General features: G+C 39.0%; 49 protein-coding genes and 1 pseudogene. 38 read left to right on the top strand and 12 right to left on the bottom strand.

Annotation, left to right across the window (positions count from 1 at the left end):
• The first annotated feature begins 157 nt into the window (after positions 1 to 157).
• Together ACQKFG_RS22720 and ACQKFG_RS22715 are read left to right on the top strand one after the other, a co-directional pair.
• A complete protein-coding gene (locus tag ACQKFG_RS22720) occupies positions 158 to 1,456 on the top strand; it encodes an MFS transporter (RefSeq protein ID WP_427563143.1) in 1,299 nt (432 codons plus the stop codon).
• A gap of 21 nt (positions 1,457 to 1,477) precedes the next feature.
• On the top strand, positions 1,478 to 2,464 hold the full coding sequence (locus ACQKFG_RS22715) for a 2-hydroxyacid dehydrogenase (RefSeq protein WP_427563141.1): 987 nt from the start codon (positions 1,478 to 1,480) through the stop codon (positions 2,462 to 2,464).
• A 484-nt stretch (positions 2,465 to 2,948) separates the two neighbouring features.
• Here ACQKFG_RS22715 and ACQKFG_RS22710 read toward each other — a convergent pair whose 3' ends face one another.
• Positions 2,949 to 3,086: an aspartyl-phosphate phosphatase Spo0E family protein gene (locus ACQKFG_RS22710; RefSeq protein WP_192204431.1), complete on the bottom strand. Its 138-nt coding sequence runs from the start codon at positions 3,084 to 3,086 to the stop codon at positions 2,949 to 2,951.
• Between the two features lie 482 nt (positions 3,087 to 3,568).
• On the opposite strand from ACQKFG_RS22710, the gene ACQKFG_RS22705 reads away from it, so the two are divergent.
• The 3 genes from ACQKFG_RS22705 to tatC all read left to right on the top strand — a co-directional run bounded on the left by ACQKFG_RS22705 (position 3,569) and on the right by tatC (position 6,442).
• Positions 3,569 to 5,311: an alkaline phosphatase D family protein gene (locus tag ACQKFG_RS22705; protein ID WP_427563139.1), complete on the top strand. Its 1,743-nt coding sequence runs from the start codon at positions 3,569 to 3,571 to the stop codon at positions 5,309 to 5,311.
• A 70-nt stretch (positions 5,312 to 5,381) separates the two neighbouring features.
• Positions 5,382 to 5,594, top strand: a complete 213-nt coding sequence (locus tag ACQKFG_RS22700) for a twin-arginine translocase TatA/TatE family subunit (RefSeq protein WP_063233420.1) — start codon at positions 5,382 to 5,384, stop codon at positions 5,592 to 5,594.
• 146 nt (positions 5,595 to 5,740) lie between these two features.
• Positions 5,741 to 6,442: a twin-arginine translocase subunit TatC gene (gene tatC / locus ACQKFG_RS22695; RefSeq protein WP_427563229.1), complete on the top strand. Its 702-nt coding sequence runs from the start codon at positions 5,741 to 5,743 to the stop codon at positions 6,440 to 6,442.
• Between the two features lie 123 nt (positions 6,443 to 6,565).
• On the opposite strand, the gene ACQKFG_RS22690 is transcribed toward tatC, so the two are convergent.
• Positions 6,566 to 7,894 carry an MFS transporter gene (locus tag ACQKFG_RS22690; RefSeq protein ID WP_192204434.1) on the bottom strand — a complete coding sequence of 443 codons (1,329 nt, stop codon included), beginning with the start codon at positions 7,892 to 7,894 and terminating at the stop codon, positions 6,566 to 6,568.
• A gap of 294 nt (positions 7,895 to 8,188) precedes the next feature.
• Positions 8,189 to 9,394: an iron-containing alcohol dehydrogenase gene (locus ACQKFG_RS22685; RefSeq protein WP_427563136.1), complete on the bottom strand. Its 1,206-nt coding sequence runs from the start codon at positions 9,392 to 9,394 to the stop codon at positions 8,189 to 8,191.
• 177 nt (positions 9,395 to 9,571) lie between these two features.
• Between ACQKFG_RS22685 and ACQKFG_RS22680 the strand changes: the two genes are divergently transcribed.
• The 15 genes from ACQKFG_RS22680 to ACQKFG_RS22610 all read left to right on the top strand — a co-directional run bounded on the left by ACQKFG_RS22680 (position 9,572) and on the right by ACQKFG_RS22610 (position 27,755).
• Positions 9,572 to 10,984, top strand: a complete 1,413-nt coding sequence (locus ACQKFG_RS22680; RefSeq protein WP_427563134.1) for a sigma-54 interaction domain-containing protein — start codon at positions 9,572 to 9,574, stop codon at positions 10,982 to 10,984.
• A 392-nt stretch (positions 10,985 to 11,376) separates the two neighbouring features.
• Complete coding sequence (locus ACQKFG_RS22675; RefSeq protein WP_349729403.1) at positions 11,377 to 12,009, top strand: YitT family protein; 633 nt, start codon at positions 11,377 to 11,379, stop codon at positions 12,007 to 12,009.
• 379 nt (positions 12,010 to 12,388) lie between these two features.
• The gene (locus ACQKFG_RS22670) at positions 12,389 to 13,801 is read left to right on the top strand and encodes an amino acid permease (RefSeq protein ID WP_427563131.1); all 1,413 of its coding nucleotides are present in this window, start codon (positions 12,389 to 12,391) and stop codon (positions 13,799 to 13,801) included.
• Positions 13,802 to 13,969: 168 nt separating this feature from the next.
• Positions 13,970 to 14,425, top strand: coding sequence for a hypothetical protein (locus ACQKFG_RS22665; protein WP_427563129.1), 456 nt, complete (start codon positions 13,970 to 13,972; stop codon positions 14,423 to 14,425).
• Between the two features lie 95 nt (positions 14,426 to 14,520).
• Positions 14,521 to 15,351, top strand: a complete 831-nt coding sequence (gene phnX / locus ACQKFG_RS22660) for a phosphonoacetaldehyde hydrolase (protein ID WP_427563127.1) — start codon at positions 14,521 to 14,523, stop codon at positions 15,349 to 15,351.
• Between the two features lie 174 nt (positions 15,352 to 15,525).
• Positions 15,526 to 17,289, top strand: a complete 1,764-nt coding sequence (gene xsc / locus ACQKFG_RS22655; RefSeq protein WP_192204441.1) for a sulfoacetaldehyde acetyltransferase — start codon at positions 15,526 to 15,528, stop codon at positions 17,287 to 17,289.
• Positions 17,290 to 17,438: 149 nt separating this feature from the next.
• Positions 17,439 to 18,791, top strand: a complete 1,353-nt coding sequence (locus ACQKFG_RS22650; protein WP_342615821.1) for an aminotransferase — start codon at positions 17,439 to 17,441, stop codon at positions 18,789 to 18,791.
• Between the two features lie 145 nt (positions 18,792 to 18,936).
• A complete protein-coding gene (locus tag ACQKFG_RS22645; protein ID WP_427563125.1) occupies positions 18,937 to 19,686 on the top strand; it encodes a PIG-L family deacetylase in 750 nt (249 codons plus the stop codon).
• Positions 19,687 to 19,731: 45 nt separating this feature from the next.
• Positions 19,732 to 20,784, top strand: a complete 1,053-nt coding sequence (locus ACQKFG_RS22640) for a YeiH family protein (protein ID WP_427563123.1) — start codon at positions 19,732 to 19,734, stop codon at positions 20,782 to 20,784.
• Between the two features lie 266 nt (positions 20,785 to 21,050).
• Positions 21,051 to 21,758, top strand: a complete 708-nt coding sequence (locus ACQKFG_RS22635; RefSeq protein ID WP_192204444.1) for a GntR family transcriptional regulator — start codon at positions 21,051 to 21,053, stop codon at positions 21,756 to 21,758.
• 594 nt (positions 21,759 to 22,352) lie between these two features.
• Positions 22,353 to 23,768 (top strand): sigma-54 interaction domain-containing protein, encoded by a 1,416-nt coding sequence (locus ACQKFG_RS22630; protein ID WP_427563121.1) that lies wholly within the window; start codon positions 22,353 to 22,355, stop codon positions 23,766 to 23,768.
• A 440-nt stretch (positions 23,769 to 24,208) separates the two neighbouring features.
• Entirely contained in the window at positions 24,209 to 25,513 is a 1,305-nt protein-coding gene (locus ACQKFG_RS22625) for a CitMHS family transporter (RefSeq protein WP_342615566.1), read from the top strand.
• Between the two features lie 7 nt (positions 25,514 to 25,520).
• Complete coding sequence (locus ACQKFG_RS22620; RefSeq protein ID WP_342615568.1) at positions 25,521 to 26,861, top strand: acyclic terpene utilization AtuA family protein; 1,341 nt, start codon at positions 25,521 to 25,523, stop codon at positions 26,859 to 26,861.
• Positions 26,842 to 27,165, top strand: a complete 324-nt coding sequence (locus ACQKFG_RS22615; protein WP_342615569.1) for an AtuA-related protein — start codon at positions 26,842 to 26,844, stop codon at positions 27,163 to 27,165. Before ACQKFG_RS22620 ends, ACQKFG_RS22615 begins: the two co-directional genes overlap by 20 nt.
• 437 nt (positions 27,166 to 27,602) lie before the next feature.
• Positions 27,603 to 27,755, top strand: a complete 153-nt coding sequence (locus tag ACQKFG_RS22610; RefSeq protein ID WP_076368975.1) for a YfhD family protein — start codon at positions 27,603 to 27,605, stop codon at positions 27,753 to 27,755.
• Between the two features lie 563 nt (positions 27,756 to 28,318).
• Here the strand turns inward: ACQKFG_RS22610 and ACQKFG_RS22605 are convergent.
• Positions 28,319 to 28,807: a divergent PAP2 family protein gene (locus ACQKFG_RS22605; RefSeq protein ID WP_192204449.1), complete on the bottom strand. Its 489-nt coding sequence runs from the start codon at positions 28,805 to 28,807 to the stop codon at positions 28,319 to 28,321.
• Positions 28,808 to 29,062: 255 nt separating this feature from the next.
• Between ACQKFG_RS22605 and ACQKFG_RS22600 the strand changes: the two genes are divergently transcribed.
• On the top strand, positions 29,063 to 29,434 hold the full coding sequence (locus ACQKFG_RS22600; RefSeq protein ID WP_260287981.1) for a hypothetical protein: 372 nt from the start codon (positions 29,063 to 29,065) through the stop codon (positions 29,432 to 29,434).
• Positions 29,435 to 29,459: 25 nt separating this feature from the next.
• Complete coding sequence (locus ACQKFG_RS22595) at positions 29,460 to 30,728, top strand: erythromycin esterase family protein (RefSeq protein ID WP_427563116.1); 1,269 nt, start codon at positions 29,460 to 29,462, stop codon at positions 30,726 to 30,728.
• A 432-nt stretch (positions 30,729 to 31,160) separates the two neighbouring features.
• Here the strand turns inward: ACQKFG_RS22595 and ACQKFG_RS22590 are convergent, their stop codons facing one another.
• The gene (locus ACQKFG_RS22590; protein WP_427563114.1) at positions 31,161 to 31,601 is read right to left on the bottom strand and encodes a GNAT family N-acetyltransferase; all 441 of its coding nucleotides are present in this window, start codon (positions 31,599 to 31,601) and stop codon (positions 31,161 to 31,163) included.
• Positions 31,602 to 31,723: 122 nt separating this feature from the next.
• Between ACQKFG_RS22590 and ACQKFG_RS22585 the strand changes: the two genes are divergently transcribed.
• On the top strand, positions 31,724 to 32,176 hold the full coding sequence (locus ACQKFG_RS22585) for a MarR family winged helix-turn-helix transcriptional regulator (protein WP_427563113.1): 453 nt from the start codon (positions 31,724 to 31,726) through the stop codon (positions 32,174 to 32,176).
• A gap of 119 nt (positions 32,177 to 32,295) precedes the next feature.
• Here the strand turns inward: ACQKFG_RS22585 and ACQKFG_RS22580 are convergent, their stop codons facing one another.
• From ACQKFG_RS22580 to ACQKFG_RS22570, 3 genes are read right to left on the bottom strand one after another with little or no spacing between them, the layout of a single operon-like run.
• The gene (locus tag ACQKFG_RS22580; protein WP_192204455.1) at positions 32,296 to 34,155 is read right to left on the bottom strand and encodes an ABC transporter ATP-binding protein; all 1,860 of its coding nucleotides are present in this window, start codon (positions 34,153 to 34,155) and stop codon (positions 32,296 to 32,298) included.
• Positions 34,152 to 35,876 carry an ABC transporter ATP-binding protein gene (locus ACQKFG_RS22575; RefSeq protein ID WP_427563110.1) on the bottom strand — a complete coding sequence of 575 codons (1,725 nt, stop codon included), beginning with the start codon at positions 35,874 to 35,876 and terminating at the stop codon, positions 34,152 to 34,154. Before ACQKFG_RS22575 ends, ACQKFG_RS22580 begins: the two co-directional genes overlap by 4 nt.
• On the bottom strand, positions 35,873 to 36,349 hold the full coding sequence (locus ACQKFG_RS22570; RefSeq protein WP_427563108.1) for a MarR family winged helix-turn-helix transcriptional regulator: 477 nt from the start codon (positions 36,347 to 36,349) through the stop codon (positions 35,873 to 35,875). The genes ACQKFG_RS22575 and ACQKFG_RS22570 overlap by 4 nt, the downstream gene beginning before the upstream one ends.
• Before the next feature lie 470 nt (positions 36,350 to 36,819).
• Between ACQKFG_RS22570 and ACQKFG_RS22565 the strand changes: the two genes are divergently transcribed.
• From ACQKFG_RS22565 to ACQKFG_RS22515, 11 genes are all read left to right on the top strand, one after another.
• Positions 36,820 to 37,815, top strand: a complete 996-nt coding sequence (locus ACQKFG_RS22565; protein WP_192204457.1) for a thiamine pyrophosphate-dependent dehydrogenase E1 component subunit alpha — start codon at positions 36,820 to 36,822, stop codon at positions 37,813 to 37,815.
• Between the two features lie 12 nt (positions 37,816 to 37,827).
• On the top strand, positions 37,828 to 38,811 hold the full coding sequence (locus ACQKFG_RS22560; RefSeq protein ID WP_369619073.1) for an alpha-ketoacid dehydrogenase subunit beta: 984 nt from the start codon (positions 37,828 to 37,830) through the stop codon (positions 38,809 to 38,811).
• A 211-nt stretch (positions 38,812 to 39,022) separates the two neighbouring features.
• The gene (locus ACQKFG_RS22555; RefSeq protein ID WP_349729418.1) at positions 39,023 to 40,390 is read left to right on the top strand and encodes a sigma-54 interaction domain-containing protein; all 1,368 of its coding nucleotides are present in this window, start codon (positions 39,023 to 39,025) and stop codon (positions 40,388 to 40,390) included.
• A 366-nt stretch (positions 40,391 to 40,756) separates the two neighbouring features.
• The gene (locus ACQKFG_RS22550) at positions 40,757 to 42,313 is read left to right on the top strand and encodes an AMP-binding protein (protein WP_427563104.1); all 1,557 of its coding nucleotides are present in this window, start codon (positions 40,757 to 40,759) and stop codon (positions 42,311 to 42,313) included.
• A 178-nt stretch (positions 42,314 to 42,491) separates the two neighbouring features.
• On the top strand, positions 42,492 to 43,286 hold the full coding sequence (locus ACQKFG_RS22545) for an enoyl-CoA hydratase/isomerase family protein (RefSeq protein ID WP_427563102.1): 795 nt from the start codon (positions 42,492 to 42,494) through the stop codon (positions 43,284 to 43,286).
• 254 nt (positions 43,287 to 43,540) lie between these two features.
• A complete protein-coding gene (locus ACQKFG_RS22540; protein ID WP_342615579.1) occupies positions 43,541 to 45,007 on the top strand; it encodes a GntP family permease in 1,467 nt (488 codons plus the stop codon).
• A 197-nt stretch (positions 45,008 to 45,204) separates the two neighbouring features.
• Positions 45,205 to 45,648 carry a MaoC/PaaZ C-terminal domain-containing protein gene (locus tag ACQKFG_RS22535; RefSeq protein WP_427563100.1) on the top strand — a complete coding sequence of 148 codons (444 nt, stop codon included), beginning with the start codon at positions 45,205 to 45,207 and terminating at the stop codon, positions 45,646 to 45,648.
• Positions 45,649 to 46,149: 501 nt separating this feature from the next.
• Positions 46,150 to 47,073, top strand: coding sequence for a DMT family transporter (locus ACQKFG_RS22530; RefSeq protein WP_427563098.1), 924 nt, complete (start codon positions 46,150 to 46,152; stop codon positions 47,071 to 47,073).
• A gap of 450 nt (positions 47,074 to 47,523) precedes the next feature.
• Positions 47,524 to 48,501: a ring-cleaving dioxygenase gene (locus ACQKFG_RS22525; protein WP_349729423.1), complete on the top strand. Its 978-nt coding sequence runs from the start codon at positions 47,524 to 47,526 to the stop codon at positions 48,499 to 48,501.
• Positions 48,502 to 48,604: 103 nt separating this feature from the next.
• Positions 48,605 to 49,204 (top strand): nitroreductase family protein, encoded by a 600-nt coding sequence (locus ACQKFG_RS22520; RefSeq protein ID WP_192204467.1) that lies wholly within the window; start codon positions 48,605 to 48,607, stop codon positions 49,202 to 49,204.
• A 177-nt stretch (positions 49,205 to 49,381) separates the two neighbouring features.
• Complete coding sequence (locus tag ACQKFG_RS22515) at positions 49,382 to 49,732, top strand: TetR/AcrR family transcriptional regulator C-terminal domain-containing protein (RefSeq protein WP_427563094.1); 351 nt, start codon at positions 49,382 to 49,384, stop codon at positions 49,730 to 49,732.
• Here ACQKFG_RS22515 and ACQKFG_RS22510 read toward each other — a convergent pair.
• The 4 genes and pseudogenes from ACQKFG_RS22510 to ACQKFG_RS22495 form a co-directional block, all read right to left on the bottom strand.
• Positions 49,713 to 49,913: a hypothetical protein gene (locus tag ACQKFG_RS22510; protein WP_427563091.1), complete on the bottom strand. Its 201-nt coding sequence runs from the start codon at positions 49,911 to 49,913 to the stop codon at positions 49,713 to 49,715. The genes ACQKFG_RS22515 and ACQKFG_RS22510 overlap by 20 nt on opposite strands.
• Positions 49,914 to 50,471: an MFS transporter gene (locus ACQKFG_RS22505; RefSeq protein ID WP_427563088.1), complete on the bottom strand. Its 558-nt coding sequence runs from the start codon at positions 50,469 to 50,471 to the stop codon at positions 49,914 to 49,916.
• Entirely contained in the window at positions 50,468 to 51,898 is a 1,431-nt protein-coding gene (locus tag ACQKFG_RS22500) for an FAD-binding protein (RefSeq protein WP_427563085.1), read from the bottom strand. Before ACQKFG_RS22500 ends, ACQKFG_RS22505 begins: the two co-directional genes overlap by 4 nt.
• A gap of 552 nt (positions 51,899 to 52,450) precedes the next feature.
• A pseudogene (locus tag ACQKFG_RS22495) lies at positions 52,451 to 52,516 on the bottom strand (TetR family transcriptional regulator); the annotation flags it as partial.
• 351 nt (positions 52,517 to 52,867) lie between these two features.
• Between ACQKFG_RS22495 and ACQKFG_RS22490 the strand changes: the two are divergent.
• From ACQKFG_RS22490 to ACQKFG_RS22475, 4 genes are all read left to right on the top strand, one after another.
• Positions 52,868 to 53,152: a hypothetical protein gene (locus ACQKFG_RS22490; RefSeq protein ID WP_427563082.1), complete on the top strand. Its 285-nt coding sequence runs from the start codon at positions 52,868 to 52,870 to the stop codon at positions 53,150 to 53,152.
• Positions 53,153 to 54,055: 903 nt separating this feature from the next.
• Positions 54,056 to 56,431 carry a M14 family zinc carboxypeptidase gene (locus tag ACQKFG_RS22485; RefSeq protein WP_353871939.1) on the top strand — a complete coding sequence of 792 codons (2,376 nt, stop codon included), beginning with the start codon at positions 54,056 to 54,058 and terminating at the stop codon, positions 56,429 to 56,431.
• Positions 56,432 to 56,783: 352 nt separating this feature from the next.
• Positions 56,784 to 56,930, top strand: a complete 147-nt coding sequence (locus ACQKFG_RS22480; protein WP_192208351.1) for a hypothetical protein — start codon at positions 56,784 to 56,786, stop codon at positions 56,928 to 56,930.
• Between the two features lie 604 nt (positions 56,931 to 57,534).
• Positions 57,535 to 57,671, top strand: a 137-nt coding sequence (locus tag ACQKFG_RS22475) for a nucleotidyltransferase domain-containing protein (protein ID WP_427563227.1), incomplete at its 3' end; no start/stop codon positions are given.

Here is a 57,671-nt window from a genome sequence, read left to right as displayed (position 1 = left end):
TTTTTTCTTTTTTTGTCGCGAAACAAAAACCGAGTTTTATATTATAGAACAATAACCTCCTTGTTTATACATATTCTCCAAGCGTGAACTCTGATTTTTTGTAATTTTGGAAGCGCTGCCAATTACGGCGTTTTATATAACAAGGGGGGGAAAAGGTATGGAAGCAAAAATGGAAACAAAGCAAGAAAAGCCAGTGAATATTGGCCGGAAATTTCGATGGACCGTCGTCATCTGGTTATTGATTGGGGGAATAATCAACTATCTAGATCGGGCTAACCTCTCCATCGCAGCTCCCGAAATGATGAAGGATCTCGGACTAAGCGTTACCGAAATCGGGTTATTGGGAACCTTTTTTTCTTGGAGTTATGCATTAATGCAGCTTCCTTCCGGCTGGCTGATTGATCGGTTCGGGACCAAAAAGGTGTATACAATTGCTCTGATTTGGTGGAGCGGTGCGACCATTTTAACCGGAGCCGTTCATAAAATGAGTTCATTTATTGCTGCACGGATTTTACTTGGAGTGGGAGAAGCACCGTGTTTTCCGACGATGGCTAAGATCACTTCGTATTGGTTTCCAAAAAAAGAACGAGGTTTGGCAACTGGAATTTGGGATTCTTCGTCCAAATGGGGACCAGCCATTGCACCGCCAATTCTCGTTTTCATCATGGTGACTTTTGGGTGGAGAGCGCTGTTTTATATTACGGGTGTGATCGGCATCATCTTTGCGATCGGTTTTGTTATTTTTTATAAAAATCCTGAAAAAAGCCAAAAACTTTCCAAGGAGGAATTTGATTACATTAAGTCGGAAGGCGGTGGAGTGGAGCAAGGCATTCAATCATCAAAAATAAAATGGGGTTCGTTATTTAAATATCGAAGCGTGTGGGGGATGATTCTGGGCTTCTTCTGTACCATTTGGATCTGGAATATTTTCCTTGTCTTCCTTCCCCTTTATTTGTTTGATGTTCATCATGTCTCACTTAAAGAAATGGGTATATATGCTGGTATTCCTTGGCTTGGCGGAATCTTTGGCAATATTTTCGGAGGATATCTTACTAAAAAATGGGTGGACAAGGGAATTACTACACCTATTAAAGCAAAGCGTGCCTTAATCAGTGTATGTGCCATCTCGGCCGCTATCGTTGTATGTGCAGTTCCACTTGTCAAAGGGCTCGCCATCACCTTAACATTACTGACCCTTGCTCTTTGTTTTATTTCTGCCATTACAGGCAGTGCGTGGGCACTTGCCGGTGACATTGCTCCTCCTTCCATGGTTGCTTCCGTAGGTGCAATTCAGAATTTTGGCGGTTATTTTGGCGGAGCCTTTTCCCCTGTTGTGGCAGGCATGATAGTGGATGCAACTGGTTCGTACTCTCTTGCCTTTATATCTGGCGGGTTAATCGCCGGATGCGCCGCAATCTGTTATTGGTTCATTGTAAAACATCCTATTCAAGAATAGGGTAACCGAGGAGGACATAAATTGATGCCAAAAGTGTATATAGCAAGACCGGTACCGCCCGAGGTAGAGGCATTTATTTCGAAGTATTGCCAGTATGAAAAATGGAACGGCCCTGAACCAATCACCAGAAGCCAGCTGTTAAAGGAAATTTCCGATGTGGAGGGACTGCTCATCACCGGAGAAAAAATAGATGATGAATTACTGGACCATGCACCATGTCTAAAGACTGTCAGCAATATCTCGGTAGGCTACAACAACTTTGATCTAGAGGCAATGAAAAAGAGAAGCATAATCGGTACAAATACACCTGATGTTCTCAATGAAACCGTGGCAGATTTAGCTTTAGCTTTAATGCTCTCCACAGCCCGGCGTATTCCGGAACTGGACAAGCTTGTAAAGGATGGCAAGTGGGGAAAAAAAGGCGATGAACCCCTCTTTGGCGTTGATGTTCATGGAAAAACATTGGGCATCATCGGTATGGGGAGAATTGGTGAATCTATTGCAAGACGATGCAAATTCGGTTTTAACATGGAAGTTTTGTATTATAATCGGCGAAGAAAACCCGAAGTGGAGGAAACGCTCAGTACAACCTACTCCTCTTTAGAGCACCTTTTACGGGAATCCGATTTCGTCCTTTTAATGGTCCCTTATACTCCGGAGACAAGGCATCTTTTGGGACGGGAGCAATTCGCACTGATGAAAAAATCCGCAATCTTCATCAATACATCCCGCGGTCAGACGGTGGACGAAAAGGCCCTCATTGAAGCACTGCAAAATAAGGAAATCCTTGCAGCCGGTTTGGATGTATTTGAACAGGAACCCGTATCGCCTGACAATCCGCTTTTAGCCATGCCGAACGTGGTTACCCTGCCGCATATAGGTTCAGCTACTTATCAAACACGATTTGACATGGCCATGCTTGCGGCGAAGAACATCGTTGCAGCGGTTTCCGGAAGGGAGGTAAGCAATGTTGTCCCTGAATTGAAAGGGCTTCAGTCACTAAAATAGTGAAAAATCATTAACACATAGGAAATATTAGGTTGTCCAAGACAATTTACAAGAATCGTTGATATTTTAACACTCATACCATTCATAAACTTAGATGAGGTAGATAGTTTTTTATTAAATGCAGGACATAAAAGAAAATTCGGTAAAATTTGGCATCCATTCATTTTGGATGCTTTTTAAATGGGGAGAATAAATGTGTTCAAATTGACCCTGAATTCTACGGCACAATTCCTACCAACAAAATAAGACGTAGAAGCCTTGACTAGGAAGCATTAGGTTAGAAGGGGTGATCATTCATTAGTATATTACAGAAAGATAGTTCACGGGTCCAAGAAAAGAAAACGAGGTGATTAAGTAAGAGAAATAAGCTGCATGAACTACATAGTGACTATTAAAAATAATTCTGAAATAACTCCAAGTGTAGTTGTAATGATTTCAAGATTATTAGTAGAACTAGACATAATCTAAATCATTTGGTTCTTTTTCACTTCTTAAGTAAATTCAACAGTTTATCTAGTTCCTGACTTTTATATAATGTTGTTGGGGCTGTAAAACCATAAATCATTCCTGTAGATATTAACTCTTTCCTCAATATCTCAATTTTTTCATTTAATTCTTCCATACTCTCCAATGCAGAATCCCTCAAGTACTTTCATTTTTTATTATGAAACCATTATTACATAAATTAGGATGCTTTTAAATAAAAAGTGAGTGATTACTCATAAAATATTGGAGCATTCGTTAGTTTGATTCCGGACTTTGCTTTTTATTCTACTAATTCGCAGACTTCATTAGACTTACATAGACAGATTATAAGTTTATTAAAGATTTTTCATTGTAAAAATAACCCATGGCAGTTATTTGTAACGATTAAATAAATGATTCATGAAGAAAAAATAGGCCGAAAGACTGTCGTTGTATGTAAAATTTTGTAGGGCTATGTAAATGTATTAGTGAATCAGATCTTTTTTAATGTTTAAAGAGATCCATAAGTCCTGCATGAAAATCCCTAATTGGAAATTTGTTGATTTACATTTATTCATATACCTTTAAAAGGGCCATACTATACTTGAACCAGATTCAAATAATAGGAGGGAAAGATCAATGAATAATGAAAGAGCAATGGATGATTTAATTAAGAATTGGAGCGAATTAGGTAAGAACATGGACCGCCGAAACTTTATCCAGGGAGCAAGTAAGCTTGCCGGACTTTCATTAGGTCTTGCCCTTGCCCAATCAATGGGTGGCATTGAAGTGAATGCTGCCCCGAAATTCAGTGATTATCCATTTACTCTCGGTGTAGCTTCAGGTGATCCGCTTTCTGACAGTGTAGTTTTATGGACAAGGTTGGCACCTGATCCGTTGAATGGCGGAGGAATGCCAAAAGAAGCCATTTCCGTTAAATGGGAAGTGGCAAAGGATGAGAATTTCAGAAAGATTGTCCAGCAAGGCAAGGAAATAGCCAGGCCGGAACTTGGCCACTCCGTTCATGTGGAAGTAAGCGGGTTAAAACCTGAAAAGGTCTATTTTTACCGTTTTAAAAGCGGAGGGGAAGTAAGTCAGACTGGGAAAACGAAAACACTTCCGCCAATAGGTTCAAGTGTATCGAGCTTGTCATTCGCGTTTGTTTCATGCCAGCAATTTGAGCATGGTTATTATACGGCCTATAAACATTTGGCAAAAGAAGATTTGGATATTGTCTTTCACCTTGGCGATTATATATATGAATATGGACCAAATGAATATGTTTCTTCTTCAGGTAATGTACGTGTACATAGTGGTCCGGAAATCATCACGCTTGAGGATTATCGAAATAGGTACGCACAATACCGCTCTGATACCCATTTAAAAGCGGCACACGCAGCTTTCCCATGGGTCGTGACTTGGGATGATCATGAAGTTGAAAACAATTATGCAAATGTCATCCCGGAAAAAGGACAATCCGTAGAAGCATTCATCAAGAGAAGGGCCGCCGCCTATCAAGCTTACTATGAGCATATGCCCCTTCGTAAATCATCTTTGCCCAAGGGAGCGGATATGCGGTTATACAGAAATTTCACATATGGCGATCTGGCCTCTTTCTTTGTATTGGACTCCCGTCAATACCGGGATGATCAGGCAAACGGCGATGGAAGTTCCCCGCAAACGCCTGAGTCACTTGATCCGAAACGGACATTGCTAGGTCCAGAGCAGGAACAGTGGTTAACTGACAATCTATCAAAATCAAATACGAAGTGGAACGTTTTGCCTCAGCAGATTTTCTTTGCACAAAGGAATTATGGAACACCAACCGCTCCCAAATTCAGCATGGATTCCTGGGATGGATACCCGGCTGCTCGCGATCGTTTAATTGATGTAATCAAAAGAAACAATCTGGAAAATCTGGTCGTGTTGACGGGTGATGTACATGCAAGCTGGGCAGCCAATCTAAAGGCGGATTTCGATGATCCAAATTCAAAGATATTCGGTGTGGAGTTTGTCGGAACCTCCATCACATCTGGTGGAAATGGAGCAGATAAGCGTGCGGATACGGATAAAATACTAAGCCAGAATCCACATATCAAGTTCTTTAATGATTACCGGGGGTATGTCCGATGCAAAGTAACCCCAGAACAATGGAAGGCGGATTACCGAGTAGTCCCATTCGTGACAGAACCAGGTGCGGACATATCGACAAGAGCATCCTTTGTTTTTGATAAGGATCAAACAGGGCTGCGAAAGGTTGCATCAGCAGCAGTTATGGAAGGTGTACAAAAAACGAACGAAGTCGAGGAAGATCGGACACGTGCCCATAATCGCGCACATGAAAAACAAAGAATGAAAAAGCAAGGGAAAATGATTAATTGATAGCGAACGATAATGATGCTTGATAAGAATATAGCGAAGAAAAATGAGAAAATCAGAGGAGTGAATAAGGATGCTTTCAAATATAGGAATACCAGGTTTGGTGATTGTCCTCGTAATTGCACTGATTATTTTTGGACCGTCTAAGCTGCCGGAAATCGGCCGTGCCTTTGGCCGGACATTGTCCGAATTCAAAAGTGCAACAAAAGGATTGGTGAATGATTCAGAAAAAGAGGATGAAAACGAGAATAAAGCCGCATTAAGAGCTGTAAAAAAAGAAGGGTGAAGTAAATGAAATATAGCGGGCGGAAAGACTCGCCTGCTTCTTTTCATGAAAAGAGTTCGAGGGGAAGTGCTATTTGCAATCGTGCAAGAAATATCTAAAAAGGAGGAGTGAAGGTGGAAAGTAAGGATTTACAAGTTATTGAACATATGGAAGAGCTCCGAAGCAGAATCATTAAAACGCTGATAGGTTTTCTGGCTTTTTTCATAGTGAGTTTCATATTCGTACAGGATATTTATGAACTGCTCATTAAGGATTTGGATGGAAAGCTTGCTGTGCTCGGACCAAGTGAGATCCTATGGGTATACATGATTATCGCTGCGGTTTGTGCAATAGCTGCAACGATTCCGCTAGCAGCCTATCAGTTATGGCGTTTTGTGGCTCCAGCGCTGAAACCGGAAGAGAGAAGAGTTACATTTCGGTTCATACCCGGACTCTTCATTCTATTCGTCACAGGTATCTCATTTGGATATTTTGTGTTGTTTCCAATAGTGCTGGGTTTCCTCACTTCCCTATCGGCCGGGCAGTTCGAGATGATGTTCACAGCGGAAAAGTATTTTCGGTTCATGATTAATTTGATCTTACCTTTCGGGGTTTTATTCGAGATGCCGCTTGTGGTCATGTTCCTGACCAGATTAGGCATCATCAATCCAACAGTGTTGAAAAAGTCTCGTAAGATTTCTTATTTCGTCCTGGTTGTCATCTCGGTCCTGATTACGCCTCCAGATATAATTTCGGACATTTTGGTCATCGTCCCTTTACTTGTGCTTTATGAAGTGAGTGTACAGCTGTCCAATATGGTTTATCGAAAAAGGCTAATGAAAGATGAGGCAGCCTTACCTGTTACATGAAATGGCTAATCTACAACCTAAGAAACATTTCTTGGGAAATAGTCATTGAACACAAAAAGTTGAGGGGCATATCCCTCAACTTTTTTATTGCGGAATAATAATTGATGGAAATAATTTGATCATTTATCCTTTTTTTATCATAGCTTCAGACTTTATATTTGGAGTGGATTTAAGTTTTTTGTTGTTACCAATCCACCAAACCGATATTGCGCTTACTAAACCAGCAAAAGCGACATACAAGCTTAGTAAAATGGGAGATCCATTATTATATCCTAATAATGCAGTGGCAATGATAGGAGTCAAACCACTTGCGAAAATCCCTGAAAATTGGTATACGAAAGACATCCCAGTGTATCTGACAGGAGCATCGAATAGCTCTGCAAATAAAGCAGCCTCAGGCCCATAAACAGATGAATAAAAGATTCCCAGAGGGATGATGAGAGCCAACCAGATTACAAGGGTGCTGCCATTACTGTTCGACATTATCCAAAAAGCAGGTAGTGCAGAAAGTCCTGTTACAAGACTACCAATTAAATAGGTTCGAGTTCTTCCAAGCCGGTCAGATACATGACCGAAGATAGGAATGAAAAAGCACATGACAAATGCTGCTGCGGACACACCGAGTAATGCCTCGGTACGTGATAGATCAAGGGAGTTGGTTAAATAGGTAATTGAAAATACACCCATAACATTAAAGAACACGCCGTCTATATATCTTGCACCCATGCCAGCCAGTACATTACCAGTATTATTTTTCCACATGTCCTTTATAGGCATGTTAGATTCTATGTTATTTTCCTTCACTTTCTTAAACTCAGGCGATTCAGAAACATTAAGTCGAATCCATAAACCAAGGAATATCAATATGGAACTAAGCGCAAAAGCTGTTCGCCATCCCCATGACATGAACTGACTGTCAGATAAAGTAGAAGAAAGTACTCCCACAACCCCAGATGCCAAAAGCAAGCCTATTGATAGTCCAATTTGAGGCAAACTTGCATATAGCCCCCTTTTTTTTATGGGTGCATGTTCAAAAGTCATTAGTACAGCACCGCCCCATTCACCGCCAAGGCCAATCCCTTGCAATATTCTTAAGATAAGCAAGCAGATAGGAGCCCAGATGCCAATTTGGTTGTAAGTGGGTATAAGGGCAATTAATACAGTACTCCCGCCCATAATGCCTAAACTGGTTATCAACATGCTTTTCCGACCGATTTTGTCTCCGAAATGACCAAAAATTAATCCTCCCACCGGTCGGGCTATGAACCCCACAGCAAAGGTGGCATAGGCTAACAAAGTGGATACGATCGGATCATCAGTAGGAAAGTATAGCTTATTGAATACAATTCCAGCGACTACACCGTAAAGGAAAAAGTCATACCACTCAATCGTTGAACCAATGAGACTAGCCCCCACCACACGTGAGAGTGTTTTACCCTTTTTTATTTCCATCTCTTTTCCTCCCTAATATTGATAAATTCATAAAAATGGTAGAAATATGAAGAGGAGAACAATAAAGTATTCAATTATATTTCCATAAATATTAATTTGAGTGGGGGACAATATGATCGATATATTTACCAGTTCCTGATAACCCTAATAGTGAATTTGGCATTGTTTTCAATATGCTTTCTTAAGCAGTAAGTTTTTATTTGTGAATGTATTTATTCAGATCAACTTTTGGGCACTTCAATTAAAGTTAAAACTTTCAGGTTAGCCGGATAGTATGCGCTTTCATTTTTTGTATTACTTAATTTTTATTTTTGGTACAGTTTGTGAATTTCGGCTAGATAGTTTCTCAGCTAATAAGTGAAAAACATTCTGTATGTCCTGCTCAGTCGGAACTTTTCTATTGGTCGCTATTCCATTACCTGAAAGGGCATCAGAAACTAATGCTGGAATTTCGGCAATTAACTTTTGGGTGTCTATATATTTAAGTCCGTCATTCCAAACTCCGAACTTTTCATTATATTCTTCTAGTGCAGAAATAGGAAATGATGTAAGTTTTTCTTCATTAAGAGAAGGGGAGGCGCCAAGTGCCAATGCAATTTCCGCCAATTGTTCTTGGCAGGAATCTAGGCTGAATTCAATAACGAAGGGCATCAGCAATGCTACGCTTAGTCCATGTGGAATGTGGAACCTCGCTCCTAACGCTCTTCCTGTTGCATGGGCCAAATTTGTAGAGGCATTTGAAAAAGCGATGCCTGCATAACAGCTAGCCAACATCATTTCTCTTCTAGAATCGATATTTGAACCATCCTCAAAAACATTTGGTAGTGATTTTTCGATTAGTTTAATAGCTTCAAGAGAGAATAATTTGGTCATGACGGTTGCCCTATTCGAAAGAAGGGCTTCAATAGCATGTGAAAGAGCATCGAGTCCTGTATAGACCGTAAAATTGGGGGGGAGGCTTAAAGTTAATTCCGGATCTAAAATTGCCACATCAGGAACTAGGTCCGGGTGACTTGGATTCATTTTTATATTCGTAACAAAATCCGTGATAACCATAATTTTAGTAACTTCAGATCCGGTTCCAGAAGTTGTAGGAACTGCAAAAAGAGGGAGCCGATCTAGTTTTTTGTAATTAGGTATGCCATTCCATTCAGTATCCATTGATTTACCGAAAACAGATAATGCCTTTGCTAAGTCGATGGCACTGCCTCCGCCTATGCCAAGTACACAGTCTCCCTGAAAATCATTGAAATGCGTTAATGCGTCTTCCACATGTTTGGTAGACGGTTCTCCAGAAAAATTTGTGAAAAGTTTAAATTCTATGCCGCTTTTCATTAAGATAAGGCTTATCTTTTCATGGAGATTCAAAGGAGGTCTAGCCAAGAAAGAGTCCATGAGAATGAAAACTTTTCTCCCTCCTTTTGAACTAATTAGTTTCCCTAAATAATGAATGGCACCATTTTCAACCAATATATTCCGAGGTAAATCAAGTATAGCCATTTTATCACCCTTTTCTAAGATTTGTTAAAGAATGTAACTAATAAAATACTAATGCAAGAAACATGCCGAACTTGGAGTATTGGGATAATTGTACAAAAATGGTGTTCCATAAAAAATAATGGTGTTGAATTGTCACCATCCTGGTAATAAAATGACTACAAAAGGAGGCGAATAATAATGAGGATTAATGAACTTCTAGAAAAGGTACAACAATTAGAGGCAACCAATAAACTAATGCGTACAATCATTGACTTTTCCTCTGACGGACTTTATGTGGTGGATGAAGATGGAATCACTATAGAAGTTAATAAGGCATATGAAGAAATGACAGGAATAAATCGTAATGAAGTTATAGGGGAAGATATTAGAGATTTAGTAATATTGGAGTATTTTGATGAATCAGCTGCGTATATGGCATTACAGTCTAAGAACACTACCACTATCATGCAAAAAATCAATAAATGTAAATATTTTGTAGCAACGGCTACTCCTGTCTTCGATAATTCAAAGAAAAAGGTAAAAATGATAGTTACGAGTGTAAGAGATATAACTTATTTGAATCATTTACAAAGTCAAACAAGAAAAATGGAACTTGATAAAGAAATTGACGCAAAACAAAGCATGAACCATCCGCTAATTATTTTTCAAAGTAAGCAAATGCAGACATTAATAGAAAAGGCAAAAAAAATTGCTGCATTTCCAACATCTGTACTCATTACAGGTGACTCTGGGACAGGTAAAGAAGTGTTGGCTAATTACATTCATCAGTACAGCAGACAAAAAGATTCTCCTTTCATTAAGGTGAATTGTGCATCCATCCCATCTGAATTATTTGAATCGGAATTATTTGGATACGCTGATGGAGCATTTACGGGAGCTAAAAAAGGTGGAAAGGCTGGCTTTTTTGAAAAAGCGAATTTTGGTACCATTCTATTAGATGAAATTGGAGAACTTCCATTGTTGATGCAAGCCAAATTACTTCGAGTTCTTCAAGATCAAGCTATTACCCGTATAGGTGATACAAGGTCAATTCCTCTAAACTTTCGTTTAATTTGTTCGACCAATAAAGACCTAAGGGAACTTATTAATAAAAAGCAATTCAGAGAAGATTTATGGTATCGGATTAATGTAGTCCATCTAGATATACCACCGTTATTAAAGCGGAAAACTGATATTTTACCTTTAATTGACTATTACCTCAAGAAGCTTTGTGAGCAGTTCGGGTTAATAAAAAAAATAATGCCTGAAACGATAAAGCTTATGGAAAGTTACCAATGGCCAGGAAATGTTCGTGAGCTGAAAAATATATTAGAGTATTTGGTGGTATCAACATCAGTACCTTCCATATTGCCTAGGGACCTGCCCGAACATATTAGGGATAATTGGAAATTAGAAAGCGATACTGAATATGAGAATAATATATCCCCCCCTAGTCATCTTAATTTAAAGGATGCAATGAATCAATTTGAAGCTCAGATAATCTTAGATGCCCTAAAATCCTCACCAAGCATTCGAAAAGCAGCTTTTAAACTCGAAATTGACCATGCAAATCTAATTAGAAGAATGAAACGCCTTGGGATTCAGTATTGAAGCACTAAATTATATAAAAATATTGCCCATAGAGGATTTGCACCCAAAGTCATTACCTCTGGTTAAATTTTATACCCCTTCAAGAGAATTCTGGATATTTATGGAGGAAGCGCAACTTTTCTAGATAATCATGTTTCTGCAATTTATATTCCCCTTTAAATCACACACAAAATTTTAAAAAACGACCACTATCATAAGATAATTTCCAACATAAAAAAGGTAATTGGACATTCCAATGGAAACATAAGAATGTGATTGTAAAGATATCGAAAGGTGAAAGGTCCGAAATAATTGGAGTAAGCGATGGATGTGTATTCTATGGTTCAAGTATAAATATATATTTAGGGGGGAAAAAGCATTATCAAAATATCGAACGGGATGGTGAGAAGTTTATGAAGGATATAGTGAAAATTATCGCAGGAAACATTTCCATGACCTTTGCCTATGCTTTTTTAATCGTTCCCAATGAAATTATCAATGGCGGGGTAACTAGCTCGGCATTATTATTGAATGCATTATCGGGTTATAACATTGCCTTGCTAGCCAATTTCGTTACAGGTTTACTGTTAATCATCTGTTTAGTTTTTCTAGGGAAAGAGTATTTTTTTAAGTCGATCGTAAGTTCGCTAAGCTATATGGCTTTTTTTAATTTTTTTTATTCATGGAAGATTAATTTCGATATGAATATCGCGTTAGTGATTATCATTTCGTCGATTTTGATAGCGATAGGATATTATTTATGTATAACAGCAAATGCCTCCACTGTTGGCTTTGACGTGATCGCCTTAATTTTACATCATAAAAATGAAAAAATAGATATTGCAGCGACAATAAGAATTATCAATCTTATCGTACTGATATTGGGCCTTCTTGTTTACGGTTATACATCGATCGTTAAGGGAATTGCATTTACATTGCTTTTTTCATACCTTCTAAAGATAATGCTGGATAGGAAGCAGAATACCGTTAAATTAGCAACGGAAAGTGTGTTAGATGAATCCTCCAAGGTGAAAGAAGTAAAATGAAAAGTATTAGAGGTTTGCAGTATTAATGGGAACCTTTTTATTTGAAAATTTTCATTTTGTTATCTAAATATTCTGATTTTTAAATTGACTTTAAAAAAATCAGAGTGTATTATACACATAGTAAGTGGTCCTAACATCATGACGTAGTGATGTTATATCCGCTTCGAATGTCAAAATAGCCTTAAGGAAGGGGGAATAATGATATAGAATCTTAAGTTCATAGCGTCATCTCCTGTGTTGTTTTTAAAATGCCATGTTTCCAAGTTCCCACTATCTTTGTGAAAATGTAAAGGACAGGCAGTTAAAAAAGCCTTGTTATTACATGCAAGTAGCGATTATTTTAGTTGATTCCCCAAAATATTGAAAGTTGGTGGAGGGTATGAAACATCAACAGGAAGAACTGAAACCAGGCCTGAAACAAAGACATTTAACGATGATATCCTTAAGTGGTGTCATAGGCGCTGGTTTATTCGTAGGAAGTGGTATCATTATTGGTCAAACGGGCCCCGGGGCGATATTATCATATGTTTTGGCAGGCTTGATCGTTGTTCTAGTCATGAGGATGCTTGGGGAAATGGCCACAGTGAATCCCAATACTGGATCTTTTGCCGTTTATGCAAGAGAGGGGATTGGTGAATGGGCCGGTTTTACAACAGGTTGGTTATATTGGTTCTTTTGGGTTATCGTCATTGCTTTGGAAGCAACAGCGGGGGCTGCAATCATACACAGCTGGCTTCCTTCCGTTCCCGTCTGGGTCATAAGTCTATCTTTGATTATCTTATTGAAACTGACGAATATTTTTTCCGTAAAATCGTTTGGTGAGTTCGAATACTGGTTTTCAATCATTAAAATAATCAGTATCATCCTATTTTTGTGCCTGGGTGTGGCAGTTATATTAGGGTTAATCCCAACGATAAAACCACCTGGTGCTTCCAATCTTCTGAATTTTGGAGGTTTTATTCCGAACGGGTTAAGTTCTGTACTAGTTGGCGTCGCAATTGTATTTCATGCATTTGTTGGAGTGGAGATTCCAGCGATTGCCGCGGGTGAGACGAGTGATCCGGTTAAGTCGGTTAGAAGTGCATTGAATAGTGTGGTATGGCGAATCCTGATTTTTTATATTGGTTCCATCGCTATTCTAGTGACGCTATTACCTTGGAATTCGGCTTCTTTGCTGAAAAGCCCATTTGTTGCCGTACTTGAAATGATGGGAATCCCTTCTGCTGCCCTGATCATGAATATAGTGATTCTCATTGCACTGCTTTCCTGTTTGAATTCGGGGTTATATACGAGTTCACGCATGTTATTTTCACTTGCACAAAAGGGTGATGCTCCAAAGTTATTTTCAAAAGTGAGCAAGAACGGTGTCCCTATATTGGCTGTAGTCGGCTCTACATTATTTGCCTTTATCAGCACCATTTTCAGTTATGTCTCACCTGATAAAATCTTTTTCTTTTTAGTGAATTCCTCGGGTGGAGTCGGAATTCTGGTTTATCTGGCCATTGCGGTTTCCCATCTCCGATTAAGGAAGAGAATGGAGAAAGAAAATCCCGGAATTTTCAAGATCAAAATGTGGTTATTCCCTTATTTGACTTATGTAACCATATTTTCCATGGTTTCAGTGTTGATATTAATGGCATTTATCGATTCGCAACGCCCACAGTTTATCTTTACCATGCTATTTAGCTTGATCGTTATCTGTTCATTCTTTTTCCTTCGGAGAAAAAAGGCGAAGTATATGGAGAATGAATTAAATATTGTTCCTGGTTCCCCTAATTCTGAAAAATTATAGCTTTTGCTCTATACCATTTTAAGGAAATGTTCGTTTACTTCTATGGAACTCCTCAGACAAAATTCTTCAATCACTAAACAGCTAGAATATGATTCCCATAGAAAAAGAGAGTTGTGCCAACAGGTGCTTGGCGCCATCTGTCTTTTAAATCATGAAGGAGGGATTATGTTGAATGGTTTCCGTGTAATGACTAGTGGGGTTATCCTTGGAGCCATGTTGCTGTCAGGCTGCAGCAATTCAAGTGAACCGGACGAGGCTCAACAAGAAAAAAGTCCAGTCTTGAATGAAAATCCGGATGCAAATACGGGTGAAACCCAAAATGCAGAGGTTATTAAAAAAGGTGTCGGCGATGTGATTCAATCCATAAAAGGATTGGAATCAGAAATAAGTACGGAGGCGGATTCAGGGAAAATTCAAGAAATGGGAAAAGAGATCAGTTCTACATGGGATTCGATAGAAAAGCAAGTGGAAGATGAATACCCCGATTGGTATGAACGGATTGAGAAAAACCTTTACCCATTAATTGGGGAGTCCGGGAATGCGGATAAGGACCTTGAAAAAATGAAACGTCTCTCTGAGGCGACTAAAGAAGATTTACAGTTATTTTTGGAAAAAGTGAAATGAATTCTCTTTATACCCAGGTCATCACCAGTGGGGTATTTACGGGTTTAGCAAGTTTGGTGATTTAAAGGAGGTAAGGATAAGGAGGGGAACATAGGTTGGAAAGTGCAAAAGAATGTAAAGAGGTTCAGGCAGTGATCTTTGATTGGGCAGGAACGACGGTGGATTATGGATGTTTTGCGCCGGTCCAAGCATTTGTCGAGATATTCAGGATAAGGGGAATAGAAATTACGATTAAGGAAGCAAGGGAACCTATGGGTTTATTGAAAATGGATCATATTATGGAACTCCTGAAAATGAAACGAATCTCCAATTTATGGATTGCCAAATTTGGGAAAGAACCGGACGAAAGAGATCTAAAATCATTGTATAGGGACTTTGAGGATTTGCTTTTTAAGGTTCTCAAGGAAAACGCCAAGCCAATACCAGGCGTAATTGAATTAGTCAGACGTTTAAGGCAGCAAGGAATAAAAATCGGTTCGACGACAGGGTATACTCGGGAAATGATTGATGTTGTTAAACAAGAGGCGGAAAAATGGGGCTATCAACCAGATTCCATTGTTGCGTCTAACGAGGTGCCTGCAGGAAGGCCTGCCCCTTGGATGTGCTTTAAGACGGCGATGAATCTCGAAGTGTATCCACTCAGCAAAATCGTTAAAGTCGGCGATACGATCAGTGACATCAAGGAAGGCATTTCTGCGGGAATGTGGACTGTTGCCGTATTGAAAGGCGGCAGTGAAATCGGCCTTTCAGAAGCGGAAATCAACGAAATGGACCCATATGAACGGCAAAAACGGATGAAACATGCAGAAAATCGTTTTTGGAATGCAGGAGCTGATTTCGTAATTGATGAAATAGGTGATTTATTGGAAATCATCGATCGGATCAACTACAGATTGACAGAAAAAAAGGATGTATTTATTGGTTAAGGAAGATTCAAATACATGAGTTAATGACTATGATGATTAAAATTTTTAAATAAATTCAAAATATTCAATTTATTCATTGACTGTTTCATCCAATGGTAGTAATATACATCTTATAACTGGTACGGACGTCGCAACGTCATTATCAGAAATAACTATAATTAAGGAGAATGTGCTATGGTCGAAACAAAAATGTTAAGAGGAACGAAAGTTAAAATGACACCAAGTGAAGCCATCGTTGAGACATTAGTGGCCGAGGGAGTTAAACATATCTCGGGAATTCTGGGATCTGCTTTCATGGATATGCTTGATTTATTGCCAACTGCAGGCATCCGTTTCATTGGGGTCCGCCATGAACAAAGTGCAGCACATATGGAAGATGCCTATTGTCGTGTCTCTGGTGTTGCAGGAGTTGTCATCGGGCAAAACGGACCTGGAATGACGAATATGGTCACCTCTGTTGCAGCGGCCAATCAAGCTCATACTCCAATGGTGGTCATATCACCTTCTGCTGGTACACCAACGGTTGGCTGGGATGGATTCCAAGAATGTGATCAGGTTTCCATCTTCAAGGCCATCACTAAGGAAACGGTTAGAGTGACACACCCAGGTCGGGTCGCTGATTGCCTTAGGACAGCATTTCGGATTGCCTATGCCGAAAGGGGACCGGTTTTATTCGATATCCCCCGTGATTACTTCTATGGTGAAGTGGAAGATCAAATACTTCAACCACATCAATATCGCGTAGATGAACGGGGCTGCGGATCTTCTGCATCTTTGGATAGAGCGGCAGAAATTTTAGCTAAGGCTGAGTATCCTGTCATTATTTCCGGTAGGGGAACGGTTGATTCAGATGGCATCGAGGAAATTAAGAATATTGCAGAATATTTAACAGCACCGGTGGCTGTCTCCTATATGCATAATGATGCTTTTCCTGCTGATCATCCATTGTCAGTCGGCCCAATCGGTTACATGGGATCAAAGGCAGCCATGAATACACTAAAGAAAGCGGATGTCATATTGGCGGTCGGTACAAGGTTATCGGTTTTTGGAACTTTACCATGCTATGACATTGATTATTTCCCTAAAGATGCACAAATCATCCAAATAGATATTAATCCAAGGCAAATAGCGAGGACACACCCTGTGGAAGTGGGGATCATCGGAGATGCCCGTGAGGCGAGCCATGAAATCTTGAAACGGTTGAAGGCCAGTAATCCTAACCTAAAACAAGAAAAAAAGCGGATGGTCGAAGTAACGAATGAAAAACAAAAATGGGAAGAAGAATTGGTGAATCTTGCGATGATCGATGGAACCCCGATCAATCCGCGTCGAGCCCTTTTGGAATTGACTAAAGTATTGCCTGAAAATGCTATCGTTACAACAGATATCGGTAATGTATCGTCAACTGCAAACGCTTACTTAAAATTCAATCAGAGCCGCAGGCATATCGCTGCGCTTACATTCGGGAACACGGGATTTGCTTACCCATCTGCACTTGGTGCCAAGTTAGCTGAACCTAACACGCCTGTTTTAGCCATTGTTGGAGATGGCGCGTGGGGCATGAGCTTGCATGAAGTGAGTACGGCCGTTGAAGAAAACATTCCGGTCATAGCATGTGTGTTCAATAATAATGCATGGTGTGCAGAGAAAAAGAATCAGGTTGATTTCTATAATAATCGTTTTGTAGGGGCGGATATCCAAAATCCTGATTTCGCGGAAGTTGCCCGATCAATGGGTGCTGTTGGTATTAGAGTGGAAAAACCTGAGGAGTTAGGCGCAGTCATTGAAGAAGCAATAAAATCAAATAAACCGACGGTCATTGATATACAGGTGGATGGAACACAATTAGCTCCACCATTTAGAAAAGATGCTCTAAAAATGCCTACTAGATTATTAGAAAAATATTCTCATTTAGATCATAAAAACTGGGATAAATAATGGTGTGAAAAGGTGATATGGCAGGTGCGATGACTTGATGAAATTTTGGTCATCGCACCATCACCAATTCGCTCTAAAAAGGTCTGTAACAGCATGGGAACTTAACTTAATTGTGTTCAATGAATAATAAGGGGGTTTCAATTGTGAAGATGGAAACTGAAACGAAAGACCTTGTTCAAATGGATAAAGACCATTTATGGCATGCGATGCATCGCTATAATGAGAAGGATGCTCCCATGATGGCTACAGAAGGATCCGGCTCATGGTTCACGGATACTAAAGGAGATAAATATCTAGATGGGGTTTCCGGTTTATGGTGCTTGAACCTGGGTCACGGGCGAAAAGAGATTGCGCAGGCAGCCTATGAACAAATGATTAACTTATCTTATTTCCCATTGACGTTAAGTCATAAGCCGGCAATCGAATTATCTGCAAAAATAAGTGAACATTTAAAGGGCTCCTATACAACGTTTTTTACGAACAGCGGCTCTGAGGCGAATGAGACAGCTTTTAAAATAGCCAGGCAATATCATTCCCAAAATGGCAATCAGGGTAAATACAAATTCATCTCTAGGTACAGAGCTTATCATGGCAATACTTTTGGCGCGCTAAGCGCAACTGCACAGGCAAATCGGAGAGTGAAATATGATCCTGCGGTTCCAGGTTTCCTGCATGTGCCACCGCCGTACAGTTATCGGAGTCCGTTTGGGGAAAACGTTGAAAATTCCGATTTGCTTGCAGCTGAATATATCGATCAGGTCATTAACTTTGAAGGGGCTGAAACGGTAGCTGGTGTTATTCTTGAACCATTCATCTCTGGTGGCGGGGTCCTTATTCCTTCCAAAGAATACTTAACAAGGGTTTCGGAAATCTGTAAGAAGCATGATGTTCTTTTAATTGTGGATGAAGTGGTTTCAGGTTTTGGAAGAACCGGAAAAATGTTTGGGTTCATGCACTCCGATGGGGTTCAGCCTGATATTGTTACAATGGCAAAGGGTTTGACCAGCGGTTATCTTCCCCTTGGAGCAACGGCGGTGAATTCCAGGATTTACGAGAAATTCAAAGAGAACGGAAATTTAAATCATTTCAGGCATGTGTCAACATATGGAGGCCACCCTGCATCTTGCGCAGTTGCGCTAAAGAACATTGAAATCTTGGAAAATGAAAAAATCGTTCAACGTGTATCTGAGCTTAGTGAATCGACACTAAGTGAGCTCTTTGAACTGACAGCCCTGGATAAGGTAGGGGAAGTTCGGGGAGTTGGGTTTTTATATGGCATTGAATTAGTGGAAGATAAAAAGACAAAAACGCCTGTTTCCGATGCGTTCATGGGTAAAATAATCGGGGCTTGCAAGGAAAAGGGTCTTATCATCGGCCGTAATGGTGATACAGTTCCTGGATATGGAAATGTATTGATCATTGCACCGCCTTTATCTTCGACCGTTGAAGATTTACGCTTTGTCATAGAAACGGTTAAATCCGTTTTATATGAATTATGCTAACCAAAATAGATGATTGAGCTTTAGGGACTATATAGACGAAAAGTGAAGATGGGCATGACATGTCTAACCGTTATGACATCCATGTCCATTTTTTCATGGTGGGTCTAACTGGGGGAAAACTGGAGAATCCAATGTAGGAGGAAATATGCAATCACAACATAGGTTATTGGTGGTTCTTGCACATCCCGATGATGAGTCATTCCTGTGTGGCGGCACCATTGCCAAAATGTCTGAGCGAGGTGTTCATATTACATTACTTTGTGCGACAAAAGGCGAAATGGGCAGGCGCATGGGAAATCCCATCATTACAACAAGGGAGGCATTGCCTGAACTAAGGGTAGAGGAGTTAAAAAGAGCTTGTGAAGAATTGGGGATAAGCGACCTGCGATTTTTAAACGTAAGGGATAAAACGATTGAATTTGAAAGCTTCGATTTATTGGCTGAGAGAATCGTAAAGGTGATTCGTGAAGTTCAACCGGATGCATTAGTAACATTCCACGGGAAATATGGGGGGCATCCAGACCATTGTGCGATAGGCCGTGCTGCCGAATTTGCTTTTCTAAAATCCGGTGATCCCGATTATTATCCAGATTCAGTATTTCCAGCTTTTAAGGTTCATAGTCTATACTTTGTCCTTTGGCATGCTTTTTATGATGAATGGATAAAAGAAAACGGGATGAGCAGTATCACAAGAGTGAATATTGCAGGGACTTTACAGAAAAAAATCCGTGCCTTAAGGTCCCATCGTTCCCAGACCCTGGCCGTATCTGAATTGTGGGGGAATCAAAATCCAAGCTTGCCATATTTAAAGAAATCCGAGTGTTTTATTAAAGGGAATTCACCTACCAATATAGAAGGAACCGATTTTTTTCAAAAGATTGAAAGGTTGGGATGATCCGTAATTTGGACTTTAATTTATCTGGAAAGGGGGAAGGAATATATGGAATTAGAAAAATATGAGCCACTGGAAGAAACACCGCAAGAACAGAAAAAGTTGCTTCAAAACAGGGTGGTTTTGTGGCTGAGCGGTATCGCTTTCACCTTTTTTATTGCCCTCTTAGGCTTGGGGCTGTCCAAGATTGCAGGATTCAATCGAATCGGTCCACTTGCTTGCTCGATCATCATTGCCGTGATTTATCGTCAAATTGCGGGATATCCAGAAAAGTTCCGGACGGGAATAGAATTTTCTGCAAAAAAACTTTTGCGTTTTGCCATTATTTTATACGGGTTGAAATTAAATATCGATGTGATTTTCAATCAAGGTCTGCCATTGTTGGTACGTGACATAGGAACAGTGACTTTTGCAATAGTCGTGATGGTCCTGATTGCAAAGTGGTTTAAGGCAGATGCCTCCATTTCCCTTCTTCTTGCTGTAGGAACCGGAATATGCGGTGCAGCAGCCATCGCGGCAATATCTCCTATCGTGAAAGCGAAGGAAGAAGATACAGCCATAGGTGTCGGGATAATCGCGTTAATGGGAACACTTTTCTCCATTGTTTATACACTTTTACGTCCGGTCCTTCCGCTATCTGCTTTGGATTATGGAATTTGGTCTGGGATCAGTCTTCATGAAATCGCCCATGTTGCCTTGGCGGGAGCACCGGCGGGTGAAGATGCGCTAGCGATTGCACTTCTTGCAAAATTGGGCCGTGTCTTTTTACTTATCCCATTATGTTTCATTTTTATGTATTGGATGAAAAAACGCACAACCGGGAAAATGGGCCATGATGCCAAAATTGATTTTCCATGGTTCCTCGTTGGTTTTATAATCATGAGTCTAATAGGAAGTTATGTGTTTGGAACGTATATCACGGTGTCTCCTCTCGTAATGGATGGTATTTCCAAAACGACTACATTTATATTGACAATGGCCATGATCGGTCTTGGACTGAATGTTAGCCTGCAGGCACTGCGGACAAAAGCCATGCGTCCTCTTTTAGCGATGACCATTACTTCTTTGCTGCTCTCGATAATCTCGTACTTTATCGTTTAATAGATAAGATTTACTATTTTTCCTCATTAAATATGCCTGAAACGTTATAAAGGTTGCATATAGGATAAGCCCTGAATACATAAATCTATTCAGGTTTTTTTCATCTGAAGAAACGTTTTATTGGAAAAGAAGGAGTGGAAAAAAGGTAGAATCCTAATTTAAGGAAAAATCAACCGTCGGCATGTTTGAATATTATAATTATTTGGTTTACAATATAAGAACTGATACGAACATTATGATGTCTTTTTCTGTTTGGAGGAAATTTTATGGAGTTAGACTTTAAAAATCCAATCCCTTTACATGCTCAATTGAAAACCATATTGGAAAATCAGATTTTGGAAGGTTATTATAAAGATAAAATCCCGAGTGAAAGGGAACTCATGGATATGTATTCTGTCAGCAGGAGCACTGTACGGGAAGCCGTATCCATCCTGGTTCGTGAGGGGATATTGGAAAAAAGGCATGGGAAGGGAACGTTCGTTTCCCTTAAACCTGTACAAGAATGGCTTAAGATGATAAGTTTTACGGAAACCACTAAAAGCATGGGCATTGAACTACTTGATCATGGCCGTGTAATGACACCTGAAAATATAGCTGATGCAAATGGGTTTGATGATGAATCTTACCATATTAAAAGGCTGCGGTTGCAGGGGGATGTCCCAATAGCCATAGAATTGCATTATTATTCTTTGGACCTAGGAAAAAAATTGACGAAATTCGATTTAAGTACAACCGTATTGTATGATGCACTCGAAGGTGATCTAAACATTGACTTTTGTGAAGCGGAACAAATCATAACCTGCGGCTTCCCAACAAAAGAAGATGCAGAACATTTAGGAATAGCCGAAACGATGTGCTTGCTGATTACAGAACGAATGATTTTTGATTCTGATGGTAACTTAGTAGAATATTATAAAGGGTTATTCCGATCGGATATGTACTCATTCGCAATGAAAATGTCTCGGAAGAATTGATTTTGCACATAAAGTGACCTAAGCCTTTCTAAGAAGCAGAGAGGCTTAGGTCATTTTCGCTTCTAATATCATTGAGTTAGTCGATTATTTTGAACCGTATTAAAACGCCATTCAAAACTTTCCATTAAAACCCGATTAGCTATAATATGAGTTACCACCGGGTTCAACGTAGTTTTAGGGTAGAAAAATGGCTGATTTAGTTGAGACAATATATAAAGTAAATCTATAATATTCAACGTACACATTGATTGGACTTTATGAAAGGATTGGCTGTTTCATGAAATAACCGCTTCTTCAGTCTTTCAAGACAAATCGTCCCCCCAGGCGCTCCAAGTCAAATCCTTAAATGCCTATTTATGCATACTCGTACACAAAATAAAACGATTCGAAAACAAAGGTAGTCAATTAGGTTGCACACAATGAAAAGTAGACCAGAACTTCGTTGCAGCGACTGACCTCTCCAGACATGCCAAGCGACACATAACAACCACAAAGAAAATTACCACGAATGGGCTGTTTAGAGATAAAAATAAAGAAATGATCCAGGTGAAAAAAGCTGAAATATGGACTATATGGGTGAAAGGAGTAATTTCCTTGAAAGAGCAATCAAATAATAAAAACAATGCTTCAATTAGTGAAAATAGCATAGGCTGGTGGAAATCAATTATAGAATCAATCAATGATGGTGTTTTAGTGATTGATCATAATGGGTATGTAAGGATGATCAATCCTGAATATACACGTATTACAGGTGTTACTGCTGAAATCATAGGGAAGCCACTGGTAAAATATCGGCCCGGAGCGCAACTTACAAAAACACTAAAAGATTGTCAATGTCGTGTTGGAGTTTACCGAAAGACAAAAGACCGAGAATATGTGGTTGATATGGCTCCAATTATTCTCAATGAACAGGTTGTTGGCGCTGTGTCCGTCTGCAAAAGTTTAACTGAAGTTCATAAATTGTCAATTGAACTTCAAAAACAAAACGAGAAAGTCCGGCAGCTTAAAAAGCAGATGAATTCGCTTTATCAAGTAAAATACACTTTTGATGACATCATTGGAAAAGATGGCGGGTTGAAGGACGTTGTGTATGTGGCAAAACGGGTTTCCGATTCCAACTTTCCAATTTTAATTATCGGCGAGAGCGGGACAGGAAAAGAATTATTCGCACAGGCTATTCATCATAAAAGCCATCGTGGTAATAAGCCTTTTATTCCAGTTAATTGTGCGTCTATTCCACCTTCTTTATTAGAAAGTGAATTATTCGGTTATGGAGATGGGGCCTTTACCAATGCAAAAAAAGGCGGTAAAATCGGCTTATTTGAAATGGCAGACCAGGGTACGCTCTTTTTGGATGAAATTGGTGATATGTCATATGATCTTCAGGCTAAGTTACTCAGGGTGTTACAAGAAAGTAAGATCAGAAGAGTAGGAGAAACAGAAGAGCGAAATATTGATGTCAGGATTATTGCCGCTACACACCGTGATTTACAACAGCTTGTAAATAAAAATCATTTTCGCGGAGATTTGTTTTATAGACTTAATGTTATAGGCTTAAAGATAGCACCTCTTCGAGAACGAAGAGAGGATATCCCTGAACTGATTCAATCATTGCTTCGTTCGTCATTAACTCCATCAGCTAAGGAGGGTTCTATGTATACTATTGACGAACAAACTTTAGAATTTTTACGGTCATATGAATGGCCTGGCAATGTTCGAGAATTGAGAAATGTGATCGACTTTGCAACTTGTATGGCAGAAGGTATGGAGATAAAGATCCAACACCTACCTGATGTATTGATGAAGCTCGAATTGAATCGCTTAGATTCTACTCTAAAACCAAACGGTCGAACACTAAAGGACATAACGGAAGAAGCAGAATCAAAATTCATCCAAGAAATTTTGGGGCAGTTTGGAAATGATATGGAAGGAAGAAAAAAAACCGCAAATTCTCTAGGGGTGTCTTTGGCCACCTTATATAATAAAATGAAAAAATACCGTATTATTTAAAGTGATTTCTAAAAAGTTAGAATAATATCCATCGAATTCTAAAAAATTAGAAATCAACCAAGGCTATAGAATAGGGGATAAAGAAATTTATTTGAGAATCTTAGTGATATTTTCTAAAAAATTAGAATTTGAATCCACTATAAATGAAAGCGCTAGCAACAAAGTGCTTTCTTTTTTTTGTTTTAAAAATTTTTAAATGAGTACTTAAATAACTGATAAATCAGCATTAGAGTGAACAAACATCTAAGAAAATCAAACTGCAATAATAATTTAAATATTACATTCTTTGTTTAGGCATGGTTCTTGCAAAAGTATAGTACACAGCAAAACTCTTATAGAAAGGGTAATGAAATCCTTGGAAATATGCCTCGAGGGGAAAAATTTTTTCATCTGGGCTATGTCAGTAAACATTCAATTTACGACTCATTGGGAGGGATTATATGTTAGCTATTTTAGGTTTCTTGACAATAGGGGTTTTCCTTTACCTCATTATGACAAAACGTTTATCAGTCTTGATTGCTCTGGTGTTGGTGCCGATCGTTTTTTCTTTAATTGGCGGATTTGGCTTGGGGATAGGAGAAATGATGTTAGCTGGTATCGTAAAGGTTGCTCCTACAGGAATTATGGTGGCTTTTGCTGTTTTATATTTTGGACTGATGATGGACACGGGTTTGTTTGATCCAATCGTATCTAAGATGCTTCTTATCGTGAAAGGAGATCCCTTAAAAGTGGTGGTGGGCACGGCTGTTATCACAATGCTTGTATCCTTGGATGGGGATGGTGCTTCTACTTTTATGATAACTGTTTCCGCTTTCCTTCCTCTTTATAAGAGATTGAAGATGAATCCTCTCATTTTAGCAGGTGTAGTTGCTTTGGGCGCCGGTGTCATGAATCTTGCACCATGGGGCGGTCCAACAGCAAGGGCGATGGCAACTTTAAATGTCACTTCTGCTCAACTGTTTAATCCTATTCTACCTGCTATGGTTGCAGGTGTCCTATGGGTGTTGTTTTCATCCTATTTGCTTGGAAAAAGAGAAAGGGAAAGATTAGGGATTATAGATATGGGGGAAAAGGACAACATATCTTTTCAAGAATTAGCGGCAACGACGTTAGAATTTAAGCGACCCCAACTTTTTTGGTTCAATCTTATTTTGACACTGATTCTTCTCATCGCTTTAATCAAAGTATGGCTTCCACTACCTACTTTATTTATTATTGCTTTTACAATTGCTTTATTGGTGAATTACCCAAACCAAAAACAACAGATGGAGCGGATCACAAGTCATGCAAACAACGTTGTTATGGTTTCGACCATGATCTTTGCGGCGGGGATTTTTACCGGTATTTTGACCGGAACAAAAATGATTGATGCTATGGCGCTTTCAATGGTGTCGGTTATTCCTGAAGCGATGGCGGGCTACTTGCCTATTTTGACAGCTATAACAAGCATGCCTCTAAGTTTAGTTTTTACACCGGATGCTTACTATTTTGGAGTTTTACCTATCATTAGTCAAACCGCTTCTACTTTTGGAATTGATCCCATCGAAGTGGGCCGGGCAGCTATACTGGGGCAAATGACAACCGGCTTCCCATTAAGTCCATTAACAGCCTCTACGTTTATTCTTATAGGAATGACAGGCGTTGATTTAGGGGATCATCAGCGTTTTATTTTTAAATGGGCATTTGGAACAACAATTATCATGACTATCGTAGCCCTGCTAACAGGAGCTATTACTATTATTTGAGGTGATTATGTTGATTAGAATCGGTTCAGGTGCAGGATTTTCAGGTGATCGGTTGGAACCCGCACTACTCCTTGCAGAAAAAGGGAATTTGGATTATCTAGTGTTGGAATGTTTGGCTGAACGGACAATCGCGCTGGCGCATAAGCGAAAAAAAGAGAATTCTTCATTGGGCTATGATCCGCTGCTTGAAAAGCGGATGGAGCTTTTACTTCCAACACTCATTCAAAATGGTGTGCGCTTAATTACAAATATGGGAGCAGCCAACCCGGTCAGTGGTGCTGAAAAAGTAATTGAAATTGCCCAACGACTAGGTCTTTCTATCAAAGTGGCGGCTGTGACAGGGGATGATGTATCGTCATTCCTGGATACAGAGGCACAGACTATGGAAACAAATAAGCCTCTACATTCATATGGCCCAATTTTATCGGCAAATGCCTATCTTGGTGTGGAAGCTATTTTACCTGCGTTAGAAAAAGAAGCAGACATTATTCTGACCGGGAGAGTGGCGGATCCATCCTTATTTTTAGCGCCAATGGTTCACCACTTCGGCTGGTCGGTTGACGAGACAGATTTGATTGCAAAGGGAACCATTATTGGCCACCTTTTGGAATGCGGTGGTCAAATTGCTGGTGGTTATTACGCAGATCCTGGGAAAAAGGATGTTCCACACTTGGAGGACTTAGGATTTCCGTATGCGGAGGTACGAGCAGACGGTTCTGCCTTGATTGCAAAAATTTCAAATACAGGTGGAGTTATCAATCTAATGACGGCGAAAGAACAGCTTTTATATGAAGTCACAAATCCGAACGAATACATTACACCTGATGTAATTGCAGACTTTATGTCAGTTAAGCTTCGAGAGGCAGGACCGAATCGAATTGAAGTAACAGGAGGGAAAGGAAAGAAACGGCCGGAAACGTTAAAAGTAAGCGTCGGTTACCATGCAGGGTTTATAGGAGAAGGAGAAATTTCATATGCAGGTTCAAATGCATGGGGACGGGCACAACTAGCTGGAGACATTATGAGAACGAGACTTGAGAAGAGTTTTGATGAGTTGCGGATTGATTATATCGGTGTTTCATCCACACACCGGAATACGTTTGGGCAATGGAATGAACCATACGAAGTCCGACTAAGGGTCGCAGCTAAAGCACAAAGTCTAAGCGAAGCCGCTAAAATTGGTGAAGAGGTTGAATCTCTTTACACAAACGGGCCAGCCGGTGGAGGAGGAGCAAGAAAGTATACACACGAAGTTTTAGGAATTGTTTCTTCTCTACTTCCTCGTGAAGAAATTGAAGTGAGTGTTGTAATAAAGGAGAGTGTACTGCATGAAGAGAAAACTATATGAGCTTGCCCACAGTCGCGCCGGTGATAAAGGGAATATTTTGATGCTTTCGCTTATTCCATATCATGAAAAAGACTATTCCCTTTTATGCAAAGAAGTAACAATAGAGAGAGTAAAACAACATTTTAAGGACATTGTTGATGGTGAAATTTTTCGATACGAGCTTCCAAATATCGCTGCACTTCAGTTCGTTTGCCATCAAGCTTTGCTTGGCGGAGTTACAATATCACTCGGTATGGATACGCATGGGAAAAGTTTGAGTTACGCCTTATTGGAGATGGAAATAGAGGTACAAGAAGCGTTATAGGAGGGGGATAAAAAAATAAGAAAATTTATAAATGATATCGGACGTTATATCATCTGATTGTCCTCTAATATTTTGATTTTCTGGAACAAGTAAAAAAGGAAACCAAAGATGAAGCGTACACAGAACTCGACAAGAAATTTAAAGAGGTTACGAAACAAATAAATGAACTTTTGTGACGAATAGACTGTAGTTATTTTGTAAATCTTGAATGAATCTTTAAAATAATGTGAAGTAGAGGTAGTGTAGTTTTAAGACAATCTGCATCAAAGAAAAGGATTTCTTATTCAACACTCAGGTGCGTTAAGTGGTATAAGAAGGAGCTGTTCCAAAAAACTGTTCTTAAGATAAAAATGTTCGTTCATGAGCAAATCTAAAGATATATAAATGTGGTTCTTAGCCATACTAATAAAGATTAAAATTCGTTAGGAGGCAATATAATGGGAAGATCAAACAATCATAAACCATCTAGCAGCAAAAAGGCGTTACCTCAAACTCCCGAAAACTTAAAAATAGAACCGGATCGTGTTGATGAAGAGTTTTCTCGTGAGCTAGGTGAAAGTGGAAAAATTAGAGCTACAAGACCTAAATGAAACAAAAAAAGTGAAAGATACAGAATGATTTTTACACTCCTTTTTAAATGTAAGTAAAACAAAAAAATCGCGCTGCTTTTTTATTTTCTTATAGAATCAAAGGTGTGTTAGTGAAACAATAATCGCAGAACGGAAGTGGTTTGGCGAAAAAACTTTGCAAGTTTACTTAAGAGATCGATTTTATAGTTAATGAAAAAAAGGATCTTCAATGTGGAGATCCTTTAATGCTGTTTCTTCAACTAAAGTTAATCTTAGTCGAAGAAACAGTGTCACTTTAATAAATATTAATAGTACACCTTTGAGAGAAGTAAGAATAAACGGGTCATCTTAAGACAACTTAGTTGAAACTTCTATAAGTTAAACTGAATAAATTATTAGTCATGTCTATGTTAATAACATAGACATGTTTTGATTGTAATTTTTTTATAAGAAAAAACACTTTACTGAGATGTTTTTTTAGATAATTTCATGTTGAAAATATCTATATATATGTTGATCTTCTTTACCTTGTTCCTTACATACCTTACTTCAAAATCTGGAATATCAAAGCATGCATGACGTAATCAGCCTTTGATTCTAGAGGGCTTGCCATCCTCCAATTTAGCCGAAATAAGCCCTAGTACCACACCAAGCAACGCACCTGCTCCAACTTCCACAGGCTGATGGCCGAGGAGTTCATTCAGTTCTTTCTCACGCTCCACATACTCAAAGCTCGGAAACTCTCCCGAAAATTTCGCCATATTATCTTCAAGATCATTCACAAGCTTGGCAATTTCCCCTGTATGGCGCCGAATCCCTTGAGCATCATACATCACAATCACGCCAAACACTGTGGCAAGCGCTGTTTCCGTATGCAGCCAGCCTTTATTCGCTGCCACATATGATGCCAGTGCGGCCACACCGGCGGAGTGCGAACTAGGCATTCCACCTGTTGTGAAAGCCTGTTTCAAGTCCCACTTTCCCGTCAGCTTATAATGCGTAAAAATTTTCAGCCCTTGCGCAATCCCGATTGCTGACAGCGCCGTTAAAATTCCCCGATTCATCTTTTCCATGAGCAACTCCTCCACTCCAGACCAGTCCAACCCAATCCAGGATATTATCTTCCCTCTTTTGATACCCCAATAATAATTTTTATATGCAGCAGTCCCATGATTATCGGCTGTTATTAAAGGTCAAGCTTCATGTAAATAATGACCCTTTTTTCAGTGTCCGTGTTCGGCTATTTCATAATAATTATTTATAGGATGGGTACCTTAAGGAAAATATATAACGGAAGGTAATTAACATGGTGTTAAGGTGGCAATGGAATGAACAAGGTCAAGGATATAAATCCGGAAGAGCAAAAAAAGATCATGAAGGTAACCGAGCGAATGTCTTTCACGAAAAACTTCAGATCAGCTACTGCAGAAGAATGGTTTGTTTTCATTCCCGGCTTTAATGATCCAGTTACTGAAGGAGCTGCTGGAAAGGCTATAGTTCACTACAATTTATATGGAAACAAAGATATGTTCATTAACACGACGGTCATTCTGGATGACCCTGTTCTATTTGAGGTGGAAAATTTCCAGCTGGTTTACTCTATTTGTGATGAACTTATAAATCGTCTAGTGGGGTACGCTGATACTTTACTGTCCGTACATGCAGGTTCAAATTCTTACAATGCTGAGTACAAACGCTAATGGTCGAGAACAAGGGGGAAAAACAGTGCATCATAATCTGGTTCAGTCAATAATCGAACAATCAGTCATGCTTAAAAGTGAAGCAGCTTGGGATAAGCTCGTTCAACAAGTTAAAAATTCAAAATTTGTATTGCTAGGTGAGGCATCGCATGGAACATCCGAGTTTTACACGGCCAGAGTCGAAATAACAAAAAAACTGATTCAAGAAAAAGGGTTCACCTTTGTAGCCGTTGAAGGCGATTGGCCCGCATGCCAGGCAATCAATAGGTATGTTAAAGGCTATGACCAAGTATTTAATTCGGCGAGGGATGTGCTTAAGATTTTTGACCGCTGGCCGACCTGGATGTGGGCAAACGAGGAAATGATCGACCTGATTGAATGGATGAAGGAATACAATGAGTCTGGACAAAATCAAACGAAAGTTGGATTTTATGGAATAGATATTTACAGTCTTTGGGAATCCATGGATGAAGTTATCCATTACTTAAAACAAATTGATTCACCTGACCTCGAGGCTGCAAGACGGGCGTTCACATGTTTTGAGCCATTCAATCGGAATAATGAAGAGTACGCAGTTTCTGCAGGCATTTTTTCTGAAGACTGTATAGAGGAAGTAGCCAAATTACTGACGACTATTCAACGGAAAAAAGAAAAATACCCGAATCATGAAGAATTGAATTTGAACCTTCAAGTGAATGCATTAGTAGCGTATAATGCAGAAAATTATTACAGGACAATGGTGGTTCATGATGATAAATCATGGAATATCCGAGATATGCATATGGTGGATGCACTAAATGAAATAATGGATTTTTACGGTTCAAAAGGCAAGGCGATTGTATGGGAACATAATACCCATGTTGGCGATGCCAGCGCTACTGATATGAGAGATTCCGGGATGATTAACGTAGGGCAGGTCATTCGTGAACAAAACCCAGCTGAAGATGTATTTATCACAGGTTTCGGAACCTATACGGGAACTGTCATTGCAGCAGATGAGTGGGGGGTGGATCTTGAAATAAAAACAGTACCTCCTGCAATGAATGGAAGTTGGGAGGAGGCAATGCACCTTTCGGGGGCTTATGATAAGTTGCTCATTTTCACCGATGAAAATCGGCAGTTATTCCAAGATAGGATTGGCCATCGGGCGATTGGAGTTGTATACAAACCGGAATATGAACAATATGGAAACTATGTACCTTCTGTAATGTCAGAAAGATATGATGCTTTTATTTATATGGATGAAACTCAGGCACTTCACCCACTTGTTCATAAAACAGCACCCGTTGTGTAATAAATTTCTAGCCCTTAATAACATTTTAGGTTATTAAGGGCTTGTTCGTGCTTATTCCTATTGACCAAAATTGGTGTGTTATGAAAATTGTCCTCGCCAAAATGAAAAATATCATTGCCCCAATGACTGTGAAAGATGCAGAATTTTTGCTGCTGAATATAAATCTGATCCTTGCAGGAAGTGTCAAAAGAATGTTTAACTTTTGTAAAACAATACCAAGACCTATTAGTAAAGCAGGTAGTAGAACCATAAATTCTGGTTTTTTCCTTTTTAAGAGCGAACTTAAAAGTATCGTGTAAAAAGTCGACCAAAAGAGCATCAAATGGTAATGATGTTCCAAGGTCTGATTGTATCGTTAAAGAACAACCTAAGATTAATAGTATGATCCCATCAAATACAGGGTAATGTTTGTTTTATTCACATTGAACACACTTATTCGTTCATTAATTCTTTTATCATTAAAAGATGAGGACCGCCATCTTCCATAAAGACATCGGATGAAGTCTGATAGCCGAGTTTTTTATAAAAACCCTCTGCCTGTGTTTGTCCATGTAATTTAACCTTGGATAGTTCCTTTTCCTTTGCAATCTCTTCTAAAGTTTTAATTATTATTTTTCCAAGGCCAAATTTACGGTAAGGCTCCAAGATGCAAATTCTCTCCAATTTACCTAAACCATCAACAACTCTTAACCTTCCAGTTCCGACTGGTTTTTCATTATAATAGACTAATATGTGTTCAGAAGAAGCATGAAGTGCATCAAATTCATCAAATTCAGTTTCTAATAGGAAACCTTGTTCCTCAACAAATACTTCTTTTCTGATATGAAAGGCTATTTTTAAATCGCTTTCTGTAGTAATTCTTTTTGATTCCAATGTTCTTCATTCCTTTTCTAGATTTATGTAATAAGACAAGTCATAATAAATGTATATCCTTTTTTAGTATAAACGAAATTATTTTTGTTGTAAATACAACAAAAAAGTTAGGGGCACTTTGAATGAAAGAAATACTCCGTGAAATTGGAATGATAGCAAGGGCATTGGACTCTATAAGTAATATTGAATTTAAAGAATTTGACCTTACAAAAGGGCAATATTTGTATCTTGTCCGAATATGTGAAAATCCAGGAATCATTCAGGAAAAGTTAGCAGAAATGATAAAGGTTGATCGAACTACAGCGGCTCGTGCCATTAAAAAACTTGAAATTCAAGGTTTTATTGAAAAGAAAAATGATGAGGGCAACAAAAAAATTAGAAAGTTATATGCTACTGATAAAGGTGAAAAGGTCTATCCCTTTTTGAAAAAAGAAGGAGAGTATACCGACAAGATTGCATTATCTGGATTTTCTTTGGAGGAAACGGAAACGATGTTGCTTCTTCTCCAAAGGGTCAGAAAAAATATTGAGGTAGATTGGGAATTTGTGAAAAAGGGAAATAAAAGGGGATATTGATGCAGCTTATAAGTCATCACTGAATCATGGATGTCTAATTGGTTAGCATCAACGGAACGGTTGTTGATAGATTTATAAAGAGAGGCTCAATTCCGATTGGTAATTGAGCCTCTTTCTTATTATCCAGCTACATTTTCAGTAAACTGACTATTGTAAAGATCTGCGTAGAAACCATTCACCCTTAAAAGGTCAGAATGCGTTCCCTTCTCTATCACTTTTCCTTGATCCATAACAAGAATCAAATCTGCATCCTTAATCGTTGAGAGACGATGGGCAATGACAAAGCTCGTTCTTCCTTCCATCAGTCGGTTCATGGCTTTTTGGATAAAGACTTCGGTCCGAGTGTCCACACTAGACGTCGCTTCATCCAAGATCATGATTGGTGGATCTGCTAGAACAGCTCGGGCGATTGTCAAAAGCTGCTTTTGGCCTTGTGAGATGTTCGAAGCTTCTTCGTTTAAGACTGTTTCATAACCATCTGGCAGTGTCCGAATGAAATGGTCGGCATGTGCCGTACGAGCAGCTGCGAAAATTTCTTCATCAGTTGCTCCATTTTTGCCATAAGCGATATTTTCTTTAATCGTGCCATTAAAGAGCCAAGTATCTTGCAGAACCATCCCAAAGCTCTTTCGAAGATCACTACGGGACATACTCCGTGTATCAAGACCATCAATATTTATCTTTCCGCCATTGAGTTCGTAAAATCTCATCAAGAGATTTATCATGGTTGTTTTTCCAGCACCAGTCGGGCCAACAATTGCGACCGTCTGTCCAGACAAGACATCGATGTTCATATCTTCAATTAACATTTCTTCCCCATATCCAAAGTCCACATGTTCGAAAGAGACAGCACCATTTGCCCTTTTTATGTGAGCTGTGGTTTGTTCTTTCATTTCCTCTTCTTCATCAAGTAGTTCAAAAACACGCTCAGCTGCTGCAACCGTTGACTGAATTATGTTTGCGATGTTAGCCGTTTGTGTGATTGGCTGGGTGAACTGCTTTGAATAAGTGATGAATGCTTGAATATCACCAATTGAAATCGAACGTTGCGTTACCAATATTCCTCCGACAACACTGATGAGGACATAGCTCAAATTTCCGATAAAGAACATCAGGGGCATGATGATACCAGATATAAACTGTGCTCTGCTTGCCGCTTTATACAATTCTTCATTAACCGCAGTAAACTGGGCACTCGCCTTTTTTTCATGTCCGAATGCTTTAACGACTTGATGGCCGGTATACATTTCTTCAATGTGCCCATTTAATTGTCCGAGTTTACGTTGTTGATCGGCAAAGTACTTTTGGGATTTTTTCAAAATAGGCCGGATTGCAAATATTGATAAAGGTAAGCTGACTATCGAGATTAATGTCAATAACGGGCTAATTGAAAGCATCATGATGATAATCCCCAAAATCGTTACGATTGATGTGATGAATTGCGTTAAGCTTTGCTGAAGGGTGCTCCCGATTGTATCAATATCATTTGTCATTCGGCTAAGTGTTTCTCCGTTTGGACGTCCTTCAAAATATTTGAGTGGAAGTTTCTCGAGTTTTTCGTTAACATCTTCTCGAAGATCATATACCGTTTCTTGTGCAACACTTGACATAATGTATTGTTGTACATAGTTGAAAAGGCTGCTTAAGGCATACAGTCCAGCAAGGAGTAAAAGGATATGGCCAATTTTATCAAAGTTAATGGCTGCTCCTGGTATTCCTTGGAATTTCCCGTATGCTCCTTCGAATAATTCCGTAATTGCCGTTCCCATGATTTTTGGTCCGACAATCATAAAAATCGTACTCATGATTGCAGCAAAGAACACGGCAATCAATTTGTTGCGCCGAGGTTTTAAATAGGTCAAAAGACGTCTAAGTGTTCCTTTAAAATCTTTTGCTTTTTGACCCATCATCATCATGTTACCGCCACCAGGACCATGCCCAATATGACCGCCGCTTTGAGGTTTTTTTTGATTACTCATGCAATTTCCTCCTCCGTGAGCTGTGATAAGGCGATTTCACGGTATATGTCGTTTGTACTTAGCAACTCTTGGTGTGTTCCCATACCTACAATGTGTCCTTCGTCTAACACAATGATTCGATCAGCGTCAACCACCGTACTGACACGCTGGGCAACGAGTATTACCGTCGAATTTTTCGTTTCTTCTTTCAAGGCTGCGCGAAGGTTGGCATCCGTCTTGAAATCAAGTGCAGAAAAGCTATCATCGAATATATAAATATCGGGTTTCCGAATGAGTGCCCGCGCAATCGAAAGCCGCTGTTTTTGCCCGCCTGATAGGTTTGAACCGCCTTGTTCGATTTCTGCCTGATAGCCGTCTTTCATGTTGTTGATAAAATCTTCCGCTTGCGCGATCCGAGCAGCATGCTCAACTTCATCTTGTGTGGCTGTTTGTTTTCCAAAGAGAATGTTTTCAGCGATCGTACCTGAAAAGAGGACGGCCTTTTGTGGCACAAAGCCAATTTTTGAACGAACTTCTTCTTGTGATGACTTACGAATATCAACACCATTGACGCGGATCGTTCCACTTGAAATATCATAGAAGCGAGGGATCAAATTGACGAGCGTTGTTTTCCCTGAGCCTGTTCCGCCGATTATTGCGGTGATTTCACCAGGACTTGCAGAAAAACTAATATCCGATAATGCAGGTTCTTCTGCTCCTGGATAACTGAACGTCACATGATCAAATTCAATTGTACCGTGTTCACGATCTGCCTTTTCTGTCCCCTCATCCAGGAATGAGGGTTTCATGTCAAGGACTTCGTTTATCCTTGTTGCCGACACGGCCGCTCGTGGAATCATAACGAACATCATGGATGCCATAACGAGAGCGAACATAATTTGCATAACATATTGGATAAATGCCATTAAGTCCCCGATATGCATACCGCCGTTATCAATACGAACTCCACCAAACCAAATGACGCCAACAACCGTCAAGTTCATTACAAGCATCATAACAGGCATCATGAAGGCCATGATTTTATTGACTTTGATCGAGACATCCGTCAATTCTTTATTCGCTTTCTTTAGACGTTCTTTCTCTTGCGTTTCACGATTGAAGGCTCGAATGACGCGAATGCCAGTTAAATTTTCTCGTAATACAAGGTTCAACCGGTCTAATCGTTTTTGCACTGTTTGAAAGAGCGGTACACCTTTATATAGAATAAGCAAGATCGACCCAATCAATAAAGGCATTGTGACAACAATGACAAGTGATAATTTTGCATCCATGGATACAGCCATGATCACTCCGCCGATTAACATGATAGGTGCACTGATAACCATACGAAGCATCATGATAACCACTTGCTGGACTTGCGTTATATCATTGGTCGTCCGTGTAATCAATGACGCCGTACCGACTTCATCAAATTCTTGTAACGAAAATTTTTCAACATGATTAAAGACTTTCAGGCGGAGATCGCGTCCCATTCCCATTGCCGCTTTGGAAGAATAGTAGCTTGCGATTATGGATGCACAAGCGCCAAGTGCGGAAACCAACAGCATCAAACCACCGATTTTCCAAATGTATGGAGTGTCTCCTTGAACGACGCCTTTGTCAATAATATCAGCCATTAGTGTAGGCAAAAAGAGGTCCGACATGGATTGAATAAAAACCAGACCGATAACTGCTGAAATAATCCACTTATAAACGGATAAATTTTTCAGTATTTTCATCATTTTGAACACTCTCCCTGTTCGGTAGCTTGTGCTTCTAAAAAGTTTGAAATTTGAAGATGCGTTTCTAGCAACTCTTCAAACTGTTCTTCGGAAAGCATTTCAATGGCCGTTTGAAAGACTTGGTGAATGCTACCTTCGTGAAAATGAATCGTTTTTAATAAATTTTTCCCCTGATCGGTGATTGACAACTGAATCTCACGCCGGTTGCCCTCCACATGCTCACGATGGAGCATGCCTGAACGAACGAGACCATCGACCGCTTGGCTCAAGGTACTTTTTGGAAGAAATGTTTTCTCCCCGACATTTTTTTGAGTGGTCTCTTTGTAAAGGGTAATGGTCATCAATATGGAGTATTGAGGAACTGTTAATCCACTTTCTGCGGCTGTCTTTTGAACGAACCGCATAATATTTTTCTGCACGTTCCAAAATGAACGCAATAGTTGTACGGAACGCATTTGTTTTTCATTCTCCACTCAACATCACCATTCTTTCTGTTTTGAACTGTTCCATTTTGAACATTTAATTTTATGAATCATTTTAATTTACAGCTATTATTCCGCTTAGTCAACAAAAAAAGCGATTAAATAATTTCGGTGTTTACCTAGACTTTGGTTGTACATAAAACCCTAGTAAAAATCTGAGTGGTCTTGGCGATTCATCATTGTTTTCGCGTGAAAACACCCACTTATTCATGTACTTGATTCAATGGACATCAAAATGTCCTTTTAACAGAGTGAAATTAGTTGGAAATTTGAGATAAAAAGTGGTAGGATAATATTGCATTGAGTTAGTACCAGGTAATAATACTAGATGATAACGCATTTGAGGGTGTTATATGGCAAGCATACATACATAAACGAGATTTTTCTTCCTTAGATAAATAACCGGATTTAAGTTTGTATTAACCGAAAAATGTTTTAATTTTTAGGAGGGATGATGACATATGGTTGAAAACCGTCATCTACAGGCAGGTCTAAGTGATGATCAGGTGCTTGAGATGTATAGAATAATGTTATTGGCAAGACGTATAGATGAACGGATGTGGCTGTTGAACAGATCTGGAAAAATTCCTTTTGTCGTTTCTTGTCAAGGGCAGGAAGCAGCTCAAGTGGGAGCTGCATTTGCATTGAACCGTGAAAAGGATTATGTCCTTCCTTATTACCGGGATCTCGGTGTGGTTCTTGCGTTTGGGATGACCGCAAGGGATTTAATGTTATCAAGTTTTGCAAAAGCAGAAGATCCAAATTCGGGCGGGCGTCAAATGCCTGGGCATTTTGGGCAAAAAAAGAATCGCATCGTGACGGGATCTTCGCCAGTTACCACCCAAGTGCCACATGCAGTGGGGATTGCACTCGCTGGAAAAATGGAAGGAAAAGATATTGTTTCATTCGTTACATTCGGAGAGGGTTCATCAAACCAAGGGGATTTCCATGAAGGAGCGAATTTTGCAGGTGTACATAAACTTCCGGTTATCTTGATGTGCGAGAATAATCAGTATGCCATTTCCGTACCGATTGAAAAGCAATTGGCTTGCGGGAAAGTGTCAGACCGGGCCATTGGTTATGGCATGCCAGGGGTGACAGTCGATGGAAATGACCCGATCGAAGTATACCGGGTGGTGAAAGAAGCGGCCGATAGAGGCAGGCGTGGTGAAGGACCAAGCTTAATCGAAACGGTTTCATACAGGCTTACGCCACACTCAAGCGATGATGATGATAGTCAATACAGGTCGCCTGATGAAGTGTCAGAGGCCAAAAAAATAGATTCGATCATCACTTTCGGTGCCTATTTAAAAGAAGCTGGAATCATGGATGATCAAATGGAGAAACAAATGAACGAGGAAATAATGGAAGTTGTGAACGAAGCGACGGATTATGCGGAAAATGCTCCATTTGCAAATGAAGACACGCTCTCAAATTACGTTTACGCAGGTAAGTAAGGAGGAAAGAAGATGGCAGTGATATCTTATATAGATGCCGTGATAATGGCGATGCGGGAAGAAATGGAACGTGATCCCCGTGTATTTGTATTAGGTGAGGACGTAGGGGTAAAAGGCGGCGTGTTTAAAGCGACATCAGGGTTATACGAACAATTCGGGGAACAGCGTGTCATTGATGCCCCGCTTGCTGAATCCGCAATCGCAGGAGTCGGCATCGGCGCGGCCATGTATGGAATGAGGCCGATTGCGGAAATGCAATTCGCTGATTTTATCATGCCAGCAATCAACCAAATCATTTCGGAAGCTGCAAAAATCCGTTATCGCTCCAATAATGACTGGCATTGCCCTATCGTCATCAGAGCTCCATACGGCGGGGGTGTACATGGGGCGTTATACCATTCACAATCCGTTGAGGCCATTTTTGCCAATCAACCGGGACTTAAAATCGTCATGCCCTCTACACCCTACGACGTGAAAGGTTTATTGAAAGCAGCCATTCGCGATGAAGATCCGGTCCTTTTCTTTGAACATAAACGTGCCTATCGCCTTATTAAAGAAGAAGTGCCGAATGATGATTATGTTTTACCGATTGGTAAAGCGGATGTAAAACGTGAAGGCGATGACGTTACAGTGATTACTTACGGCCTTTGTGTTCATTTTGCGCTCCAGGCAGCTGAAAGGCTGGCCAGTGATGGCATATCCGTTCATATACTTGATTTACGAACCGTTTATCCATTAGATCAAGAAGCCATTATGGAAGCTGCGTCTAAAACAGGAAAAGTCCTATTGGTTACTGAAGATAATAAGGAAGGAAGCATCATCAGTGAAGTATCGGCGATCATTGCAGAAAACTGCCTCTTCGATCTCGATGCCCCAATCATGAGACTCGCAGGCCCGGATGTCCCAGCGATGCCATATTCACCATCATTGGAGAAATCCTTCATGGTGAATCCTGAAAAAGTGGAAAAGGCACTGAGGGACCTTGTTGCCTATTGAACGAATGAAATAGAACAAACAAAGCATCCCCCATCTGGGGGATGCTTTGTTTGTTCCCATATTGGATCATGCAGATGAAAAACCAATTAAGGAAATTGCCAAGGATGTCCGTGAACTGGCCAAAAAGTACACATGAATAAAAAGATCATTGAAACGCCATTTGAAATTCGTGGTATTATATGGTAAAGAATTCTAGTTAAAGGAGCTTAAGATGAATACTGGACAATTCTCCAATAATAAACTATTAGATATGGTGTTTGAGAGTACATATTATGGAATTGTAATTGTCGATAGTAATGGGAAAATTCAATACATTAGCAATAAATATTGTGAATTTTTAAATGTTGAACGCGACACAGTGATTGGTGAACATGTGACGAATATAATTGAAAATACAAGGCTACACCTTGTAGTGCAAATAGGTAAATCCGAAATTGCTGACATACATTTTCTTCGTGGTGATTTTGTTATCGCAAATCGCATTCCTATCATTGAAAATAATGAAATAATTGGTGCAATCGGGACAATCATGTTTCGTGATCTTGATGATTGGAATAAAATGAATAGTCACATCAAGGAGATCTTGACAAAACATAATTTTTACAAAAATGAAATAGGCGTTACAAATGGAGTGAAATATTCCTTACATAACTTAATTGGAAATTCTCAAGAAATACAACAGTTAAAAGAACGTGTGAAAAGGTTGGCTAGAGGTGATATCTCTGTTCTAATTAGAGGAGAAAGCGGTACAGGCAAGGAAATAATAGCACATAGCATTCATCAGCTAAGTGGAAGAAGCGACAAACCGCTTGTGAAAATAAATTGTAGTTCAATTCCGGAACACTTGTTAGAATCTGAACTTTTTGGTTATGAAGAAGGTGCCTTTACAGGGGCAAAAAAGGGAGGTAAAATAGGAAAGTTTCAATTTGCTGATGGTGGAACGGTTTTCCTTGACGAAATTGGTGATATGCCTCAGCAAATGCAAGTCAAGTTATTAAGGGTCCTTCAGGAGAAAGAGTTTGAGCCTGTAGGTTCGCTTTACCCCAAAAAACTAAATGTTCGAGTGATTGCTGCAACAAATCGCCCTTTAGAAAAATTGGTTGAAGAAAAGCTATTTCGTGAAGACTTATTTTATAGAATTAATGCTGTCCAATTATTTGTTCCTCCTTTAAGAGATAGAATGGAAGATATCCCTTTACTTGTAGATTATTTTTTCAAAAAAATCACAGCTCGAATGGGGAAACGAGTATCCTCCATACACCCAGAGGTGATTTCATTAATAGAGCGCTATAACTGGCCAGGGAATATCAGAGAACTAGAGAATGTGATTGATGCAGGTGTTCACCTATCAAATGAAGAGGTAATGGGAAAGGATGCTTTACCTGAGTATCTTAAACTTCATAATGTGAATACGAAAGAATTAAGTTTAAAGGATTGTGTAGAGGAAGCAGAAAAGAAGGAAATCGAAAAAGCGTTAAGGAGGTTTAAGTTTGATAAAAAAAGGGTTGCGGAAGCTCTTGGGATAGGGAATTCTACCCTTTACGATAAAATTAGAAAATATAAGATTTCTGACCAATAAAAATAAATCCGGGATTTCAGAATTCATTCCGAAATCCCGGATTTATTTTTTGATTTCCATATTAATGTTGATATAGTTCACATTACAGGAGAAACAAGGCTATAAATTATGAAAAACAATGAATGAAAAATCAGCTGATCTTACTTCAGTTGATTTTTTTCTTGGTTATTTTCCGAAAAATCAGAAAATAAATCATCGACTTTTCCTCGATTATTAAGGTGAGTAAGTTTTTTTCCGTTTTGGAATGAATCTTGCATCCAAATTAGAAGAAAGGAGGAAAGAAAACGATAAAGGCGAGTGGTCAATTCAGCGGCCTTGTAGCCTGAATTTTGTCTGTATTTTTTAAATTGAAAAGGAGGAATTTCATTGGATGTCGGTTTTATCACAAGAAAAATGGCGAATGATTTAAATAATATAAATTCTAGAAAAATAGCAATACAAGAAGAAGCAGGAAAGTCGATGACGTACATGGATCTCCACCTTAAATCAAATGCGTATGCAAACAAGCTTTACGAAATTGGAGTGCGAAAAGGGGATCGTGTCGGTATTTTACTATACAACTGTCTCGAATATATTAGTCTATATTTTGCCATTGCGAAAATCGGTGCAATTGCAGTTCGACTTAATTTTAGGCTTTCAAGTGCAGAGCTTGAGTATGCATTAAATGATTCACAGACAAAAATATTGTGCTTCCATTCTAACTTAGCCAATCAGCTGGAATCAGTGTGTAATCATGTTTCTGTTGAGCGTTATTTTTGTCTTCCTCATAGAAATGGCCCAACCCCAGGATGGTCTGAGTCATGGAGTGTATTAGAAAGTGGTTCGGTAGATGAGGTCAAAGTCGATAGCATTAAATTAAACGATCCAGTCATGCTTATGTATACATCAGGAACAACGGGAAGACCTAAAGGTGCGATTTGGACACATGATACAACTTTCTGGTTTTCCACGATACAAGCACTGAAATGGAAATTTACAGGGCAAGAAGTTGCGATGACGACAGGACCACTATACCATGTTGGGGCGATGGAAGATATCGCACTTCCCATTCTACTGATGGGTGGAAGGGTAATAATTACAAAAAGCCAAGAATTCGAGATTGGAAGAATTCTTTCCGTTATTGAAGAGGAAAATGTGACCGATTCTTTTTTATTCCCTTTCATGATTTATGAAATGCTAAATTTGCCTGAAATTGAAAAGTATCAGCTGAAATCTTTAAAAACCATTTATACAGGTGGTGACCCGCTAATGCCATGGGCACTGGAACAATTAAAAAAGAGGTTTCCTCAAATTGGAGTTGTTCAAGTTTACGGGTTAACTGAAGGACAGCCAATTGCGGCTTCGCTTGAACCAAAGGATGCTTTTACAAAAGGCCATACCGTTGGGAAGCCGATGCCACTTACAGAAATAAATATTATCGATGAGGATGGAACGCCTTTGCCAGTTGGTGAAATTGGTGAAATCGCTATTAAAAGTCCAGCGGTTTCTGAGGGTTATTGGAGGAAACCAGATGCCACAATGGAAACATTCGTGAATGGGTGGTGTAAAACAGGAGACATGGGAAAGTTCGATCATGATGGGTATCTATCAATTGCAGGCAGAAAAAAAGATATGATTCGGAGCGGTGGTGAAAACATTTACTCAGCGGAAATTGAAGATGTCTTATACCGCCATGAGGAAGTGAAGGAAGTTTCTATAATTGGTATTCCTGATCCCAAATATATTGAGGCTGTATGTGCTGTTATTGTTAAAAAAGAAGGAGCCAAACTTACGGAGGAAGATGTTGTTAATTACTGTAAGGAACATCTTGCTAGCTACAAAAAACCTAGAAAGGTCACATTTGTTGATGAAATACCACGTACCCCATCCGGGAAGGTCCAAAAGTTTATTCTTCGTAAACAATTTAATGGTATGGATAAATAAGGGGTTTATGGAAGGTTGAAAAAGGCTTTGTGAATACATTATTTCACTTTGTTTTAAAAATCACATAACCACAAGGATTCTATCATAGATATCTGGGTTCACCCACCGATTCCCGTTTTTCAATAATGACAGAGTATTTGGAACCCACAAGTACACTTTAGGTTTAGGAGGAAAGACGATGAAGAAGAAGGATCAAGTTGTTTCATGGTCAAAACAGAGTAATATTGCAACGATCATTATTGATAATCCACCTGTTAATGTATTAAGCGCAGATGTTATAGAACAATTGAATCTTGTGGTGGATGAAATTGAAAGCGATTACAATGTTAAGGTCATTATACTTACCGGTGAAGGAGAAAGAGCTTTTGTTGCTGGAGGGGATATTAAAGAATTTCCAGCATGGATTGGAAAAGGAGTGGAAGAAGGAAAGGGGAAATCACTTTGGCTTCAGGAACCACTTAATAAAATTGAACGGTTATCAAGACCAACTATTGCTGCAATCAATGGATTAGCACTAGGTGGAGGATGTGAACTTGCCTTAAGTTGTGATATTCGAATTGCGGAGGAACATATTAGGATTGGGCTCCCTGAAATTAAATTGGGATTGTTTCCAGGTGCAGGGGGGACTCAAAGACTTCCTAGACTGATAGGTAAAGCCAAAGCAAAAGAAATGATCTTTACTGGAGAGCCACTGAATGCAGAAGATGCCAAACAAATAGGGCTTGTTAATCATGTTGTGCCAAAGGGTGAATCTTTAGAAAAAGCAATGGAAATTGCAAAAGGTATTTGCAATTATTCTTTACAATCTTTAACTTTTGCAAAGCATTCTATTGATTTTGGTTATGAACAAACACTTGAAGATGGACTCGTGATTGAAGCTGAAAATTTTGGTCATGTTTTTCAGACTAGGGACGTAAAGGAAGGAGTTGAGGCCTTTATCAATAAAAGGGAGCCAAACTTCATTGATCAGTAAGCCCTCATGACCAAACCAGTGGCAAGTCCTTTTTTTAAAAAGATCCTGATGCCGGGATTGGAAAAATGGCAGCTTCTAAAGTAACTCATCTTTGTTTAAAAGAAACAGTGGATTTACTCGGGAAATTAATTAGGGTTCTTTACTAAATGTGCACAGGAAAACGGTCCTATAATGCCCAATAAGTCTCGGGGCAAAGCATTCAAACTAGCAACAAATGATAACAGATATATTTGGAGAAAAAGGGGGAAGTCGAATTGGATGTAATGATCATTATTATTTCACTAGGATTACTTATGTTTCTAGCATATCGAGGATTTTCCGTTATACTTTTTGCACCATTGTGCGCTTTGTTTGCTGTATTTTTAACGGATCCTGGACATGTTTTACCTTTCTTCTCTAATATATTTATGGTTAAGTTGGTTGAATTTGTTAAATTGTATTTCCCGGTTTTTCTGCTAGGTGCTATTTTTGGGAAACTGGTTGAAATAAGCGGTGTTGCAAAGAGCATAGCAAAAATTATTGTCCGTTTTATCGGGGCTAAACAAGCCATTCTAGCCATTGTGATAATGGGCGCAATCCTGACATATAGCGGAGTTAGTTTGTTTGTTGCTGTGTTTGCCATCTATCCATTTGCTGCTCAGCTGTTTCGCGAGGCTAATATTCCAAAGCGATTAATTCCTGCGACAATCGCAGTTAGTGCATTTACCTTTTCCATGGATTCACTTCCAGGATCTCCACAAATTCAGAATGTCATTCCAACTGGTTTCTTTAAAACTGACATCTATGCGGCACCGATATTGGGGATTATTGGGGCAATATTTATCATTTCCTTAAGCCTATTATACTTAAATCATTGTCGACATAAGGCAGCTAGAAATGGTGAAGGGTATTTTGGAATTGGTGATAAAGCTATTGATAAGGAAGCTGCTGAAGCAGAATTGGCAGCCAGTTCTGCTATATCAATGGAAACGACTAATAAGTTGGGGATGGGTTCTGAAAAAGCTATAAGTAGAAAAGACTGGCTTGCTTTTATTCCGTTGGTGTTAGTCGGGGTGATGAATAAGTTTTTTACTGAGTCTTTTCCTCTTTGGTATGCCAAAGGATTCGATTTTGCTACGATTGGATTAAAAGATTATGGTATTGTCGATATGTCTAAAGTTATTGGTGTCTGGTCTGTGGAGATGGCTCTTATTCTCGGGATAATAGCAATCGTCTTATTAAATTTTAAAGCTGTCAAATTAAATTTCAATTCGAGTATTAATATTGGCATTAGTGGGGCATTGCTAGCAACCATGAATACGGCAACCGAATATGGCTTTGGGGGTGTGATTGCAGCTTTACCAGGCTTTACTGTGGTACAAGATTATCTCACTGGAATGTTTTCGAATCCTTTAATTAATGGGGCGATCATGACAAATGTTTTGTGTGGCATTACTGGATCGGGATCTGGTGGGATGAGCATTACGTTGAGCTTAATGGCGGATACGTATATACAAACTGCTGCTCATTTTGACATTCCGTTGGAAGTTTTACATCGTGTCATTTCTATGTCAGCAGGTGGATTTGATACTTTGCCGCATAACGGAGCTATAATAACTCTTTTAGCTGTTACGGGACTCACACATCGCCAGGCATATAAAGACATTTTTGTTATTACCATTATAAAGACACTTGCTGTATTCTTTGTAATTGGTATATTCAGCTTGTTTGATATCGTTTAACTATTTCCCGTTGAACATAGGAAAATACACTTCCATTTCTAGCTTTACCCACTTTTTATATGGAAAAATACACCTCTTAAATGAAAAATTTTTATTCGTGTTGATTTTAAGAAATATCACTAAATTATATAGTCTTTAGTATTTAATATCCGAATATTCAGACTGGTAAATCGGTCACAAATAAAGGAGATGAAATAATGTTTAATAAATATTTCCATCAATATGAAGTCGGCGAAACATGGATGTCGAAGGGACGTACTATAACCGAGGCTGATTTAGTAATGTTTTCTGCATTTAGCGGAGACTGGTTTCCCCTCCATACTGATAAGGAGTATGCAGCAAATACACAATTTAAGCAACGCATAGCCCACGGAATGCTTATACTTTCGGTTGCAACCGGCTTATTTCATTTTGAACCGGGAATCGTTGTTGCATTTTACGGTTTGGAGAAAGTTCGATTTATAAACCCAACCTTTATTGGGGACACGATACATGTAGAATTAAAGGTGATTGATCTTTTTGAAAAAGGCTATCAAGGTGTTGTAACAGTCATCCAAGAAATAAAAAAACAAAACGGAGAAACTGTAGCCATAGCCAACATGAAAATAATGGTCAATTCTGATGCCAATGTGAAAATATAGTAGTCAATTAAGGTAACCCCAACTTTGGACTGCTTATGCATGGAGAGGAATTCGGGGTGAAAGTATTACCCCAAAAGAAATACTGCGTCCTTTCTCATTTTTCAGATTAAGGCAAGCCTATAGACCGGCTTGCCTTCTTTAATGCTCTCCAGCTTTTTTTAGTTTTTTAAAACATGAAATAAACATAAAACGCAACCGAGCTAAAATAATAGGAGAAATCGCACTGAAGATTCCTCTCTTCATTGACCTGCAACTGCTAGGAGACCAACAGACTGATAGCCTTAATAAAAGCTGGATAAAAACGCCAAAATGAATGATTAGTTTAGCCATGCTTTTTACAATTGCAAAAGATTGTTCGAACGATACATGCCGCTCCCTTTATCTTGAAGGTTTGCTATACCGAATTTGGCGGAAAATAACTTTCAGTACTTAAATAGCAAGATTTTATATGAAGTCCTTAACAATGTTTGTCATAATAAGAAAGTAGGAAGGGGGAATAACATGCTTCGATTATACGGGGCTTTAATCGGACTTAGTTTGATATGGGGTTTATCGTTCGTTTTCATGAAGTGGCTGCTCCCGCCAGCGGGTATTTGGGGGATTGTGTTTCTCCGCTGTTTGGCGGGTGCTGTTGTTCTGCTTCCCGTTTTATGGTGGAAGCGCAGTGAAATTAGCTGGAAATTACCATGGACAGCTCTGGTCGTTGTCGGGATCTTCAATTGCGGATTAGCATGGGGTTTAATAGCTTTAAGTGAAACAGAGATTAACAGCAGCACGGCATCAATTCTTAATGCAACCACCCCAATCTGGACGGGGGTCATTGGATTTATCATTTTTTCTTATGTTTTAACCGCCCGACAATGGATGGGCATTCTTATTGGTTTTTTCGGAATTCTAGTATTGATGGATTTTCAAGTCGGTCAGCTTTTAGGCAAGGAATTCATTGGAATTGGTACAATGCTGCTAGCGTCCACCTGTTATGGTTTTGCCGGCCAATATACGAAAAGATTTCTTTCCAGTACAAGCATATTGGTCATTACTACATTTACGCTGCTCACGGGTGCCTTTATCGGTTTGATCGGGATGTTTTTAACAGGGCCGATTAATCCAGTGATGTTGATGGACCCGCTAACGATTTTCTCCATAGTCGGTCTTGGGTGCTTTGGCTCTGGGATCGGCCAGCTGATCTATTTCTACATCAATAAAAATGGCAGCCCGGAGTTAGCCGCAACGGTTACATACCTGATTCCTGCAAGCGCTATGGTTTGGGGCTATGTCCTGCTTGGAGAAGCGATTAATCCTCATGTAATTATTGGCCTGCTGATCATCTTCGCAGGGGTTTATCTTTCTTCTAAGAAGTCAAATAAAAAAGATGGTGCTGACTCTTCATCCGGAAAACAAGGAGAATTGCGTCATGTAAAATAAGGAACCAAACCGAAATAGCCCTCCAAGGTTTTCTCTTTACCTGGGGGGCTTTCGTATTGAAATACTGATTCAATTTAGCAAGACAAGTGATTGATCGTCATTGCCGCGACTTATACCTATAGATAGTAACCCATATTCGGAATGGCATTTGCTTTAGAATGGATATTCTGTTTCTATAATTCTTTCGAAAGATATTTAGAACTAAATGAAAATTGACAGAAGTTATTTTGACTTTGAGATATATTAATTTGAGATAAGTTGTTGACAGTGGATTTTATTCATGATAAATTATCTTTAAGTAAAGATATATTAATTCAAGATAATAAAAATTATGTAAAACTTTTTCTAACCCCTTTAATGAATAGCCACTCTTCTTGAAGGAAAAATATAGGGGATTAATTCAAATGTTGAACATCCAAAAATTGATCGTTTTAATGGGAGGAATAATTTATGAATGGATTAAAAGGTATTCACCATGTCACGGCCATAACAAGTAGTGCAGAAAAGAACTATGAATTTTTCACAAATATATTAGGCATGCGTTTAGTCAAGAAAACAGTTAACCAAGATGATATCCAAACCTATCACCTGTTTTTTGCCGACGATGTTGGCGGTCCAGGTACTGATATGACATTCTTTGATTTTCCTGGTATTCCTAAAGGAGTGCATGGGACTAATGAGATTTCAAAAACATCCTTCCGTGTACCGAATGATGATGCATTGGAGTATTGGGTTAAGCGGTTCGACCGTTTAGAAGTAAGTAATAAAGGAATTCAGGAACAGTTTGGTAAAAAGATCATTTCATTTGTGGATTTTGATGATCAGCAATATCAATTAATTTCCGATGAAAACAATAAAGGGGTTGCAGCGGGGATTCCTTGGCAAAAAGGACCGATTCCCCTCGAATATGCCATTACAGGATTAGGACCAATTTTCATTCGAATCGCCAACTTCGATTATTTTAAAGAAATGATGGAAAAAGTACTATTATTCAAAGAAATAGGCAAGGAAGGATCATTTCACCTATTTGAAGTAGGGGAAGGCGGGAATGGTGCACAAGTGATTGTTGAGCATAACTCAATCCTTCCTCAGGCACGGCAGGGTTTTGGGACTGTTCACCATACAGCCTTCCGTGTTGAAGACCGTTCCGTTCTGGAAGAATGGATCAAACGAATGGAAAGCTTCCAATTTCATACGTCCGGTTATGTTGATCGTCACTTTTTTGAGTCGCTTTACGTACGAGTGGCGCCACAAATATTATTCGAATTTGCCACGGATGGTCCTGGATTTATGGGGGATGAGCCGTATGAAACGCTTGGGGAAAAGTTATCTTTACCACCGTTCTTGGAACCGAAAAGGGATCAAATCGAAAAGTTGGTCCGTCCCATTGATACAGTAAGAAGCACAAAGGAATTCATTAAAGAATAACCATTAGCGAATGATATATTGGTTTATGCTCATACTAAAACAGGTAGAAATAAAAAATGGAATAATCATTTGAAATAGAAAACATGTTCTGGAGGAATGAATCGTGACAAAAGATTTTTACACGGCTATTAAAGAGAGACGATCATATTATGGAATCAATAAAGAGATTCAAGTATCGGATGAGAAAATTAAAGAAATTGTTGAATTTGCGGTAAAACACACGCCATCGGCTTTTAATTCCCAATCTTCCCGCCTTGTTGTTTTGACTGGCTCGGCCCATGATAAATTATGGGATATTACGACGCAAGCTTTAAGGAAAGCTGTTGGTGAGAGAGATTTCTCTGGCACTCAACAAAAAATGGATTCCTTTAAAGCGGGATATGGGTCAATATTATTCTTTGAAGATGAATCTGTTGTGAAATCACTTCAAGAACAATTTGCAGCGTATGCGGATAACTTCCCAATCTGGTCACAACAAACATCAGGCATGCATCAATTAGTTGTTTGGACAGCACTTGAAGCAGAAGGAATGGGAGCAACTTTACAGCATTATAATCCACTAATTGATGATGATGTGAAAAAAGAATGGGATGTTCCGAGTAATTGGAAATTGATTGCGCAAATGCCATTTGGAAATCCAACAGCTCAACCAGGTGATAAAGAATTCAAACCACTTGAGGATCGTATAAAATTTTATAAATGAGTGAGATGCTAAATATTTCTACAGAGAGCCAACCCTGATTGGCTCTTTTTTTTCGTTGTTCTGCGATATCTTGACAATGACTATGTCAGCAAACAAAACCTTCTTGAAACCGCGTTTGACCGATTTCATTATGCTGAAGAGATGAGAAGCCTTTTTGAGGGGAAACTCGTTTTTGATTTGTCCCAAGACTTGTTTCTGATCAGTCGAAAGTATCATGAAATTATGAACCATAACCGAAAACTGATCCAAATTGGAATGAAAGAGCAAGCTAATTTGCCAGGTTTACACGAAAAAATGAAAAAGCAACCTCAACAATTATTGATGATCTTATCCAATTATTTAAGGCGTATGTCGGAAAAAGGAAAAGTCATTCGGTCCAATCCTGAATTGCAAGCCTTATCATTTATGATAATGCATTTTGGTGCATATATGGACGAGATAGAATCCAATGCAGACTTTCCAAGCCTATCACTGGATGATTTTATCAAAGAGAGTGTCACCCTATTCATTAGGGCTTTAACCCCTTAGTATTTTCATAAGATATACTTATATTAAAATCATTTTCCAAGTGCTTTTCCGCAAAAGTAGGAGAATTTACATAAGCGGGCCAAACTTTATAAAAAACAAAGCAACAGGCAATCTTATAGTTAAGAGAGTCTGTTGCTTTACTGTTTCCTGTCTTTGCAAAAGAAGGAGGGCGTGTTTTCATTCATTCCTCCAACGGCTGTGGTGTGATTTTTTCCATCTTCATTATAATAAATCCACTCCAGGCAAACATTAAGGAAGCAATGTAAAAGATGCTGCCGATTGTTAAAAAGTCGACTAAATATCCGGTTGCAATCACCGCAGCTGCAGCACCGATGGATGTCCAAACATGGTAGTTTCCAATTTCCTCACCCGCTGTTTTCTTCGTAACATATCTTGCAAGTACCGTTTTTTCTGTGTTTTTTTGTACTGCCCCAAGTACCCCCATAATGATTTGCAGAAGATAGACATGCCAAATTTCATATGCGAGAGGAAAGGCAAGAAGGATTAGTGCCATCCCCCATGAATAGATAAGGAGAAATGCTTTGTCACCGGCTTTGTCAGTGATTTTTCCGATTAAAGGATAGCTAAGTGCTGCAGTCAGTGAGAATATTCCATATGCCCACCCGAATTGCGAATAACTGGTGCCTACATTTTTGATTAGCAAAATATAAAAAGGGAAAATCATGCTTGCAGCCATTCCAACAGTGCCTTGGTAAAAAACGAAACGTTTATAATTCATGGATGATACTCCTCATAGAAAAGATTCATGAAGCGATTATCAGGATCATATTTCTTTTTTAATTGAAAGAATTCCTCAGTATGCGGATACGCTTCAAATAATTGTGTCTTGGTTGGATACCCATAATAGGGCAAATAGTAGCTGCCGTTATGGTCAAGCGTCACATCTATCATGTTGCGGATGACCCTTTCCGTATTTGCCTTACTTTCGTTATCCGTCCCTTGATTGATGAGCATTACAAGAGCGAACATATCATCCTTGGCATAGGACATGAGTGATTCATCGTTATGCTCCACATAACGAATTGTAATATTTAATAAGTTAAAATCTTTTTCATCAGATAAGGTTTTTCTTAAATCATCGATATAATCAGCAAATTGATCAATCGGAACGAAGTATTCTTGCAGCACTTCAGTTTTGTTGGGGCTGCTGTAATCCATAAAGGCTGAGTCCGACCGCATCACATTATTCCTCGAAACCAAGTTACCATCAATATTGGCCGTGTAGGTTTTTTGAGTTTCCCAAAACCTTGCTTTACCCCAGTCATTATAACGTGAGAGACCGAGAAAGAATTTAGGCACGGCAATGATCGTTTCCCGTTTGAGAGTATTGTAGTTAGATAGCTGTGTTTGGTCATTTGCTCTATAATAATCCGTTACATACATTTCATCCAAATAGGAGCCAGGTGCCACAGATATCCTTGCAAGATGCATTTTAACATCATCGTTTTGAAGAACTCCTCTTTTAAAGTACGAAGTATATTCATCATAATGGAGTGATTTGGTTTTAATTTTATAAAGTTCGTCATCGGTAAGTTGGAGTGTTACATCGAGTATTACTCCAAACAAACCATACCCGCCAATAACCGAATGGAAGAGCTCCGAATTTTCTTCGCGGCTCACTGTAAGGATTTGGCCTTTTGCGTTAAGCAACCTAAAAGATTCCACGGTTTCTATCAAGGCATGATGACGGATATCGCGTCCATGGACATTAACGCTCAAAGAACCCCCGATGGTGAAAATGTTTTGAGATTGACTGACCTTCAGGGCAAGTCCATATGGGTTAATATATTCCTGGAGAGCAGCCCAGGTTGCTCCGCTTTGGACCGTGATGCGTTTTTCTTTTACATCCAAATCAAGTATTTTATTATAGTGCTTCATATCGAGCAGGATCCCATTTGGATATAATGTTTGACCTCCTTGGCTATGTTGCATTCCGGCAATGGAAATGGGATCATCGTTTTTTTCGGCATCCGAAACGACCATTTTGATTGCTTCTTCACTATCTTCTGCCTTTATCGCTTTCATTTTAACTGGCATCAGACGGCTGATATCTTCTGCAATAGGGTGGTGAAGCTTGAAATTAAAAGCCTGCAGTGATAATCCAAATAATATCGCATATAGGATGATAAAGAAAAATTGTTTCATGATATCTGGCTTTCGACTCCTTGTTTAATATGTTTGACACTCAATTGAAATAATCCAAATGTATGAACTTATAGATCAATGGAGTTACCCTGACCATTCAGTGTGTTTGAAAATGAATCTTTTTGATTTATGTATCAGTTCTTAGTTTTTCAGCCCATCAATGATTGTCTTGGTTAGCGGTATGGATAGCGATTCCTAGCTTTGTACTGAGTTATTTAAACCCCAATGATAGATGATCCCCATCAGGCTATGGATGATAACTTGTGAAATTTCGTTAACTGGATGGTCAGCGCTAATGTCATTTTGTTCTTTCGTCTCTTCAACCAATGAACGAATATTTTGGAAGAGTGAGCGATTTTAATTTAAAAGGAAAATACGTTCTTTTGAATCCGAAGCGGAACTTTAAATCACTTTCATTAAATCTTTGCCATTTCTTCTTCCAGAAAACGCATCAATTTGCGTATGAAAATAAACAATTCTCGGTAGCGCCCATATCGACTGGGGACGAACGGAAGACTTCGCGGTAGTAATCATCGACTTCTATGAATCTCACTAAAAAATATCCGATTTCGCTGAAAAGTGTTGGTAAAAGGCACCTTTTGATGTGCCGCTTTTTTTTACGAGTCTTTTCTCCCAAAGCTATTTCTTTCTGGGTTCAATCATAATAACCTCCACATGATAATTGAAAGAATATTCCTGCGTGGTTTAATATCAGACTACAGTCTAGTTAAATGATTGGTGGTCTATTTAATCTAACGTAGATCATCAATAATCACAACGCTTTCTTAATTTCATTTCGCATATTTAGAAAGCGCTTACAAAAATATTGTTGGTTTCATTATTTGTAAAACGGAGGGAAGTGGTATCAGGATAAAATGATGGTTCTAGGAATTCGGGAAGCAGGAATAGAGATGTGAGGTAACAGGTTGTTTTTTGGGAGATAGTAGCATGATAAGGGAGGAAAAAATCATGAATCATTCCAGTGGTGAAATAGAGAAAAGAGCGATCAGTAAAACGATGAAACGCATTCTTCCATTTATCTTGCTCCTATACCTCATTGCTTACTTGGACAGGGTCAATTTAGGCTATGCTGCTTTACAAATGAATGCAGAATTAGCCTTATCCGCTGAAGTTTTTGGATTGCTTTCTGGCATTTTTTTTATAGGTTATTTCTTCATTGAAGTTCCAAGCAACATGATCATGCATAAAGTGGGAGCTCGGATATGTGAAAAAAGGAGAAAAGAGCCCACTTAACATGATTGATGAATCACTGTTTTTACCTCAGAAAAAGCGTAACGGTTTTTCATAAAATAGGGGATTACTTCTATGTGCTGTTCCCGGTATTGGCCCCACCTACGCCAGATACTATGACGGCCATTTTGACCCTCATAAAATTAGAGGAATACAGCTATTAGACCTTCGGAATTTGTCAAGACAACAGGAAATCGTAACGAATTTGTATGTGGAAGCTAAACTTCAGTTTCACACCATTTTAGATCAAGTGTTTCCTGAATACCGGAAGGTTTTTGGGGTTCTATATTCAAGGGTTTCTTTATTGATATTAAAGGAATCCACTTCAGAGGCGGTATTAACAGCTGGAGAAAGTCAAATAGCAGAGAGTGTTATAGAGTTTATGCTTCTTAAGTAATGAAAATAGGATAAAAATTCAGTTATTATTAACAGAAAATTCTTAATTTTAACAAAAATAAGTGTATAATATTATAAAACAGTTATCTAGTTTGTGGGTTACTATTTCTTAATAAGGAGGCGATACTCTTAAACATGTATGGAAATTTAAAATATTAGTAGGGTGCAGAAAAGAAGAAATTTAATAGTCTAGAAAGGAATCAGCTATCGTAGCCACTGGGAATGCGGGCGTTAATTAATATATATTTTAATTATATACAACACGAAATGACTCGCTAAAGGGCTGAACAAATCCTGTTGAAAGCAATTTAATTTTATAACGTTGAACAAACTACACCGTTAAAAATATTCTTTATAAAATTTGATAAGCCCCCAGCAAGTAACGCTACATAAAGTTGACCTTCCGAAACTAGTTCTGTAATAGGAGCGAATCCCAATAAAATAAACATTGAACGACTTGGTGGGATATGTACAAAAAAATCACTATATATACATACTGGAGGTTTTAGGATGAAAAGGAAAGAAGTATTATCCGGCCTGATGGCTGTGAGTTTACTAACAGTAATTCCGTGGAGTTATGGACATGCTGAGAAACCTCAATGGACAAATGTGAATACATATGAGGAACAGGACGGAAGCAAGTTTAATAGTGAAAACTATGACTTTGTGAAATTCTCACAAATTGGTTCCAAATTAAAAGAGATTGAAAAACTTTCAAACCGTGTGAAAGTTGAAGTCCGTGGAACATCAGCTGATGGAAACCCACTCTACGTTGTCACGATTGCTGACCCAACAACGCAAGGGAAGTTTGGAAAAGTGAAGGCACTTAGAAAGCAAATGTTTAAGAATCCAGGTAAAGCTCAAGAATGGGTTGCCAATAATCCTGACTTTAAAGTTCCAATCATGATTAATGGTTCTATTCATGGGACTGAATTTGTCGGAAGTGATGCAATCCTTCAATTAATTGAACGTTTTGCTACCCAAAATGATGCAACAACCAAAGACGTTTTAGAGAATAATATTCTTATTTTCAATGTCGTACAAAACCCTGATGGACGTATTGATGCCACCCGCTTTAATGGCGAAGGAATTGACATAAATCGTGACTTTATCACTCAATCGCAGCCAGAAACAAAAGAGATGGTTAAGCTCATTAAAGAATGGAACCCGATGGTGTTCCTTGATACTCATGGTTATGTGAAGAATTATCAGCCAAATCTGCAGGGGTTAATTGAGCCTTGTACGCCACCGCATAATCCTAATTACGAGTATGACTTATACGGAAAATGGGCCAATAAACAGGCAGAAGCGATGGAAGCGGAAATAATGAAGGATCATGAGAACTATTCAGGATCCTTGTATCAAAACATGAAAGGTACATATATTCCGCTGCGCGATGACTCCTCTGGCTGGGATGATTACCCACCAATTTTCACACCAATGTATGCGATGTATCATGGTGCTTACGGTCATACATTAGAAGCTCCAACAAATGATTGGGATGGCGTACGATGGATGTATAATTCGATTATGGGGGCACTGAAATTTGCAACAGCTAACAAGCAATCCATGATTACTGATCAAATTGAAGTTTTTAAGAGAGGAATTAACTTTGACCATCCTTTTCATCAGGAAGGGTTATTTCCAAAAGCCTACATACTTCCACTAGACCCGAAGGATCCGACTATTACGAATAAGGCTGTAAATCATTTGATCAATAATGATATTGAAGTTGTTCAAGCCGTGAATGCATTTGAAGCGGATGGAGTGTCATATCCAAAAGGAACGTATCTCGTTGAGATGGATCAGGCGAAGGCAGGATTAGCAAACACAATGCTCTGGGATGGGGAAGACATCACGAACGATACCCCAGCAATGTACGACATTTCCGCATGGAGTTTACCGGAGCTTTGGGGATTCGAGGCAGTAGCCACACAAAATCCTATTAAAGTCAATGCAAAGAAAGTAAACCAGATTACAGCTCAAGGAACGGTTTCAGGAAAAGGACCGTTTCTGATTCCGAACAGCTCTGTCCAATCGGTAAATTTAGTAAATTCATTGCTTAAGCAAGGAATACCTATAGTACGTGATGCACAAGGTAACTTCTTTGCAAAAGCAGTAGCTAATCAGGTATCAGCAGCGGTGAAAGAATCTGGGTTACAGATTGGAACTGCTGAGGCACCAGCAGATGCAGTGGCTATTTCGTCTTTAAAAGTGGCTATATTAAATGATGGAGGTATAGGTAAACAGAAATCACACGCAGGAACAAAGTTGGCTTTGAAAAGACTAGGTTTTGATGTGACAGAAGTTACGCCAGTGGAAGTGGCTAAAAATACCCTTAATGGTTTTGATGTTTTTGTCTATAGTGGAACGGAAAGTCTCATTTCTACCAACTTATCCGAAGCTAATAAAGAATTTGGATTACAGAACCCCGGTCAACTTAATACGTTTAAAGACAATGTAACAAGCTTCTTAAATGAAGGTGGCAAGTATATAGCTGTAGGTGCTGGTGCTTCTAGAGCAACTAAGACACTCGGTCTTACAGACGACATCATTAATGTAGGAGATTCCAACAGTAATGGTATCGTAAAAGTTGATTATGAGGGAACGGGTTTAACAGCAGGATATGGAGAGGATGATATCGGCTTTGTCTATCGTCCAACATGGTTCACGGGTACGAATAATGATGAAGTCGTCGCGACCCTTGCAGATTCAGATAATTTCTTCGTAGCTGGTCACTGGAAAAATAACATAACCGCCAAGGGCCAAGCCATAATCGTAAAAGAACAGAATAAAGATGTAACTCTTATTGGTTTAGAAGCAGGATTCCGCGACCACCCGGATTACTTGTTCCGTCTTCTATCAAATGCAATTTTCGAAAAATAGTAAAAATAGTCAAAGCTGGATTCAGCACTGAATCCGGCTTTGGCTATTTGAGAAATGCTAAACGCTTGCTCTGAACTCATAACTTATAAATCATCTGTCGAAAAAACAGCTGAAGGACGATTCTTATCAATAAGTAGTTTTTTAGTCGATTAAAAATGGTGACTACTCTTATAATTCACAAGCTGGATATGTAATAACTAACCAGGAATCATTACAGATGAAGTTAAATAATTGGATTAGCGAACAAAATAATTAACTTGCAAAGGGGACTGTGTCTCCTTTTTTGTTTGAAACAACGTATCGGCCCTAGGAGGTTTGGTGAGTACACCTAGATAATTTTAAAGGAGGGGTGATGGTAAACAATTTATTTCCGCGTAAACATGGTGGATTATGGGCTTATTTAGAGAAAAAAGCATATAAAGAAGCTGCGAAATTGCTTATTAAGATTGGTATTGGAGGAAATGTTATTTACAATATGTATATAACTATATTAGTTTAGCAATAAATCTATTGTTCTTCTTTTTCCCAAACTTCTTCAGACTTGTCCCTGTTTTGAGCTTTATAATAAATGCTATCACCGTTAACACTTTTAGCATTCCTTAAACCAACAGCTAATTTATAAAAGGAAGTTTCGTCTGAGTCATAATTATAAACAAACCGGTAATCTCGTTTTACCTTGGGTAACAGCCTACTCATGTAAAGAAGTCTAATCGACTCCAGTCCGGCAATGCGTATCTTAAAGCCGTTTTAGGTCGATATGGATCCTCTATAGCATCCATCCTCTATAGAATTCAGTAAATTGTTGTCTAGTCATTGACATTGCCAAATGACGTATATCCAAAGGAATTAAATCAGGATGAAGATATACGTCAGTTATAGGATGTTTATTTATTCTTCAAATTTGAATAAAAAGGCAAGGAAGGTTTACGGTGGATACAAGAAAATACAAAAAGGACCTGGAACATATGTTACATGAATTGAGCACGTGCTTTAGAGAAAGAGGTTCAACTTATCTTTGCGTAAAATACTTATTTTACGAATAAATGGACATGAGAATGAATGTTTGGTATAATCTTCATATAATAATTTAGGGAGCGTGTCTTATGTATACAGAAATGTTTCAAACCATTCAAGATACCCTCATAAAAAAAATAGATCCCGTTTTCATTATTATCTTTGGTTCTTATGCCAAAAACTCTACACATAAAGACAGTGATATCGATATTGCTTTCTACAGTGA

The sequence above is a fragment of the Peribacillus sp. NPDC076916 genome, assembly GCF_050269675.1.
Lineage (GTDB): Bacteria > Bacillota > Bacilli > Bacillales > DSM-1321 > Peribacillus > Peribacillus aracenensis.
The sequence above is the reverse complement of the archived record's forward strand: the minus strand, read 5'-3'. Positions and strand labels throughout refer to the sequence as shown.

Bases quoted from the DNA above. Each gene is read 5' to 3' on its own strand.
- ACQKFG_RS22720 (WP_427563143.1), top strand. From the start codon at position 158: ATGGAAGCAAAAATGGAAACAAAGCAAGAAAAGCCAGTGAATATTGGC.
- ACQKFG_RS22710 (WP_192204431.1), bottom strand. From the start codon at position 3,086: ATGGAAGAATTAAATGAAAAAATTGAGATATTGAGGAAAGAGTTAATA.
- ACQKFG_RS22705 (WP_427563139.1), top strand. From the start codon at position 3,569: ATGAATAATGAAAGAGCAATGGATGATTTAATTAAGAATTGGAGCGAA.
- ACQKFG_RS22700 (WP_063233420.1), top strand. From the start codon at position 5,382: ATGCTTTCAAATATAGGAATACCAGGTTTGGTGATTGTCCTCGTAATT.
- tatC (WP_427563229.1), top strand. From the start codon at position 5,741: ATGGAAGAGCTCCGAAGCAGAATCATTAAAACGCTGATAGGTTTTCTG.
- ACQKFG_RS22690 (WP_192204434.1), bottom strand. From the start codon at position 7,894: ATGGAAATAAAAAAGGGTAAAACACTCTCACGTGTGGTGGGGGCTAGT.
- ACQKFG_RS22685 (WP_427563136.1), bottom strand. From the start codon at position 9,394: ATGGCTATACTTGATTTACCTCGGAATATATTGGTTGAAAATGGTGCC.
- ACQKFG_RS22680 (WP_427563134.1), top strand. From the start codon at position 9,572: ATGAGGATTAATGAACTTCTAGAAAAGGTACAACAATTAGAGGCAACC.
- ACQKFG_RS22675 (WP_349729403.1), top strand. From the start codon at position 11,377: ATGAAGGATATAGTGAAAATTATCGCAGGAAACATTTCCATGACCTTT.
- ACQKFG_RS22670 (WP_427563131.1), top strand. From the start codon at position 12,389: ATGAAACATCAACAGGAAGAACTGAAACCAGGCCTGAAACAAAGACAT.
- xsc (WP_192204441.1), top strand. From the start codon at position 15,526: ATGGTCGAAACAAAAATGTTAAGAGGAACGAAAGTTAAAATGACACCA.
- ACQKFG_RS22650 (WP_342615821.1), top strand. From the start codon at position 17,439: ATGGAAACTGAAACGAAAGACCTTGTTCAAATGGATAAAGACCATTTA.
- ACQKFG_RS22645 (WP_427563125.1), top strand. From the start codon at position 18,937: ATGCAATCACAACATAGGTTATTGGTGGTTCTTGCACATCCCGATGAT.
- ACQKFG_RS22640 (WP_427563123.1), top strand. From the start codon at position 19,732: ATGGAATTAGAAAAATATGAGCCACTGGAAGAAACACCGCAAGAACAG.
- ACQKFG_RS22635 (WP_192204444.1), top strand. From the start codon at position 21,051: ATGGAGTTAGACTTTAAAAATCCAATCCCTTTACATGCTCAATTGAAA.
- ACQKFG_RS22625 (WP_342615566.1), top strand. From the start codon at position 24,209: ATGTTAGCTATTTTAGGTTTCTTGACAATAGGGGTTTTCCTTTACCTC.
- ACQKFG_RS22620 (WP_342615568.1), top strand. From the start codon at position 25,521: ATGTTGATTAGAATCGGTTCAGGTGCAGGATTTTCAGGTGATCGGTTG.
- ACQKFG_RS22615 (WP_342615569.1), top strand. From the start codon at position 26,842: ATGAAGAGAAAACTATATGAGCTTGCCCACAGTCGCGCCGGTGATAAA.
- ACQKFG_RS22610 (WP_076368975.1), top strand. From the start codon at position 27,603: ATGGGAAGATCAAACAATCATAAACCATCTAGCAGCAAAAAGGCGTTA.
- ACQKFG_RS22605 (WP_192204449.1), bottom strand. From the start codon at position 28,807: ATGGAAAAGATGAATCGGGGAATTTTAACGGCGCTGTCAGCAATCGGG.
- ACQKFG_RS22600 (WP_260287981.1), top strand. From the start codon at position 29,063: ATGAACAAGGTCAAGGATATAAATCCGGAAGAGCAAAAAAAGATCATG.
- ACQKFG_RS22585 (WP_427563113.1), top strand. From the start codon at position 31,724: ATGAAAGAAATACTCCGTGAAATTGGAATGATAGCAAGGGCATTGGAC.
- ACQKFG_RS22580 (WP_192204455.1), bottom strand. From the start codon at position 34,155: ATGAGTAATCAAAAAAAACCTCAAAGCGGCGGTCATATTGGGCATGGT.
- ACQKFG_RS22575 (WP_427563110.1), bottom strand. From the start codon at position 35,876: ATGATGAAAATACTGAAAAATTTATCCGTTTATAAGTGGATTATTTCA.
- ACQKFG_RS22565 (WP_192204457.1), top strand. From the start codon at position 36,820: ATGGTTGAAAACCGTCATCTACAGGCAGGTCTAAGTGATGATCAGGTG.
- ACQKFG_RS22560 (WP_369619073.1), top strand. From the start codon at position 37,828: ATGGCAGTGATATCTTATATAGATGCCGTGATAATGGCGATGCGGGAA.
- ACQKFG_RS22555 (WP_349729418.1), top strand. From the start codon at position 39,023: ATGAATACTGGACAATTCTCCAATAATAAACTATTAGATATGGTGTTT.
- ACQKFG_RS22545 (WP_427563102.1), top strand. From the start codon at position 42,492: ATGAAGAAGAAGGATCAAGTTGTTTCATGGTCAAAACAGAGTAATATT.
- ACQKFG_RS22535 (WP_427563100.1), top strand. From the start codon at position 45,205: ATGTTTAATAAATATTTCCATCAATATGAAGTCGGCGAAACATGGATG.
- ACQKFG_RS22530 (WP_427563098.1), top strand. From the start codon at position 46,150: ATGCTTCGATTATACGGGGCTTTAATCGGACTTAGTTTGATATGGGGT.
- ACQKFG_RS22525 (WP_349729423.1), top strand. From the start codon at position 47,524: ATGAATGGATTAAAAGGTATTCACCATGTCACGGCCATAACAAGTAGT.
- ACQKFG_RS22510 (WP_427563091.1), bottom strand. From the start codon at position 49,913: ATGAAAACACGCCCTCCTTCTTTTGCAAAGACAGGAAACAGTAAAGCA.
- ACQKFG_RS22505 (WP_427563088.1), bottom strand. From the start codon at position 50,471: ATGAATTATAAACGTTTCGTTTTTTACCAAGGCACTGTTGGAATGGCT.
- ACQKFG_RS22500 (WP_427563085.1), bottom strand. From the start codon at position 51,898: ATGAAACAATTTTTCTTTATCATCCTATATGCGATATTATTTGGATTA.
- ACQKFG_RS22490 (WP_427563082.1), top strand. From the start codon at position 52,868: ATGAATCATTCCAGTGGTGAAATAGAGAAAAGAGCGATCAGTAAAACG.
- ACQKFG_RS22485 (WP_353871939.1), top strand. From the start codon at position 54,056: ATGAAAAGGAAAGAAGTATTATCCGGCCTGATGGCTGTGAGTTTACTA.
- ACQKFG_RS22480 (WP_192208351.1), top strand. From the start codon at position 56,784: ATGGTAAACAATTTATTTCCGCGTAAACATGGTGGATTATGGGCTTAT.